The sequence below is a fragment of the Achromobacter sp. genome, assembly GCF_050285585.1.
Classification (GTDB): Bacteria; Pseudomonadota; Gammaproteobacteria; order Burkholderiales; family Burkholderiaceae_B; genus Achromobacter.
Window position 1 is genome coordinate 1 of the sequence record NZ_JBLZXF010000024.1, and the last position, 52,433, is coordinate 52,433.

The 52,433-nt window shown below is 68.5% G+C and carries 58 protein-coding genes and 1 pseudogene (1 of these 59 running past the window's edge); 37 read left to right on the top strand and 22 right to left on the bottom strand.

Translation table 11 applies throughout. The features are described 5' to 3' along the window. Window positions 1-275: pseudogene (locus ACN6PJ_RS23460) on the bottom strand (NADP-dependent malic enzyme); the annotation flags it as partial. A gap of 106 nt (window positions 276-381) precedes the next feature. Between ACN6PJ_RS23460 and ACN6PJ_RS23465 the strand changes: the two are divergent. The 5 genes from ACN6PJ_RS23465 to ACN6PJ_RS23485 all read left to right on the top strand — a co-directional run bounded on the left by ACN6PJ_RS23465 (window position 382) and on the right by ACN6PJ_RS23485 (window position 4,346). Further along, window positions 382-1,350 (top strand): LysR substrate-binding domain-containing protein, encoded by a 969-nt coding sequence (locus ACN6PJ_RS23465; RefSeq protein WP_427998195.1) that lies wholly within the window; start codon window positions 382-384, stop codon window positions 1,348-1,350. A 102-nt stretch (window positions 1,351-1,452) separates the two neighbouring features. Next, window positions 1,453-2,004 (top strand): hypothetical protein, encoded by a 552-nt coding sequence (locus ACN6PJ_RS23470; protein ID WP_427998196.1) that lies wholly within the window; start codon window positions 1,453-1,455, stop codon window positions 2,002-2,004. Continuing rightward, the gene (locus ACN6PJ_RS23475; protein ID WP_427998279.1) at window positions 2,004-2,495 is read left to right on the top strand and encodes a hypothetical protein; all 492 of its coding nucleotides are present in this window, start codon (window positions 2,004-2,006) and stop codon (window positions 2,493-2,495) included. Before ACN6PJ_RS23470 ends, ACN6PJ_RS23475 begins: the two co-directional genes overlap by 1 nt. Window positions 2,496-2,563: 68 nt before the next feature. Further along, window positions 2,564-3,370 (top strand): AraC family ligand binding domain-containing protein, encoded by an 807-nt coding sequence (locus ACN6PJ_RS23480; RefSeq protein WP_427998197.1) that lies wholly within the window; start codon window positions 2,564-2,566, stop codon window positions 3,368-3,370. A gap of 79 nt (window positions 3,371-3,449) precedes the next feature. Continuing rightward, complete coding sequence (locus ACN6PJ_RS23485; protein WP_427998198.1) at window positions 3,450-4,346, top strand: DMT family transporter; 897 nt, start codon at window positions 3,450-3,452, stop codon at window positions 4,344-4,346. Here ACN6PJ_RS23485 and ACN6PJ_RS23490 read toward each other — a convergent pair. Together ACN6PJ_RS23490 and ACN6PJ_RS23495 are read right to left on the bottom strand one after the other, a co-directional pair. Then, a complete protein-coding gene (locus tag ACN6PJ_RS23490; protein ID WP_427998199.1) occupies window positions 4,343-4,825 on the bottom strand; it encodes a MarR family winged helix-turn-helix transcriptional regulator in 483 nt (160 codons plus the stop codon). The two genes, ACN6PJ_RS23485 and ACN6PJ_RS23490, sit on opposite strands and share 4 nt — an antisense overlap. A gap of 89 nt (window positions 4,826-4,914) precedes the next feature. Beyond that, complete coding sequence (locus ACN6PJ_RS23495; protein ID WP_427998200.1) at window positions 4,915-5,826, bottom strand: LysR substrate-binding domain-containing protein; 912 nt, start codon at window positions 5,824-5,826, stop codon at window positions 4,915-4,917. A gap of 204 nt (window positions 5,827-6,030) precedes the next feature. Here ACN6PJ_RS23495 and ACN6PJ_RS23500 point away from each other — a divergent pair, with 204 nt between their 5' ends. Both ACN6PJ_RS23500 and ACN6PJ_RS23505 read left to right on the top strand, forming a co-directional pair. Continuing rightward, window positions 6,031-6,369 (top strand): sel1 repeat family protein, encoded by a 339-nt coding sequence (locus ACN6PJ_RS23500; RefSeq protein WP_427998201.1) that lies wholly within the window; start codon window positions 6,031-6,033, stop codon window positions 6,367-6,369. Beyond that, window positions 6,366-7,136, top strand: coding sequence for a sulfite exporter TauE/SafE family protein (locus tag ACN6PJ_RS23505; RefSeq protein ID WP_427998202.1), 771 nt, complete (start codon window positions 6,366-6,368; stop codon window positions 7,134-7,136). The genes ACN6PJ_RS23500 and ACN6PJ_RS23505 overlap by 4 nt, the downstream gene beginning before the upstream one ends. A 26-nt stretch (window positions 7,137-7,162) precedes the next feature. Here the strand turns inward: ACN6PJ_RS23505 and ACN6PJ_RS23510 are convergent, their stop codons facing one another. The 3 genes from ACN6PJ_RS23510 to ACN6PJ_RS23520 all read right to left on the bottom strand — a co-directional run bounded on the left by ACN6PJ_RS23510 (window position 7,163) and on the right by ACN6PJ_RS23520 (window position 9,322). Next, complete coding sequence (locus ACN6PJ_RS23510) at window positions 7,163-7,948, bottom strand: SDR family NAD(P)-dependent oxidoreductase (protein ID WP_427998203.1); 786 nt, start codon at window positions 7,946-7,948, stop codon at window positions 7,163-7,165. A 183-nt stretch (window positions 7,949-8,131) separates the two neighbouring features. Next, complete coding sequence (locus tag ACN6PJ_RS23515) at window positions 8,132-8,281, bottom strand: hypothetical protein (protein ID WP_427998204.1); 150 nt, start codon at window positions 8,279-8,281, stop codon at window positions 8,132-8,134. A 153-nt stretch (window positions 8,282-8,434) separates the two neighbouring features. Continuing rightward, a complete protein-coding gene (locus ACN6PJ_RS23520; protein WP_427998205.1) occupies window positions 8,435-9,322 on the bottom strand; it encodes a LysR family transcriptional regulator in 888 nt (295 codons plus the stop codon). Window positions 9,323-9,432: 110 nt separating this feature from the next. Here ACN6PJ_RS23520 and ACN6PJ_RS23525 point away from each other — a divergent pair, with 110 nt between their 5' ends. Both ACN6PJ_RS23525 and ACN6PJ_RS23530 read left to right on the top strand, forming a co-directional pair. Next, window positions 9,433-10,335 carry an alpha/beta fold hydrolase gene (locus tag ACN6PJ_RS23525; protein ID WP_427998206.1) on the top strand — a complete coding sequence of 301 codons (903 nt, stop codon included), beginning with the start codon at window positions 9,433-9,435 and terminating at the stop codon, window positions 10,333-10,335. Window positions 10,336-10,452: 117 nt separating this feature from the next. Beyond that, the gene (locus ACN6PJ_RS23530; protein WP_427998207.1) at window positions 10,453-10,785 is read left to right on the top strand and encodes a hypothetical protein; all 333 of its coding nucleotides are present in this window, start codon (window positions 10,453-10,455) and stop codon (window positions 10,783-10,785) included. A gap of 13 nt (window positions 10,786-10,798) precedes the next feature. Here the strand turns inward: ACN6PJ_RS23530 and ACN6PJ_RS23535 are convergent, their stop codons facing one another. Together ACN6PJ_RS23535 and ACN6PJ_RS23540 are read right to left on the bottom strand one after the other, a co-directional pair. Further along, window positions 10,799-11,335, bottom strand: a complete 537-nt coding sequence (locus tag ACN6PJ_RS23535; protein ID WP_427998208.1) for a GNAT family N-acetyltransferase — start codon at window positions 11,333-11,335, stop codon at window positions 10,799-10,801. A gap of 7 nt (window positions 11,336-11,342) precedes the next feature. Then, window positions 11,343-11,915, bottom strand: a complete 573-nt coding sequence (locus ACN6PJ_RS23540) for a helix-turn-helix domain-containing protein (RefSeq protein WP_427998209.1) — start codon at window positions 11,913-11,915, stop codon at window positions 11,343-11,345. Window positions 11,916-11,995: 80 nt separating this feature from the next. Here ACN6PJ_RS23540 and ACN6PJ_RS23545 point away from each other — a divergent pair, with 80 nt between their 5' ends. The 5 genes from ACN6PJ_RS23545 to ACN6PJ_RS23565 all read left to right on the top strand — a co-directional run bounded on the left by ACN6PJ_RS23545 (window position 11,996) and on the right by ACN6PJ_RS23565 (window position 16,542). After that, window positions 11,996-13,540, top strand: coding sequence for a phospholipase D family protein (locus ACN6PJ_RS23545; RefSeq protein ID WP_427998210.1), 1,545 nt, complete (start codon window positions 11,996-11,998; stop codon window positions 13,538-13,540). A gap of 10 nt (window positions 13,541-13,550) precedes the next feature. Then, on the top strand, window positions 13,551-14,210 hold the full coding sequence (gene alkB, locus ACN6PJ_RS23550; protein WP_427998211.1) for a DNA oxidative demethylase AlkB: 660 nt from the start codon (window positions 13,551-13,553) through the stop codon (window positions 14,208-14,210). A gap of 94 nt (window positions 14,211-14,304) precedes the next feature. Beyond that, the gene (locus ACN6PJ_RS23555) at window positions 14,305-15,300 is read left to right on the top strand and encodes a formylglycine-generating enzyme family protein (RefSeq protein ID WP_427998212.1); all 996 of its coding nucleotides are present in this window, start codon (window positions 14,305-14,307) and stop codon (window positions 15,298-15,300) included. A 62-nt stretch (window positions 15,301-15,362) separates the two neighbouring features. Further along, the gene (locus ACN6PJ_RS23560; RefSeq protein ID WP_427998213.1) at window positions 15,363-15,749 is read left to right on the top strand and encodes a VOC family protein; all 387 of its coding nucleotides are present in this window, start codon (window positions 15,363-15,365) and stop codon (window positions 15,747-15,749) included. A gap of 46 nt (window positions 15,750-15,795) precedes the next feature. Continuing rightward, complete coding sequence (locus ACN6PJ_RS23565) at window positions 15,796-16,542, top strand: SDR family oxidoreductase (protein WP_427998214.1); 747 nt, start codon at window positions 15,796-15,798, stop codon at window positions 16,540-16,542. A gap of 12 nt (window positions 16,543-16,554) precedes the next feature. Here ACN6PJ_RS23565 and ACN6PJ_RS23570 read toward each other — a convergent pair whose 3' ends face one another. After that, a complete protein-coding gene (locus tag ACN6PJ_RS23570) occupies window positions 16,555-17,073 on the bottom strand; it encodes an MgtC/SapB family protein (protein WP_427998215.1) in 519 nt (172 codons plus the stop codon). Between the two features lie 150 nt (window positions 17,074-17,223). Between ACN6PJ_RS23570 and ACN6PJ_RS23575 the strand changes: the two genes are divergently transcribed. Then, window positions 17,224-18,006, top strand: coding sequence for an SDR family oxidoreductase (locus tag ACN6PJ_RS23575; RefSeq protein ID WP_427998216.1), 783 nt, complete (start codon window positions 17,224-17,226; stop codon window positions 18,004-18,006). Between the two features lie 66 nt (window positions 18,007-18,072). On the opposite strand, the gene ACN6PJ_RS23580 is transcribed toward ACN6PJ_RS23575, so the two are convergent. Further along, complete coding sequence (locus tag ACN6PJ_RS23580) at window positions 18,073-18,765, bottom strand: HAD family hydrolase (protein ID WP_427998217.1); 693 nt, start codon at window positions 18,763-18,765, stop codon at window positions 18,073-18,075. A gap of 81 nt (window positions 18,766-18,846) precedes the next feature. Then, a complete protein-coding gene (locus ACN6PJ_RS23585; RefSeq protein WP_427998218.1) occupies window positions 18,847-19,830 on the bottom strand; it encodes a Bug family tripartite tricarboxylate transporter substrate binding protein in 984 nt (327 codons plus the stop codon). An 87-nt stretch (window positions 19,831-19,917) separates the two neighbouring features. On the opposite strand from ACN6PJ_RS23585, the gene acnA reads away from it, so the two are divergent. The 3 genes from acnA to ACN6PJ_RS23600 are packed head-to-tail and all read left to right on the top strand — an operon-like array spanning window position 19,918 to window position 24,556. Then, on the top strand, window positions 19,918-22,551 hold the full coding sequence (gene acnA / locus ACN6PJ_RS23590) for an aconitate hydratase AcnA (RefSeq protein ID WP_427998219.1): 2,634 nt from the start codon (window positions 19,918-19,920) through the stop codon (window positions 22,549-22,551). Continuing rightward, window positions 22,548-23,441 (top strand): FCD domain-containing protein, encoded by an 894-nt coding sequence (locus ACN6PJ_RS23595; protein WP_427998220.1) that lies wholly within the window; start codon window positions 22,548-22,550, stop codon window positions 23,439-23,441. The genes acnA and ACN6PJ_RS23595 overlap by 4 nt, the downstream gene beginning before the upstream one ends. A gap of 56 nt (window positions 23,442-23,497) precedes the next feature. Continuing rightward, window positions 23,498-24,556 (top strand): lactonase family protein, encoded by a 1,059-nt coding sequence (locus tag ACN6PJ_RS23600; protein WP_427998221.1) that lies wholly within the window; start codon window positions 23,498-23,500, stop codon window positions 24,554-24,556. Here ACN6PJ_RS23600 and ACN6PJ_RS23605 read toward each other — a convergent pair. Both ACN6PJ_RS23605 and ACN6PJ_RS23610 read right to left on the bottom strand, forming a co-directional pair. Further along, entirely contained in the window at window positions 24,553-24,795 is a 243-nt protein-coding gene (locus ACN6PJ_RS23605) for a hypothetical protein (RefSeq protein WP_427998222.1), read from the bottom strand. The genes ACN6PJ_RS23600 and ACN6PJ_RS23605 overlap by 4 nt on opposite strands. A 271-nt stretch (window positions 24,796-25,066) precedes the next feature. Further along, on the bottom strand, window positions 25,067-25,927 hold the full coding sequence (locus tag ACN6PJ_RS23610) for a prohibitin family protein (protein ID WP_427998280.1): 861 nt from the start codon (window positions 25,925-25,927) through the stop codon (window positions 25,067-25,069). Between the two features lie 396 nt (window positions 25,928-26,323). On the opposite strand from ACN6PJ_RS23610, the gene ACN6PJ_RS23615 reads away from it, so the two are divergent. Further along, a complete protein-coding gene (locus tag ACN6PJ_RS23615; RefSeq protein ID WP_427998223.1) occupies window positions 26,324-27,385 on the top strand; it encodes a M4 family metallopeptidase in 1,062 nt (353 codons plus the stop codon). After that, the gene (locus ACN6PJ_RS23620; RefSeq protein ID WP_427998224.1) at window positions 27,382-27,711 is read left to right on the top strand and encodes a protealysin inhibitor emfourin; all 330 of its coding nucleotides are present in this window, start codon (window positions 27,382-27,384) and stop codon (window positions 27,709-27,711) included. Before ACN6PJ_RS23615 ends, ACN6PJ_RS23620 begins: the two co-directional genes overlap by 4 nt. Before the next feature lie 21 nt (window positions 27,712-27,732). On the opposite strand, the gene ACN6PJ_RS23625 is transcribed toward ACN6PJ_RS23620, so the two are convergent. After that, complete coding sequence (locus ACN6PJ_RS23625; RefSeq protein ID WP_427998225.1) at window positions 27,733-28,971, bottom strand: MFS transporter; 1,239 nt, start codon at window positions 28,969-28,971, stop codon at window positions 27,733-27,735. Window positions 28,972-29,091: 120 nt separating this feature from the next. Between ACN6PJ_RS23625 and ACN6PJ_RS23630 the strand changes: the two genes are divergently transcribed. After that, window positions 29,092-29,946 (top strand): AraC family transcriptional regulator, encoded by an 855-nt coding sequence (locus ACN6PJ_RS23630; RefSeq protein WP_427998226.1) that lies wholly within the window; start codon window positions 29,092-29,094, stop codon window positions 29,944-29,946. Here ACN6PJ_RS23630 and tam read toward each other — a convergent pair. Both tam and ACN6PJ_RS23640 read right to left on the bottom strand, forming a co-directional pair. Then, the gene (tam, locus tag ACN6PJ_RS23635) at window positions 29,856-30,641 is read right to left on the bottom strand and encodes a trans-aconitate 2-methyltransferase (RefSeq protein WP_427998227.1); all 786 of its coding nucleotides are present in this window, start codon (window positions 30,639-30,641) and stop codon (window positions 29,856-29,858) included. The genes ACN6PJ_RS23630 and tam overlap by 91 nt on opposite strands. Window positions 30,642-30,761: 120 nt before the next feature. Further along, a complete protein-coding gene (locus ACN6PJ_RS23640; RefSeq protein WP_427998228.1) occupies window positions 30,762-31,760 on the bottom strand; it encodes a TerC family protein in 999 nt (332 codons plus the stop codon). 106 nt (window positions 31,761-31,866) lie between these two features. Between ACN6PJ_RS23640 and ACN6PJ_RS23645 the strand changes: the two genes are divergently transcribed. From ACN6PJ_RS23645 to ACN6PJ_RS23655, 3 genes are all read left to right on the top strand, one after another. Next, window positions 31,867-32,760, top strand: a complete 894-nt coding sequence (locus ACN6PJ_RS23645; protein WP_427998229.1) for a LysR family transcriptional regulator — start codon at window positions 31,867-31,869, stop codon at window positions 32,758-32,760. Between the two features lie 83 nt (window positions 32,761-32,843). Further along, a complete protein-coding gene (locus tag ACN6PJ_RS23650) occupies window positions 32,844-33,242 on the top strand; it encodes a hypothetical protein (RefSeq protein ID WP_427998230.1) in 399 nt (132 codons plus the stop codon). Between the two features lie 50 nt (window positions 33,243-33,292). After that, window positions 33,293-33,904: a hypothetical protein gene (locus ACN6PJ_RS23655; protein WP_427998231.1), complete on the top strand. Its 612-nt coding sequence runs from the start codon at window positions 33,293-33,295 to the stop codon at window positions 33,902-33,904. A gap of 7 nt (window positions 33,905-33,911) precedes the next feature. On the opposite strand, the gene ACN6PJ_RS23660 is transcribed toward ACN6PJ_RS23655, so the two are convergent. Then, the gene (locus ACN6PJ_RS23660; protein ID WP_427998232.1) at window positions 33,912-34,313 is read right to left on the bottom strand and encodes a hypothetical protein; all 402 of its coding nucleotides are present in this window, start codon (window positions 34,311-34,313) and stop codon (window positions 33,912-33,914) included. Between the two features lie 139 nt (window positions 34,314-34,452). On the opposite strand from ACN6PJ_RS23660, the gene ACN6PJ_RS23665 reads away from it, so the two are divergent. Genes ACN6PJ_RS23665 through ACN6PJ_RS23675 form a run of 3 tightly spaced genes read left to right on the top strand, consistent with a single transcriptional unit; the run spans window position 34,453 to window position 36,721 of the window. Continuing rightward, complete coding sequence (locus ACN6PJ_RS23665; protein WP_427998233.1) at window positions 34,453-35,025, top strand: hypothetical protein; 573 nt, start codon at window positions 34,453-34,455, stop codon at window positions 35,023-35,025. A 27-nt stretch (window positions 35,026-35,052) separates the two neighbouring features. Next, window positions 35,053-35,637 (top strand): YdcF family protein, encoded by a 585-nt coding sequence (locus ACN6PJ_RS23670; RefSeq protein ID WP_427998234.1) that lies wholly within the window; start codon window positions 35,053-35,055, stop codon window positions 35,635-35,637. Window positions 35,638-35,677: 40 nt separating this feature from the next. Beyond that, the gene (locus tag ACN6PJ_RS23675; protein WP_427998235.1) at window positions 35,678-36,721 is read left to right on the top strand and encodes a histone deacetylase family protein; all 1,044 of its coding nucleotides are present in this window, start codon (window positions 35,678-35,680) and stop codon (window positions 36,719-36,721) included. On the opposite strand, the gene ACN6PJ_RS23680 is transcribed toward ACN6PJ_RS23675, so the two are convergent. Next, window positions 36,709-37,608, bottom strand: a complete 900-nt coding sequence (locus ACN6PJ_RS23680; protein WP_427998236.1) for a LysR family transcriptional regulator — start codon at window positions 37,606-37,608, stop codon at window positions 36,709-36,711. The genes ACN6PJ_RS23675 and ACN6PJ_RS23680 overlap by 13 nt on opposite strands. A gap of 149 nt (window positions 37,609-37,757) precedes the next feature. On the opposite strand from ACN6PJ_RS23680, the gene ACN6PJ_RS23685 reads away from it, so the two are divergent. Continuing rightward, window positions 37,758-39,086: an aspartate aminotransferase family protein gene (locus ACN6PJ_RS23685; protein WP_427998237.1), complete on the top strand. Its 1,329-nt coding sequence runs from the start codon at window positions 37,758-37,760 to the stop codon at window positions 39,084-39,086. 52 nt (window positions 39,087-39,138) lie between these two features. After that, window positions 39,139-40,155: an amino acid ABC transporter substrate-binding protein gene (locus tag ACN6PJ_RS23690; RefSeq protein ID WP_427998238.1), complete on the top strand. Its 1,017-nt coding sequence runs from the start codon at window positions 39,139-39,141 to the stop codon at window positions 40,153-40,155. A 50-nt stretch (window positions 40,156-40,205) separates the two neighbouring features. On the opposite strand, the gene ACN6PJ_RS23695 is transcribed toward ACN6PJ_RS23690, so the two are convergent. Further along, the gene (locus ACN6PJ_RS23695) at window positions 40,206-41,540 is read right to left on the bottom strand and encodes an MFS transporter (protein ID WP_427998239.1); all 1,335 of its coding nucleotides are present in this window, start codon (window positions 41,538-41,540) and stop codon (window positions 40,206-40,208) included. 223 nt (window positions 41,541-41,763) lie between these two features. On the opposite strand from ACN6PJ_RS23695, the gene cyoA reads away from it, so the two are divergent. The 6 genes from cyoA (at window position 41,764) to ACN6PJ_RS23725 (ending at window position 47,910) form a co-directional block, all read left to right on the top strand. Continuing rightward, complete coding sequence (cyoA, locus tag ACN6PJ_RS23700; protein ID WP_427998240.1) at window positions 41,764-42,807, top strand: ubiquinol oxidase subunit II; 1,044 nt, start codon at window positions 41,764-41,766, stop codon at window positions 42,805-42,807. Between the two features lie 66 nt (window positions 42,808-42,873). Beyond that, window positions 42,874-44,877, top strand: a complete 2,004-nt coding sequence (gene cyoB, locus ACN6PJ_RS23705) for a cytochrome o ubiquinol oxidase subunit I (protein WP_427998241.1) — start codon at window positions 42,874-42,876, stop codon at window positions 44,875-44,877. Then, a complete protein-coding gene (cyoC, locus tag ACN6PJ_RS23710; RefSeq protein WP_427998242.1) occupies window positions 44,870-45,511 on the top strand; it encodes a cytochrome o ubiquinol oxidase subunit III in 642 nt (213 codons plus the stop codon). Before cyoB ends, cyoC begins: the two co-directional genes overlap by 8 nt. Further along, entirely contained in the window at window positions 45,508-45,909 is a 402-nt protein-coding gene (gene cyoD, locus ACN6PJ_RS23715) for a cytochrome o ubiquinol oxidase subunit IV (RefSeq protein ID WP_427998243.1), read from the top strand. Before cyoC ends, cyoD begins: the two co-directional genes overlap by 4 nt. Then, entirely contained in the window at window positions 45,909-46,691 is a 783-nt protein-coding gene (locus tag ACN6PJ_RS23720) for an SURF1 family protein (RefSeq protein WP_427998244.1), read from the top strand. Before cyoD ends, ACN6PJ_RS23720 begins: the two co-directional genes overlap by 1 nt. Before the next feature lie 112 nt (window positions 46,692-46,803). Beyond that, window positions 46,804-47,910 carry a porin gene (locus tag ACN6PJ_RS23725; protein WP_427998245.1) on the top strand — a complete coding sequence of 369 codons (1,107 nt, stop codon included), beginning with the start codon at window positions 46,804-46,806 and terminating at the stop codon, window positions 47,908-47,910. A gap of 28 nt (window positions 47,911-47,938) precedes the next feature. Here ACN6PJ_RS23725 and ACN6PJ_RS23730 read toward each other — a convergent pair whose 3' ends face one another. After that, window positions 47,939-48,721 (bottom strand): AraC family transcriptional regulator, encoded by a 783-nt coding sequence (locus tag ACN6PJ_RS23730; RefSeq protein WP_427998246.1) that lies wholly within the window; start codon window positions 48,719-48,721, stop codon window positions 47,939-47,941. A gap of 85 nt (window positions 48,722-48,806) precedes the next feature. Between ACN6PJ_RS23730 and ACN6PJ_RS23735 the strand changes: the two genes are divergently transcribed. Then, window positions 48,807-49,985: an MFS transporter gene (locus tag ACN6PJ_RS23735; RefSeq protein ID WP_427998247.1), complete on the top strand. Its 1,179-nt coding sequence runs from the start codon at window positions 48,807-48,809 to the stop codon at window positions 49,983-49,985. 19 nt (window positions 49,986-50,004) lie between these two features. Here ACN6PJ_RS23735 and ACN6PJ_RS23740 read toward each other — a convergent pair whose 3' ends face one another. After that, on the bottom strand, window positions 50,005-50,484 hold the full coding sequence (locus ACN6PJ_RS23740; RefSeq protein WP_427998248.1) for a nucleoside deaminase: 480 nt from the start codon (window positions 50,482-50,484) through the stop codon (window positions 50,005-50,007). A 174-nt stretch (window positions 50,485-50,658) separates the two neighbouring features. On the opposite strand from ACN6PJ_RS23740, the gene ACN6PJ_RS23745 reads away from it, so the two are divergent. Next, entirely contained in the window at window positions 50,659-51,999 is a 1,341-nt protein-coding gene (locus tag ACN6PJ_RS23745; protein ID WP_427998249.1) for a ParB/Srx family N-terminal domain-containing protein, read from the top strand. A 36-nt stretch (window positions 52,000-52,035) separates the two neighbouring features. Here the strand turns inward: ACN6PJ_RS23745 and ACN6PJ_RS23750 are convergent, their stop codons facing one another. Next, window positions 52,036-52,433, bottom strand: the 3' portion of a protein-coding gene (locus ACN6PJ_RS23750; protein WP_427998250.1) for a glutathione S-transferase family protein. It continues 208 nt past the right edge of the window; 398 of the gene's 606 nt are visible here — the last part of the coding sequence; its start codon lies off the right edge, out of view — the gene reads right to left on this strand; its stop codon occupies window positions 52,036-52,038.

Genomic DNA, 52,433 nt, shown 5'->3' on the forward strand with positions numbered 1-52,433 from the left:
ATCACCGGCTTGGAGGCCAGCGCGCCGATGTTGCCCAGCCCCAGCACCGCCGTGCCGTTGGTGATCACCCCCACCAGATTGCCCCGGCCGGTGTAACGGAACACATTGGCCGGGTCGGCCACGATCTCCTCACAGGCCGCCGCCACGCCGGGCGAGTACGCCAGCGCCAGGTCGCGCTGGCTGACCAGCGGCTTGGACGCCATGACGGAGATTTTTCCCGGGGTGGGGAATTCGTGATAGTCCAATGCCGCCTGGCGGTCCGACAGGTTATTCATGGGGCAACGCCTCCTAGTCTCGATGTCCAAAAATTCTAGGCCCCAAGACATAATGAGATCATTCGGATTTAATATTGTTCCATTACCTTTGCCTTATACATTGTCTATGACCGCCTTCGATCCGGACGCCGTCATCCGGAAACTGACATCGCGGCTGAAGATGCGCCACCTGATGCTGCTGCTGCAAATCGAGCATTACGGATCCCTGACCCGGGTGGCCGAGCACATGGCCACCAGCCAGCCCGCCGTCACCAACGCGCTGGCGGAACTGGAAAACATGTTCGACGTGCCCCTCTTCGAGCGTTCGGTAAGAGGCATGACGCCCACCCCGCTGGGCGCCGTGGTGCTGACCCGGGCCCGCGCCCTGGTCCACGACCTGGGCCACCTGGTCCAGGAAATGGAGGCGGTGGCCGCCGGCCACGCCGCCCATCTGCATATCGGCGTCATCCCCTTCGTCTCGGGCCAGATGCTGTCGTCCGCGATCGGCCGCACGCGGCCGGCGGGCCGACAGGTCACCGCCACCATCCACGAAGGCCAGGGCCCCGCCCTGTTGCGCCAGCTGCGCGACCACACCCTGGACATGGTCGTGGGCTGGGCCACGCCTTCCGTGGACATGACGAACATCGCTTTCGAGGTGCTATACCGCCAGCCGCCGCGGCTGATCGCCAGCCGCCGGCTGGCCGCCCGCCTCGGCCGCTCGCGCCTGGAATGGAACCGGCTGGCCGACCTGGACTGGATCCTGGGCACGCCGGGCAGCCCGATCCGCGAGCAGGTGGCCGACATCTTCCTGCGCGCGGGCCTGACGCCCCCGCCGCCCTCGGTGCAAAGCGACTCGTCCAAGCTGATCGGCGAGATGATCGTCGCGAGCGACCGCGCGGTCACCATCCTGCCGGCCGACATCGCCGACGAGCTGGTGCGCATCGCCGGCGCGGCCATCGTGCCGTATTCCTTCGACTGGACCCTGCCGCCGATTTCCCTGTTCACGCGCTCCGATGGGCTGCGCCGCAACGTCGACGCCCAGTTCGCGGCGGCGCTGCGCGAGTCCTACACGAAAGGGGCGCGCCCCCCGGGGTAGGCGCCCGGCGGCAAAATGCCAAGAAATGCAAAAGCGCTACCGGCGCGGCCGCCCGCCCTCCTATACTTGCCGCGCCAAGCATCACGCAGGAGGGCAAGCAGCTTGTCGTTCACATTTCCGCCTATCGCCGCGCGCCGCGGCGCGACAGTCCTTGCCGGCCTGGCCGCGCTGGCGGCGCTGTCCGGTTGCAATTCCATGCTGAGCGAGGGCACGGGCGCGGCGGCCGGCATCGCCGGCACCGCCATCGCCAACCAGGTCACTGACAACGCCACGGTGGCCACCGGCATCGGCCTGGGCGTGCAGGCCGGCGCGAAGGCGGCGCTGGCCTACGCGCAGCGCAAGACCCGCGGCGAGGAACAGGACGCGATCGCCATGGCCGCGGGCCCGCTTGGGGTAGGGAAAGTCGCCAACTGGCAGGTCAAGCATCAGCTGCCCATCGAAAGCGACGCGCAGGGCCAGGTCACTGTCAGCCGGCTGATCGGCGGCGTGGGCCTGGAATGCAAGGAAGTGGTCTTTTCCATCGACACGGCCGCCGACAAGGCCGCAGCCCCGCCCATCCGCGAGTTCTACGTCACCACCGTCTGCCGGGACGGCAGCCAATGGCGCTGGGCCAGCGCGGAACCGGCCACCGCGCGCTGGGGATCCCTGCAGTGATGCGCGCGTCATGCCTGCTGGCGGCGGCCGCCAGCCTGGGACTGGCCGGATGCCAGAGTTCCACCATCGGCGGCGCGACGGGCGCCGTGGTGGGCACCGTCAGCGGCGCCGCCACCGCCAACCCGGTGGCGGGCTACGCGATCGGCGTCACGGTGCAGGCGGCGGTGGACGCCACCGTGAAATACGTGTTGCGCGAATGGAAGAACGACCAGCAGAACGTCATGGCCAACGCGGCCGGCGAATTGCCCATCGGCCAGGTCCGGCAATGGGAGATCCGCCACTCGCTGCCGGTGGGCAACGAGCGCGGCGGCATCCAGGTCGTGCGCGACATCGATACGCCCCTGACCCGATGCCGCGAAGTGCTGTTCACCGTCGAACAGGACGGCGCTCCGGCGCCCGCCTACGCCAGCCTGATCTGCCGGCAGACCGGCGGCCAATGGAAGTGGGCGGCGGCCGAGCCGTCGGTTGCGCGCTGGAACGGGCTGCAATAACTTGATCGCTTGATCGGGGCGGGCGCCGCGGGCGATACTGCCCGCAACCCCATACGCTCCCTTCCCTCATGGATCCAGGCCAGTTCGTCATGCATCGCAGCGCGCTCGCCGGCGTGCAGGCCGTGGCGGCGCGCAGCCGCCTAGCCTTCGCGCGGCACACGCACGAGCAGTTCGGCATCGGCGTCGTGCGCCTGGGCGCCCAGGTGTCCCATAGCGGTCGCGGCCAGGTCGAGGCCGGCCCCGGGCACGTCATTACGGTAAACCCGGGCGAAGTGCACGACGGCGCCCCGATAGGCGATGGCTTGCGCGCCTGGCAGATGCTGTATCTGGATCCGGGCGTGGTCGCGCAGGCTGCCGATGAGCTGCGGGCCGACGGGCACGGCTACGAATTCGAACACCCCGCCCAGGATCGCCCCGCGCTGGCGCGCGACGTGCTGGCGCTTTACGCGCAGGCGACGGCCGGCGCCGCGCCGCTGGCGTGCGACGGCCTGCTGCTGCGCATTCTGGCCCAGGCGGGCCTGCCGTCCGCGCAGGCCCGGGACCGGAAAACGCGCGCGGTCCCCGACGCCATCCGCCATGCCCGCGGCCTGATCGACGACGACCCGGCCGCGGCCTTGTCCCTGGCCGACCTGGCCGCAGCCAGCGGCCTGAGCCGCTACCAGGTGCTGCGGGCGTTCGCGCGCGCCACCGGGCTGACGCCTCACGCCTACCAGATGCAGCGCCGGCTGCTGCTGGCGCGCAGCCTGATCCGCCAGGGAACGCCCCTGGCCGACGCCGCGGCAGCCGGCGGCTTCGCCGACCAAAGCCACATGACGCGGCTCTTCGTGCGCGCCTATGGCGTCTCCCCCGGCCGCTACGCGCTGGCCGCGGGCTGAGCTCGCAATTTCATTCAAGACCTGGCGCGGGCCCGCCGCCTACGCTGCGCTTTTTCGTTGAAAGGGCGTGGACGGAATCATGAACAGCCGGATACAGGGCTATTGCTGCCTGGCAGCCGCCATGCTGCTGGTGGGCAGCACGGTGGTCGCCAGCAAGATCATCGGAACGGGCCTGCCGCCCTTCACCGCCACCGCCCTGCGGTTCGCCGTCGCCTTGCCTTGCTTCGGCTTGCTGATGGCGCTGAGCGGGGCGCGGCTGCCACGGCTGGACGGGCGCGACTGGCTGCTGCTCGCGGCGCAGGCGATCGCCGGAAGCGTGGGCTACACCGCGCTGTTGATCGCCGGGCTGCAGCGCGCATCGGCCGTAGATGGCGGCATCATCCTGGGCACCCTGCCCCTGGTTTCGGCCGGGATCGCCATCCTGCTGCTGGGCGAACGTCCGGGCAAGGCCACGCTGGCCGCCATTGCCGCGGCCGGCTTCGGCGTCTGGCTGATGACGCGCCATGCCGTCGGCGCGGCGGGCGGCTCCTCGCTCGCGGGCAATGCCCTGATCCTGGGCGCGGTGGTCTGCGAAGGCCTGTTCATCCTCCTCAACAAGCGGCTGCGCGTGCCGGTCTCGCCGCTGGCGCTGTCGACTCTCATGGCGGCCTTCGGATTTGCGTGCTCTGCGCTGGCCAGCATCGCGGAAGCGCCGTGGACGCTGTCCCTGTCCGTCCCTGCCCTGGCGGCCACGGTCTACTACGCGCTGGTGCCCACGGTGGGCGGATTCCTGCTCTGGTATGCGGGCTCGGCCCGCGTCAAGGGCGCGGAGGCCGCGCTCTTCACGGCCCTCGCCCCGGTCTCCGCGGTGGCCCTTGCCGCCGGCCTGCTCGGCGAGCCCCTGGCGGCGCCGCAACTGACCGGCATGGCCTGCGTGCTGGCCGCCGTCGCGATCCTGGGATCGGCCCGGACCGGATCCAGGGCCCGTTCACCCTAGCCGCGGCTGAAGGCCAGCGCGAATTCCTCGGAGAAAATCTCGCCCAGCGCGCGCCGCAGCGCGGCCGCCCGCTCGGCGCCATAGGCGGACTCGAAGCGGCGCTGCGCCTCTTTCCAGAGGCGACGGGATTCCGCCAGCTTGGCCCATCCCGTCTCGGTCAGCGCCACGCGGCGGCTGCGGCCGTCCAGCGGATCGCGCGAGGAGCGCACATAGCCATCGCGCTCCAGCGGCTTGAGATTGTGGGCAAGGGCGGAGCGGTCCAGCACCATGGCCCGCGCCAGGTCCGTCATCGAAGGCGAGCCCGCCCGCGCGATATGCATCAGGATCGAATGCTGCGACACCTTCAGGCCGCAGGGCGCCAGCACCGAGTCATACAACTGCGACACCCGCCGGGTCGCCTTGCGCAGCGCCGCGCCGTTGCAGACCAGCGGGTCCGGGACGTTGAACGGGGCGGCGGCGGGGGACGGATCGTCAGGCATGACAGGCGCGGGAAAAGGGAGGGGGACCTGCAAGGGCTTAACGCTACCGCCGCTCGGCGTCCGCGTCTAGGGTGCCCGCGCCCCGCCCCTCAGGAATCGCGCCCTGCCCCCTGGGCGACGGGCGCATCGCGCAGGGCGTACTCCACGAGTTCGGCCGCGTAGGCCGGCAGCGCTTCGCGCACGCACAGCACCAGATCGCGCGACGCCCAGCCGTCGGCCAGCGCAACCCGCCGCACGCCGGCCGCGCGCCCGCAACGCACCGCGGCCACGCGCGGAACGATACCGATGCCCACGCCCTGCCCGACCATCCGGCACACCGCGTCGAAACTGCGCAGCCGCACGCGGTACGACAGCGCCTTGCCACCGCGCCTCGCATGGTGCGCGATGTGTTCCTGCAAGGCGCTGCCCTCCACCAGCCCCACGAACTCCTGGTCCGCCACGTCGGCCAGCGCCACGGCCGGACTCCCGGCCAGCGGATGGCCCGCCGGCACGATGAGCGTCAGAGGATCGTGCCGGAACGTGACCGTGCGCAGGCCGTGCAGATCGGCGGAGTCCGCCAGCACGCCGATATCGCAGGCTCCGGCGCGCAATGCGTCGGCGATCTCGTGGCTCAGCCGTTCTTCGAGATCGACGGATACGCGGGGATGGTCCTTGAGGAACGCGCCCAGGACCGGGGGCAGGTATTCGCTCAGCGCGGCCGTGTTGCACAGCACCCGCACGTGGCCCTTCAGCCCCTGACCGTAGTGGTCCAGCTCGCCCCGCATGCGGTCCATCTGCGCGAGCACCACCCGCGCATGATGCGCGAGCGTGCGGCCCGCGGGCGTGGGTTCGACGCCGCGCGGGCCGCGCAGCAGCAAGGGCACGCCCAGCGTGTCCTCCATGCCGCGGATGCGCTCGCTGGCCGAGGCCAGCGTCATGTGGGAGCGCCGGGCGCCGGCCGTGATGGAGCCCGTTTCCTGCACGTTGAGAAAGAGCCGCAGGTCGGTGAGGTCGAATCGCATGCAAAAAGCGTAGCATGCGAGGCTCAGGCCTTGCCATAGGCTTGCTACGCGAGATCCCGATTCGCAGTCCGGCCCTTCGAGGATGACAATGAAGGCCTGTTCATCCATTGCTCGGGGAAACCTATGAAAACCCGGAAAATTCGGCACTCCTTGGCCCGATGGCCAGGACTCGCCCTGATTGCCCTGGCGCTTCACGCCTCAGGAATGGCCGAAGCCGGAGGCGGCCTGGGCCCTGCGATCACTCCCGCGCAGCAGTATGCGCTGGCGCTGGAGGCACAGACCCTGGGCGACTACGCCGGCATGGCGCAATGGCTGCGCGCGTCCGCCCGCGGCGGGCACGCGCCGGCCCAGCGCATGCTGGGCATGGCGCTGATCGGCGGCCCGGCGCTCTATGGCTCCGCCGTGCCCGCCGATCTGTGCGAAGGGCGCCTATGGCTGCTGCGCGCCGCGCGCCAGCAGGTCGCCGGCGCCGACGACCCGGCCTATGCCCTGTTCGGCCGCCCCCGCGGCGATGCATTGACCTCCCCCTGCGAGACCCCATGAATCCCTTCGATCTGCTGCCCGGCGGCACCCCGGCGCTGCTCGCCGCCACCGCATCCGTGTTCATCCTCGCCGGCGTGGTGAAGGGCGTGGTGGGACTGGGGCTGCCCACCATTTCCATGGCCATGCTGGCGTTGCTGATGGCGCCGGCCCAGGCCGCCGCCCTGCTCATCGTGCCTTCCCTGATCACCAACCTCTGGCAGACACGCCCCTGGCCCGCGCTGCCGGCAGTCCTGCGCCGCATCGCCGGCATGCAGGCGGGAATCTGCGCCGGCACCATCGCCGGGGCGCTGTGGCTGGGCGCGCCTTCCGGCCAATGGGCCGGCGTCTGCCTCGGGATGGCGCTGGTGGCCTACGCCGCCTGGGGCCTGTTCGGATCGCCGCTCAGGGCGCCCGCCCGCCACGAAGGATGGCTGGGCGCCGCGATCGGCGCCGTCACCGGCGTGATCACCGCCGCCACCGGCGTATTCGTGATTCCGGCCGTGCCCTACCTGCAGGCGCTGAACCTGGACAAGGACGACCTGATACAGGCGATGGGGATTTCGTTCACGGTGTCCACGGTGGCGCTGGCCGCGGGGCTTTGGCTCAATGGCGGCTACACGCCCGAGGCAGCGGGAGCTTCCCTCCTGATGCTGCTGCCCGCGCTGGCGGGCATGGCCCTGGGCCAGTGGCTGCGCGCCAGGCTGTCCGCGCGGACCTTCAAGCTGTGCTTCATGATCAGTCTGGCCCTCCTGGGCGCCTACCAGGTCGCGCGCGGCCTCGGCTCATAGCGTTGCGCGGCGCGCGCCGGCCGCCTTCAGGCGGCCAGCCGCCTTTCGTCCGCGAAGCCGATGGACACGGACATCTCCCGCCAGCGCGCCAACTCCTGCTGCACCGACTGAATCTTGGCGCGCGCCTGGTCGAAGGCATCGCGCCCCAGGAACAGGTGCAGGGGCGCATACTGCGCCTGGGCCGAATTGATCAACGCCTGAGCCATTTTGGCGGGGTCCCCGCCCGGCTCATGGCCGCGCGCATCGCGGGCCGCGCGCATACGGCCCGGATACACGAGCGACACGCGGATGCCGTGGGGCGCGGCCTCCGCGGCCAGCGCCTCGGTCAGGCCGCTGACGGCGAATTTCGTGGCGCTATAGGCGCCCCAGCCCTCGCAGCCGCCGTCGAAGCCCAGGATCGACGATACGTTGAACACGTGCCCGCGGCGTTGTTCCCGCATGCGCGGCAGCACGGCGCGGATCACGTTCAGCACGCCGAACACATTGACATCGAAATTGCCGCGCAGGTCGGCGTCCGACAGGCTGTCCAGCGCGCCCTGCAGGCCGTAGCCCGCGTTGTTCACGACCACGTCCAGCCCGCCGAATGCGGCGACGGTGGCGTCCACGGCCCGCTGGACGTTGCGCTCGTCCGCCAAGTCCACCGTCAGCGGCAGGAAACGGCCTTCCAGCTTGGCGCCCACGGCGTCGAGCAGCGCGTCGCCATCGCGGGATGTCGCGGCCACCTTGTGCCCCTGGTCCAGCAGCATCTTCACCAGGATCAGGCCCAGTCCCGCCGACGCGCCCGTCACCAACCAGATTTTCTCGGTATTCATGCGATTCCCTTCCCTTGCTTGCCATGCCGGCCACATGCCCGCATGTCTGGCGGACCGGGGCATCCGGCAAGCGCGCGGAGATCCCCGATTCCGTGTAGGGATGGTAAGAATCGCGAGCCCGGGCGTACAGGCTCGTTCTTGCGTGAAATCTGCCTATTCCTGCGCCGATACGGTCCGGCGCGTTCAGCCCAGCGCGCTGCGGTAGTGCTCGCGATCGAAGCGCGGAGCGGTTCCCGCGCCCGCCGCGGCGGGTTCGGCCGCCGGCTCGGCGGGCGTCGCGACGCCGAAGAGAGAGAGTTCAGCGCTGACCAATGCAAGTATGAAATTCGCCATGACGGCTCCTTGAATATCGCGTCCCGACCGGAGCGGATGCCCCCGGTCTTGTAGAGGACCTAGCCGCCATGGTGCGGGCCATGGCGTGGCGCGTCCATTTGCTTTACTCAATGGCGGCGATTGAGCATATGCAAGCCACGGAGCCCGGCCTCGTCAGCGCGCGAAGCGCCGCCGCTGGCCGGTCTGCCGGACGGCGGCCACCAGCGCCCGCGCCGCGGGTTCGGCGGAACGCGCGTAGGCGTAGAAGCGCGCTGGCGGCAGGCCGGGCATCCCCTCGTCCGCGGACAGGGGCCGCAAGCCCGCGCGCAATTGGCTGCGCGCCACCGGAGCGACGGCAAAGCCCGCCTGCGCGGCCGCCAGGCAGCCCGCCATGCTGGAACTCTCGAACACGGGCCGCCATGCGCGCCCGGCCTGCGCCAGCGCCGCAATCGCCGCCTCGCGGTAGACACAGGGTTCGGGAAAGACCGCCAGCGGCACTTGCGGCCCCTGCCGCCACGGCTTTTCGTCGCTCCAGGCCCAGATCAGTTCCTCTTCCCAGAGCAGTTCGCCGTCGTCCGGCACGCGCGCGCATTGCTTGCCGAACACCACGTCCAGTTTGCCGCGCGCCTGCTGCCGCAGCAGATCCGCGGTCACGCCCACCTTCAATTCGATGGACGCTCCGGGATGCGCCCGGTGGAATGCCTGCAGCACCTCGGCCAGCCAGGCGCCGGCGAAATCCTCCGACGAGCCGACCCGCAGCCGGCCCTTGAGCCGCGCGCCGCGCAGCCGGGCGCGCGCCTCTCTTTCCAGCTCGACGATGTTGCGCGCATAGGTGTAGAGCGTCTCGCCGGCGGGGGTCAGCTCGAAGCTGCGCGTCGTGCGGTCGAGCAGCGTGGCGCCCGCCGCGGACTCCAGCCGCTTGATGTGCCCGCTGACGGCCGAGGGCGTCAAGGCCAGCGCATCCGCGGCCAACGCGAATCCGCCGCAATCGACGACCTCCAGGAAGGTGCGCAGCAGCGTCAGGTCCAGGACGGCGCCCGCGGATTCATACGAAGCATCCATGATGACTGTCGCCCGTTTATTAACGATCTAATGATAATACCTTCAAATTCTTCATGAATCATGATGTGCGGCAAACCTATCCTGGTGTCTTCCCCTCTGAAGGAATCCGCATGACATCGCCCCGCCGCTTTCTCGTCCAGACGCCCGCGCTGGAAATCTCCTGTCTGGAATGGAACCCCGAAGGGCCGCGCACGGCCGTGCTCGCGCATGGCTGGCCCGACAGCCCCGAATCCTGGCGCGCCGTTGCCGAACGCCTGGCCCTGGCCGGCTACCGGGTGCTATGCCCCGCCCTGCGCGGCTTCGGCGCCACGCGCTTTCGCCACGCCCGCGCGCCGCGCAGCGGCGAACTCGCCGCACTGGGGCGGGACCTGCTCGACTTCGTCGCAGCCCTCTCCCTGCGTCGCCCGGTCCTGGCGGGCCACGACTGGGGCGCGCGCGCCGCGGCCAACGCCTGCGGCCTGCAACCCGGCGTGGCGTCGCACCTGGTGCTGCTGTCCGTCGGCTATGGCACCAACGATCCCAGCCAGGCCCTGCCGCTGGCCCAGGCGCGCAATTACTGGTACCACTGGTTCATGGCAACCCCGCGGGGCGCCGATGCGCTGCGGGAAGACCGCCGCGCCTTCGCCCGCTACATGTGGGACACCTGGTCGCCCGCCGGCTGGTACGAGGAAGCGCAATTCGAGGAGGCGGCGCGCGCCTTCGACAATCCCGACTGGACGGAAGTGGTGCTGCACTCCTATCGCCATCGCTGGGGCCTGGCCGACGGCGACCCGGCATACGCCGAGGACGCGGCCCGCCTCGCGCCCGCGCCGGCGCTGGCGGTGCCCACCCTGGTGCTGCATGGCGGCGCAGACGCCTGCAACCAGCCCGCCACGTCGGAAGGCAAGGAAGCCTGGTTCAGCGGCGGCTATGAACGGCGGGTGCTGGACCGCGTAGGCCATTTCCCCCAGCGCGAAGCTCCGCATACCGTGGCCGACGCCATTCTGAAATTCTGCGGGACGGCCAGCGCCTGAACGCCCCGGCCGGGCGGCCGTGGCGGGAATGACGGATAATCCGTCTGTTTCCCGCCGCCGCGTTGGCAGGGGGGTTATCGGCGGGCGCGGCGCGCCCGCCTGCATTCGGAGTCAGCTATGTATCGCGGCATTGAGGCGATCGAACACTTCATGGAATCCATCGGCCTGGTCTGGAGCCCGGGCGCGACCGAACGCGCCGAGCTGAAGGCCAGCTACCGCATCGGCAATACCCGCCCCCTCGGCATCGACCGCACGCTCGTGGAATTCCACTGCGATCCCAAGCGCGCCAAGGTCTGGGTGCCCGAGTTCTCGCGCACCAGTTTCCACCAATGGTTCGAAGTGCCCTACCAGGAATTCGAATTCACCCCCGGCGGCTCGATGCTGAAGATCAAGGCCGCCGCGCGCGGCAACGCTCCGCCCTACAGCGTGGGCATCAAGCCCCTGGCCTGAGCCCCGCCGCCGGTCACAGCGGCTTGTACATGACCGTCGTTCCGTCCAGCTTGCCCGCATCGCGCGGATCGCGGCTGAAGCCCGGGATCACGCCGACGGTCCGGTAGCCCATCGACGCATACAGCGGCTCCGCGCTGTCCCCGGTGCGCGTGTCCAGCGTGATCAGGCTGCGCCCCCGGCGCGCCGCCATGGCCTCGGCCGCCCCGAGCAGGGCGCGAGCGATGCCGCGGCGGCGGAAGTCCGGATGCACCAGCAGCTTGCGCACCTCGGCGCGATGCGGCTGGTTGGGCGGAGTATCGCAATCCAGCTGCACCGCCCCCGCGACCCTCCCATCCTGGCGGACCACCCACAGCATCAGCATGCCGCCTGCGACGGCCGGCAACACCTTGTCGCGCCAGAACATCAGCGCGTCCGAGGGTTCGTACGGCAGGACGAAGCTGACGCTGGCGCCGTCCTGCACGCAGGCGTGCAGCAGGCCGGCCAGCTCCGCCAGCATGGCGGCGGCCTCATCGGCCGACAGGAGGATCGCTTCAAATCTCGGTGGGGACATGGTGGACTCAGACGATGAAAAGCAGGTATCGGGCCCCGCTGTGCGGCGGGGTGGAGAATTCGCTGGCGCCGAACAACTGATAGCGCAGGCAGTCGCCGGGAGCCAGACGGTAGGCCTGGCCGTCGACGGTCATGGCCAGCTCGCCTTCCAGCATCAAGAGATGATGTTCCAGGCCCGGCCGCGGCGAACGTTCATAGGAAATGCGCGCGCTGGCCGCCAGTTCGCAAGCCAGCACCTCGCCCGCCAATTGCCGCGCCGGCGGCGAAACCGAGCGCCGGCGAAAGCCGGCGCTGTCGTCCACCCACACGGCCTGCGCCTGCTGGGGAACCAGCGGCGCGAACTCGTCCTCGACCATGAGCATCAGGCGCGACATGGTCAGGCCGTAGGCAGCGCATAGCTTGCCGAGCGCGCCGGCCGTGGCGCTGACCTCGGCGTTTTCCAGCCGGGACAAAGTGGCGCGGCTGACTCCGGCGCGCCCGGCAAGCTCGTCCAGCGACCAGCCGCGTTCCTGGCGCAGGGCTTTGAGCCTGTCGGCGATGCGCCGGTCCAGGGACGAATCCGAAGAGCGTAAATTTTCCATATAAGAGAATTTCTCTCATATTGGGAAATCCGTCAAGCGCAGGCCGCGGCCCCCGCCGGGATTTCGGCACAATAGGGGCCATGCACTTGGCCACCCCCCTGATCATGACCGTCCTGACTCTGAGTTTCCTTAGCGGCTGCGGCTTGCCCTCGCTGGACAAACGCAGCGAATCCCGTGCCTTGACGCCGGAAGCATCGCAAGAAACCCCGCTGGGCCGGGCGATCGCGCCCATCGCGGCCGCGCATCCGGGGAAGTCCGGCATCCATCCGCTGCCCGACGCGTACGACGCGTTCGCGGCGCGCATGATGCTGGCGCGCGCCGCCGAGCGCAGCCTGGACGTGCAGTACTACATCTGGCACAACGACATGACGGGCACCATGCTGCTGGAAGCCCTGCACGCAGCGGCCGACCGGGGCGTGCGCGTGCGGCTGCTGCTGGACGACAACGGCACTTCCGGGCTGGACGACGAGCTATCCGCGCTGGACGCGCACCCGAACATCGAGGTAAGGCTGTACAACCCCTTCGTGCTGCGCTGGCCCAAGCCGCTGGGTTACGTAACGGACTTCAGCCGCCTGAATCGGCGCATGCACAACAAGTCCTTCACCGCCGACAACCAGGCCACCATCGTCGGCGGCCGCAACGTGGGCGACGAATACTTCGGGGCTGCCAGCGGCGTGCTCTTTACCGACCTGGACGTGTTGGCCATCGGCGCCGCGGTCAATGACGTTTCCGTGGATTTCGACCGGTATTGGGCCAGCGAATCCGCCTACCCCGTCGACCGTCTGCTGAAGAAGCCCGCGCCGGGCAGGCTGGAGCAGCTGGAACAGGCCGCCACGCGCGTCGAGCGCTCGCCGGAAGCCGCCGCCTATGCCGACGCCATGCGCAAGCTGCCCTTCATCAGGCAATTGCTGCAAGGTGAACTGGCGCTGGAATGGGCCGACACCCGCATGGTGAGCGACGATCCGCGCAAGACCCTCGGCACCGCGCCGCCCGAGGCCATGCTGCCCCATCAGCTGCATGAAATCATCGGCGCGCCCACCTCGGACCTGGAACTGGTGTCGCCCTATTTCGTGCCCACGGCGAGCGGCACCCAGGCGTTCGCGCAGATGGCGCAGGGCGGCGTCAAGGTCAAGGTGCTGACCAACGCGCTGGAAGCGACCGACGTGGCGGTGGTGCATTCCGGCTACGCGAAGCGCCGCAAGGACCTCCTGGCCAGCGGCGTGGAGCTGTTCGAGATGAAGCGCATGTCCGCCGGAGTCGAGCGCAACAAGAGCATGGGCCCCTTCGGCAGTTCCGGCTCCAGCCTGCACGCCAAGACCTTCGCCGTCGACGGCCGGCGCATCTTCGTGGGCTCGTTCAACTTCGATCCGCGCTCGGCCAAGCTGAACACCGAACTGGGGTTCGTCATCGACAGCCCCGCGCTGGCCAGCCGCATCGCCGAGTCCTTCGAGCGCGATCTCCCTTCCGCCGCCTACCGCGTCTGCCTTGACGACAAGGGCGGGCTCTACTGGCTGGAGCAGCGCGGCGGCCAGACCGTCCGCCACGACACCGAGCCCGGCACCACGCTGTGGCAGCGTCTGTCGGTGTGGTTCGTGTCGCTGCTGCCGCTGGAGCCGCTGCTGTAGGCGTCCGGACATGGCTTCGAACCTGGATCTTTTCGGCAACGACGCCCCGGAACACAGCGGGCGGGTGGAGCTCGGCCCGCAGTCCGTGGTGCTGCGCGGCTATGCCCTTTCCCGGGTCGATGCGCTGCTGTCCGGCGTCGACGCCGTCACGGCGCAGGCGCCCTTCCGGCACATGGAAACGCCCGGCGGCTACGCCATGTCGGTAGCGCTCACCAACTGCGGCCGCCTGGGCTGGACGAGCGACGCCCGCGGCTACCGCTATACCCGCGAGGATCCCCTGTCGGGGCGGCCCTGGCCCGACATGCCCGCCGCCTTCGTCCAGCTGGCGCAGGCCGCGGCGGCCGAGGCCGGTTTTCCGGATTTCGCGCCGGATGCCTGCCTGGTGAACCGGTACGAGCCGGGATCCCGGCTTTCGCTGCACCAGGACAGGAACGAACGCGACTACGGCGCGCCCATCGTGTCGGTGTCGCTGGGCATGCCGGCGGTGTTCCTCTTCGGCGGCGACGCGCGCGGGGACAAGGCCTCGCGCACGCCGCTGTTCCATGGGGACGTGGTCGTCTGGGGCGGCGTGGACCGGCTGCGCTATCACGGCGTCCTGCCCATGAAGGATCTGCCTCATCCCAGGCTCGGCAGCCTGCGCATCAATTTCACCATCCGCAAGGCGGGCTGAGCCCCGCCGCAGGCATGAGGGTTCTCCGCGTCTGGCCCGCCGGTCCGGGCGGCTCTACGATTGCGCACCTCCCTTTCCCGAGCCCCGGAGCCCCATGCGTACAAGATCCGTCCTGACCTTGCTGTGCACCCTGATCGCGGCGCCCGCCTGGTCCGCCGAGACGCCCGCGCCCCTGATCGAGAACTCGCTGGGCATGGTTTTCCTGCGCATACCCGCCGGCGCCTTCCAGATGGGCAGCGACGAAACGCCCGAGTCGCTGGCGCGCGCCTATCCCCAATATCCCCCGGAACGCTACGCCCAGCTGGCCGACGAGGCGCCCGTCCATACGGTGCGCATCACGCGCCCCTTCTACCTGGCGCGCACGGAAGCCACCGTGGAGCAGTTCCGCCGTTTCATCGAAGCGTCCGGCTACGTTCCCGAATCCGAGGCCGACGGCACGGGAGGCTATGGCTACAACCCGCAATACGATCCCGACAAGTCCGAACGCGGCGACGCCTTCGAGGGACGCGACCGCCGCTATTCCTGGCGCAATCCCGGTTTCGCGCAGGGCGACGATCATCCTGTCGTGAACATCAGCTGGAACGACGCCACGGCGCTGGCCCGCTGGCTGACCTTGCGGGAAGGCAAGGTCTACCGCCTGCCCACCGAGGCCGAATGGGAGTATGCGTGCCGCGCCGGCGCGCGCACCCGCTACCAGAACGGCGACGACCCCGCCGCCATGCCCGACATCGGCAACGGCTTCGATGCGCAGGCCGGGCCGTTCTGGCCCAAATGGGCGGCGTTTGCCTCGCCTCGAAGCGACGGCCATGCCTTCACCGCCCCGGTCGCCAGCTATGCGCCCAACGCCTTCGGCCTGTACGACATGCATGGCAACGCGTGGGAGTGGGTATCGGACTGGTACGGCGAGGACTACTACGCGCACTCGCCCGCGGACGACCCGCAGGGCCCGGCGAACGGCAATGTGCGCGTCCGGCGGGGAGGCTCGTGGCATACCTGGGCGCTCTATACGCGCGCCTCGTTCCGCAACTGGAATACGCAGGAAACCCGCTACCCCCTGGTGGGGCTGCGCCTGCTGCGGGAAGCGGATTGACGGAAAGCGGCCCCGGTACGGGTTAGCATAGCCGCACGCTCAACCTCAAAGAGAATCCTGACATGCATTCGCTGGGCCGTCTCGTCCTGCTCGTGAACGATTACGACACCGCCATCGCCTTCTACCGCGACAAGCTGGAGATGGAGGTCTACGCGGATCTGCCCGTGGGCCAGCAACGCTATGTGCATCTGCGGCTGCCGGAACAGCCTTCGATGGGTGTATGGCTGCTGCAGGCGCTGACCCAGGCCCAGCGCGACCGCGTCGGCGACCAGACCGGCGGCCAGCCGGTGGGCGTGTTCTATACCGACGACGTCGTGCGCGACCATGCCCGCTTCGCCGCGCGGGGCGTGCGCTTTACCAGGGAACCCGTCCACGAGGCCGCCGCCGTCTACGCCCACTTCATCGATCTGTACGGCAACGAATTCATGCTGGTCCAGATGAAGCAGTAGGCCGGAACCGGACGCCGCCCCCCAGGATTACGACCAGGAGAAAACCATGTCCAAAGTCATGCTCGTCACCGGCGGCAGCCGCGGCATCGGGGCCGCCATCGCCAGGCTTGCCGCCCGGCGCGGCTACGCGGTGGGCGTCAACTACCACGCGCGGCCGGATGCGGCCCAGGCGGTCGTGGAAGAGATCCGCAGCAATGGCGGCCGCGCTATCGCCCTGCAGGCCGACATCTCGCAGGAAGCCCAGGTGGTGCGCATGTTCCGCATGCTGGACGAAGAGCTGGGACGCATCGACGCCCTGGTGAACAACGCGGGGATCCTGGAAAGGCAGATGCGCGTGGACAGCATGAGCGCCGAACGCCTGCAACGGATCCTCTCCACCAATGTCGTGGGCGCGTTCCTGTGCGCCCGCGAAGCCGTGCTCCGGATGTCCACCCGCCACGGAGGCCAGGGCGGCGCCATCGTCAACGTGTCCTCGGCCGCCGCCCGCCTCGGCTCGCCCAACGAATACGTGGACTACGCCGCGTCCAAGGGCGCGATGGACACGATGACCGTCGGCCTGTCCAAGGAAGTGGCGCCGGAAGGCATACGCGTCAATGGCGTGCGCCCGGGCACCATCTACACCGACATGCATGCAAGCGGCGGCGAGCCGGGCCGCGTGGACCGTCTGAAAGGCGCGATCCCGCTGCGCCGCGGCGGCACGGTGGAAGAAGTCGCGGGCGCCGTGATGTGGCTGTTCTCCGACGAAGCCGGCTACACCAGCGGCTCCTTCATCGAAGTCTCCGGCGGCAGCTGACCGCCGAGGACGCTACTCGGAACCGGCCGAGATCACCCGGTTCTGCTCTTTGGACGAGATGCGCGCCTCGACGCGCCGCAGCACGGCCAGCACGAACAGGGCCATCAGGGTGCTGACGACGGCGGTCGCTTCACGCCCCATGCCCGCCGCGACGCCGATGGCGGCCGTCATCCAGATGCTGGCCGAGGTCGTCAAGCCATGGATCTCGCGCTCTTCTCCGAGCTTGATGATGGCTCCCGCGCCCAGGAAGCCGATGCCGGCGATCACGCCTTGGAGCACGCGGCTGAGGTCGCCGACCTCCATGCCGCCCTGCAGCGGCACCAGCACGAAAATCGCCGCCCCCAAGGCCACCAGCATGTGGGTGCGCAGGCCCGCCGCCTTGCCGCTGCGCTCGCGCTCGTAGCCGAGCAGGCCGCCCAGCACTACCGCCATGCCCAGCCGCAGCACGATGCGGGTCGCCTCCCCCGCATCGGGGATATCGGCAAATTCGCTCTGCACGGTGGACCAGATTTCCAGCCAGACATCCGACATCGCCGCCTCCCGGGAGGACATGATGGAAGCAGCATAGCAGGGCGCGCGCGATCCGCCATGCCTTGCTTGCGCTGGCCTATCCGGGCGCAACTGGTTTACAACCTTCTAGTATCCCGCGGTGTCGCGGGCCTCAATCGACCGGAGGGTTTCATGGATTTGCAGCTTGGCGGTAAACGCGTGCTCATTACGGGCGCATCCAAGGGCATCGGCCTGGCCTGCGCCGTCGCATTCGCCCGCGAAGGCGCCGAGCCCGTCCTGGTGGCGCGCGACGACGCGGCCCTGCATGCCGCATCTCAGGCCATCAGCTCGCAGACCGGCAGGCAGGCCCGCGTGCACACGCTGGACCTGGCGCAGCCCGGGGCGGCGGAACGCCTGGGCAAGGAAGCGGGCGACATCGACATCCTGGTGAACAACGCCGGCGCGGTGCCGGGCGGCGCGCTGGACCAAGTCCAGGACGAACGCTGGCGCGCCGGCTGGGAACTGAAGGTGCACGGCTACATCGCGCTTGCGCGCCATTACTACCCTCGCATGCGCGAGGCCGGCGCGGGCGTGATCGCCAACATCATCGGCATGGCGGGGTCGGCGCCGCGCGCGGACTACATCTGCGGCGCGGCGGCCAACGCCTCGCTCATTGCCTTTACCCGCGCGCTGGGAGGAGAGGCGCCGCGCCACGGCGTGCGCGTCTTCGGCGTCAACCCCTCGCGCACGCGCACCGACCGCGTGCTGACGCTTGCGCGGCAACGCGCGCAGGCGCGCTGGGGAGATGAAGGCCGCTGGCAGGAAACGCTGTCGGATCTGCCCTTCGGCCGCCTGATGGAACCCGAGGAAGTGGCCGACATGATTGTTTTCGGCGCTTCGCCGCGCGCGGGCTATCTGAGCGGAACGGTGATCGATCTGGACGGCGGCGAGCAGTACGCGAACCACGCTCGCTGACGGGCCGGCGCCGCCCCGCTCTCGCGGCAGCGCGGCTTGCACGCCGCGCGAGCGTCAGCCGGACGCTCAGGCGCCCGCCCCCCGCCAGCCGGCCAATACGGCAGGCAGCTGCCTCATGTCGGTGAACACGTGCGCCACGCCCACGCCGCGCAAGGCTTCGGCGCCGCTGTGTCCATTGGCGTCGGGGCTGTAGCCGAACACCGTGGCGCCCGCGGCCACGCCCGCGGTCGCGCCGGTCACGGTGTCCTCCACGATGGCGCAGCGCCGCGGGTCCACGCCCAGCGCCTCGGCGGCCGCCAGGTATACGTCCGGATAGGGCTTGCTGCGCGGCATTTCGTGGCCGCTGAAGACGCGCCCGTCGAAACACTCGGCGATGCCCACCTTGGCCAGTTGCAGTTCCACCTTGCGGCGGTCGGCGCCCGAGGCCACGGCGATGCGCCCGCCCAGCGCCCCGTGCAAGGCGCGCACCGCGTCCGGCGCGCCGGGGATTTCCAGCAGATCTCGGTCCAGCGCAACGTTGCGACGCTGGCGGAACTGGGCGAACCAATCCTGGCCAAGCGAGGCGCCGGTGCGGGCCTCGATCAGCGGCAATTCATCCTTGACGGCCTTTCCGGTAAAAATGCGCATCGTTTCTTCGTACGCGATGTCCCAGCCCAGCTCATTGAGCATCTGCGTCAGCACGCGGCTGGTGATGGGTTCGGAATCGACCAGGACGCCGTCGCAGTCGAACAGCACGGCGTCAAAGGGAAAATCAGTCATTGCGGCAAGCCAGGGGAAGATCGGTGTAGCGGGTAAGCATACTTCAAGCCTCCCGGAACCCTCCCCCGGCAAGGGCGGCGCTCAGTTTTCCGCCGTGATGCGGCCATCGGCCACGACCTTGGCGAACACCGCGGTCTGCTCCTTGATGAAATCGCGGAACTCCTGCTGGCTCATCGGCTGCACCTCTCCCCCGAGGTCGCGCAGGCTCGCCACCAGTTTTTCATCCTGCAGGGCGCGGCCGATCGCGGCTGCCAGCTTCTGCTGCACGTCCGCCGGCGTGGCCGCGGGGACGAACACGCCGAACCAGTTCTCCAGCGCGTAGTCCTTGAGCGGCGCGTACTCCGCCACGGCGGGGATGTCCGGCGCGAACGAGGCCCGCTTGGCGGACGTGACGGCCAAGGGCTTGACCTTGCCGCTCTTGATGAAAGGCAGGGCGCCAGCCAGGCTGACGAACGTCAGGTCCACGCTGCCGGAGGCCACGTCCACCAGTTGCGCCGAAGCCCCCTTGTACGGCACGTGCACCATCTTGATCCCGGCCAGGGACTGCAGGAGCTCGCCGTTCAGGTGCTGCGGGTTGCCCACGCCGCTGGTCGCGTAGGTCAGGCGGTCGGGATTGGCGCGGCCGTATGCGACCAGCTGTTCCACGCTTGCGACCGGCAGCTTCGGATTGGCGACCAGCACATTGGGCACGCGCGCGATCAGCGCGATCGGAGCGAGGTCCTTGTCCGGCTGGTACTGCATCTTGCTCTTGAAAACCAGCGGATTGATCGCGGTCTCGCCTGCCGATCCCAGCAACAGGGTCGTGCCGTCCGGCGCGGAACGCACCACCGTCTGCGCGCCCAGCATGCCGCTGGCGCCCGGCTTGTTTTCGACCACGATGCCCTGGGGCATTTCGCTGCGCAGCCGCTCGGCCAGCAGCCTGCCCATCCCATCGACCCCGCCGCCGGCGGCAAAGGGCACGATCAGGGTTACGGGCCGGCCTGCTGCCGGTTCGGCCGCGTGCAGCGGGGCAGCCGAGGCGAAAGCCAGGGCCGCCGCGGCGGCCAGGGTACGGATTGCATGCATGGTCTGTCTCCATTGCGGCCGGTTGGAATGTCGGCCGGTTTTTTACTTAATTGCATTTTATAGATTCAATATGCAAAAATGGCAGCTATGGAAAACACCAATGCCGCAGCGCGCCACGCCAGCTTCACGCTGGACGGCACGCGATACTCCTATCTGGATCTGCCCGCCATGTACGGCGAGGCCTATTTCCGCCTGCCGGTCGTGCTGCGGCTGCTGCTGGAGAATGCGCTGCGCAACATGCGGGACGCGGAGCGAGACGCGGCGGTGGCCGCCCTGTTCGGCTGGCTGGAGCACGGCACGAGCGAGGCCGAGATCGCTTTCCAGCCCGGCCGGGTGCTGATGCACGACACCACCAGCACGCCCGCGCTGGTCGACATCGCGGCGATGCGCGACGCCCTGGCCGAGGCCGGCGCCGATCCCGGCGCCCTGAACCCGGTGCTGCCCGTCGACGTGTCGGTCGACCATTCGCTGGCGGTGGAGGCCTATGCGCGGGCGGACGCGGCGGCGCTGAACCTGGACCTGGAACTGCGCCGCAACGCGGAGCGCTACCGATTCCTGCGCTGGGCTTCCAAGGCCCTGTCCAACGTGCGCATCCATCCGCCGGGCACCGGCATCATGCACACCATCAACCTGGAACAGCTGGCCACCGTGGTCTGCCGCAAGAATGGCCCCGACGGCGTCGCGCTGCACCCCGACATGATGATCGGCACGGACAGCCACACCCCCATGGTCAACGGTCTCGGCGTGCTGGGCTGGGGCGTGGGCGGGCTGGAGGCGCAGACGGTCATGTTCGGCATGCCCACCCTGCTGCGCATTCCCGACGTCATCGGCGTGCGCCTGACGGGCGCGCTGGCGGCCGGCGTCACCGCGACCGACCTTGCGCTGACCGTCACCCAACGCCTGCGCGCCATCGGCGTGTCCGGCGAGTTCGTGGAGTTCTTCGGGCCCGGCGTCGGCGCGCTGCCGGCGGGCGCCCGCTGCGTAGTGGCCAATATGGCGCCCGAGTACGGCGCCACGACCGGCTACTTTCCCATCGACGGCGAAACGCGGGCCTACCTGCGCCAGACGGGCAGGCCCGAGTCGCACGCCGCGCTGGTGCAGGCCTACGCGGAGCGTGCCGGCATCGCATACGACCCCAACGCCGAGCCTCGCTACACGCGCGTCATCGACATCGCGCTGGACCGCGTGGGCATGCACGTGGCCGGGCCGAAGCGGCCGCAGGACCTGCATCCCTACACCGGCACGAAGTCCATCCTGCAAGGGCTGGGTTTCACTCCACGGACGGCCGTGGGCGGCCTGCCCCGCCACGCCATCGCCATAGCCGCCATCACCAGTTGCACCAACACCTCGGACCCGCGCCTGCTGACGGCGGCGGGCCTGGTGGCGCGCAGGGCCCGGCTGGCCGGGCTGCGCGTGCCCGCGTGGGTCAAGACCTCGCTCGGCCCGGGCTCTCCCGCCGCCGCGCGGTACCTGAAGCGCGCCGGCCTGCTCGATGACCTGGCCGCCGTGGGCTTCGACATCGTGGGCTACGGATGCACCACCTGCATCGGCAACTCCGGTCCCCTGCCCGCGGCGGTGCGCGAGGCCATGGCCGCCGGGGCGGTCCACCCGGTTGCAGTGCTCTCCGGCAATCGCAATTTCACGGGCCGCATCCACCCCGACCTGGACCTGGGTTTTCTCATGTCGCCGCCGCTGGTCATCGCCTTCGCGCTGGCCGGCGACGCCGAGCGCGATCTCGGGCGGGAGCCCGTCCAGACCGCGCCGGATGGCCGCGCCGTCCATCTGAAGGATCTCTGGCCCGACGAGGCGGAGATCGACGCGGCGCTGGCCGCCGGCCAGGAGCCCGAGGACTACCGCGGCGCCTTCGCGGTCGCCAGCGCCAATCCCGCCTGGCAGGCGCTGCAATCGCCGGACACCGCCCGCTTTCCCTGGGACCCCGCTTCCACCGCGCTGCGGCGCCCGCCCTTCGCCTCGCTTGACGAAGCCGGCCAGCTGGGCCGCTACACGGCCCGCCCACTGCTGGTGCTGGGCGACGACGTGACCACCGACCATCTGTCTCCCGCCAGCGCCATCCCGCCGGACAGCCTGATCGCGGACTTTCTCGTCGAGCGCGGCGACAAGCGCGACGACCTGAACGTCTTCGCGTCGCGCCGCGGCAACTGGCAGGTCATGATGCGGGCGGCGTTCTACAGCAAGAGCCTGGTCAACCTGCTCTGCCCCTCGGCGCCCGTGGGCCATACGCGGCATGCGCCCAGCGGCAGAATAGAACCCATCTGGGAAGCCGCGGCCCGCTATGCGCGGGAAAGACAGGCGGTAGTGCTGGTGGCGGGCGAACGCTTCGGCACCGGCTCCTCGCGCGACTGGGCGGCCAAGGGCCAGCGCCTGCTGGGCATACGCGCGGTGCTGGCGGTCAGCTTCGAACGCATCCATCGCTCCAACCTGATCGGCATGGGCATCCTGCCCCTGCGCCTGCCGCAGGGCGTCACGCCCGCGACCCTGCGGATCGGTCCGGACGACCGGATCGAGATCGACGCCGCGGCCACGGCGATGGCTCCGCGCGCTCCCATATCCGTGCGCATCCTGCGCGCCGGCGGCAAGACGGAAGCGCTGACCGCCGTCGCGGCCGTCGAAACCGGGTTGGAAGTCCGATTGTTGCGGATGGGCGGCGTCATTCCCGCTATTCTTTCGGACACGATCAATCCGGCCCCACCCCATCCATGAGCGCGCAAACCAACACCGTCAACAAGATCCTGGAGCTGATCAAGGAAGAACGCCTGTCCGAGGGCGCGCACCTCACGGCGCAGAAGCTCGCGGACCGGCTGCGGCTGTCGCGCTCTCCGGTCAATGACGCGCTGGGCATCCTCGAACAGCATGGCGTCGTGACCCGCAAGCCCAACCGCGGCTATTTCCTCAGCCAGGATTTCGACGCGCTGGCGCGGGCGCATGCCGGGCTCGCGCCGCCTTCCGTGGACGATATCGTCACGCGCAGCTATTTCAAGCTGGCCGACGACCTGCTGCGCGGCGACCTGCCCATGCAGTGCAGCGAGGCGCAGCTGCGCGCGCGCTACGCGCTGACCAATGCGCAAACGCAGGCCCTGCTGACGCGCATTTCGCAGGAGGGCTGGGCGGATCGCCGGCCCGGCTACGGCTGGGAATTCTCGTCCATGATGACGACCCCGGACAGCCTGCTGCAGTCCTACCGCCTGCGTCTCGCGCTCGAGCCCGCGGCGCTGCTCGAACCCACGTTCCGCATCGACAAGACCGTGCTGGCGCGCTGCCGCGCCGCGGAGAAGCACCTGCTGGACGGCGGCATAGCCACCGACACGGCCGACCAGCTGCACGAGCGCGGCGTGCGCTTCCACGAATCCCTGGTGGAGGCGTCCGGCAATCCCTTCTTCATCGACACGATCAAGCGCGTGAACCGCGTGCGCCGCCTGCTTTCCTACCGCTCCATGCAGGATCGCAGCCGCTACAAGCAGCACTGCGACCAGCACCTGGCCATCCTCGACCTGCTCGAACGCGAACGCAACGAAGAAGCCGCCGCGGCCCTCGCCGGCCACCTGCGCAGCACGCTGGACAACCTGGCCCGCATCCGCGGCATCCTGACCTAGGCCGGGCGCCGCGCGCCGGGCCGATTCCATCCCGATCATCCGGAGAAACTCGCGCCATGCACGTTTACATCGGTTCCCGCACCACGCGCGAACGCAACGCCCGCGGCGACGGCATCAGCGTGTTCGACTACGCGCCCGATACCGGCACGCTTACCCTGACGCAGGTCCTGGGCGGCCTGGTCAATCCGTCCTACCTTTTGCCGCATCCCTCCCTGCCGGTGCTCTACACCGTGCACGGAGACGGCCATGAAGTCAGCGCGCTGCGCCGCGACACCCGCGACGGATCGCTCGCCCCCTGGCACAGGCAGGCCTGCGAGGGGCGCAATCCGGTGCACTTGGCGCTGGCTCCCTCGGGCCGCTGCCTGATCGTATCGAACCACCTGACCGGCGCGCTGGCCGTGCTGCCCGTGGCCGCGGATGGCGCGCTGGGCCCCGTGTCGCAAACGCTGCGGCTGGACGGCGAACCCGGGCCGCACCGCAAGGAGCAGCCTTTCGCCAAGCCGCACTACAACCTGGTCGACCCGTCCGGCCGCTATGTGGTGGTGCCCGACAAGGGACTGGACCGCGTGTTCGTCTTCGCGCTGGACGCGCACGGCATCGGCGCCGCGCCCGTTTGCGCGGCGGCCGCGCGCGAAGGCGCCGGCCCGCGCCACGCCGTCTTCCATCCCGGCGGCCAATGGCTCTATGTCGTCAACGAACTGGACAACACCGTGACCGGCTACGTGCTGGAGGCAGGCGCGCTGCGGCCCTTCCAGGTGCTGCCCACGCTGCCCGATACCTGCACCGGAAACAGCCGGGCGGCCGGCATCATGATGGGCGCGCACGGCCGCTGCCTGTATGCGTCCAACCGGGGCGACGACAGCATCGCCATGTTCGAGGTGGATCCGGACAGCGGCAGGCTGACGCCGCGCCAGCACGCGCCGACCGGCGGCAGGACGCCGCGCTTCTTCAGCCTGTCTCCCGATGGCCGCTTCCTGTTCGCCCTGAACGAAGACAGCGACACGGTCGTGCGCTTCCGAGTCGATCCGCGAAACGGCGAACTGGCCGAGGACGGCTACGTTCTGCGGGTCGGCAGCCCGGTGTGCATGGTTTTCGCGAAAAACGTCCTGACCTAGTAATCCATCGGCACGTGGCACTGAGCGGCCCTGAGTTCTTCCAGATGCCGCTCGGCCTCCTGTCTTTCGGCCGCCGGCGACAAGGCGCGCCAGCTCACCATGTTGCCCGTCGCCTTCAGCGGCATCCAGCCCAGCACGCTGTAGAGCGTGATCGCGGTGCACCCCGTGTCGAACCGCGTTTCGTAATAACCGTGACGGTCCGGCGGGGTATCGCCGGGCGTCCATTCCATTTGAGACATCCAGGTCTCCTTCTTGCTGAAGCTTATGCGCAAGCGCGCGGATCCTTCGGGATCTACCGGCGATCGTATCGTTGGCTGCGCTTGCTTGTGATGCCAAGATGCGCCTGCTTTGCAATTCTTGACAGAGGGATATCCCTTAGGGCCCGTTCACGCTACAGCAAACAGGCCCCGGGACAGGACAGCCACGGGAGAACCCCGTGGCAGGATGTGGCGAAAATCGTACGGAACGGCGAGCGCCGTCCGTGGAAGTCGAGGCGCCGGCGCGCCTGAATTACTTGATGCCGATGAAGGGCAAGGCCGCGCCCGGGACCTGCGTCGCGGGCAGCACGCCGTCCCACTTTTCCACCGCGTTCAGGCTCACCAGGTTGGTGTTGGCGGCCAGGGCCTCCGCCTTGGCGCGGATCGCGGCCGCCTCGGCCTCGCCGCGCATGCGGATGCCATCGGCTTCGGCCGTGAATTGCTGGCGGCGCGCATCGGCTTCCGCCTTGGCCTTGACCACCTGGATCTCGGCGTTGATCGTCGCCGTTTCCTTTTGCTGGCGGGTCGTCTCGATCTGCACCTGGGCCAGCATGCGTTGCTCGATGGAGTGTTCGTAGGCCTGCGAGAAACCCACCTCCTCGATCTGCACGCCCACCACCTGGACGGGCGCGCCCTCCATCGTCTTGCGCACGGATTCGTTCACGTCCAGGCCCAGCTTCTGGCGTTCCTGGATCGCGCGCACCGCGGTGTATTGGCCAAATACATTCTTCACCGAATCGGGCGTCTTGCGCTCCAGCACGCGCATCTGCAGGTTGCTGATGGTGCCGTACTCCGAATACAGCTCGGCCACGTGCTCGGGCGGAACGCGATAGGTCACGGAGACCCGCAGCGAGGCCGGCTGCTGGTCATAGCTGTACGCCTCCAGTTTTTCGAACACGAACGTATGGTCGCGCACGGACACCATCATGACGCTGTCGATGAACGGGGTCTTGAAGTCCAGGCCGGGTTCGGACACGCGCACCAGCTTGCCGTTGCGCAGCACCACGCCGCGCTCGCCCTGGTCCACCTGGAACCACGAGCCGAAGGCCAGGAAGAGGATCAGCACGAACAGTACCGCCGCGATGACCGCGACCTTGATGCTGCGCGGCTTCACCGCGCCTATCGATTTGACCACCTGCATATCTGTCGGCTTCACTTGTAATCCCTTTCTGATTTTGAGCGTTTACGATCCGAGAGCACGGCGGCAATGCCCCGCGCCAGCAAGTAAGCGACCACGGCCGCTCCCACCAAGATCAGGAAATACCTCATCGTGCGTCCCCCCCGGAAAAGAAGCAGGGGATTCTATCGCGAGTCCGCAAGCTTCGAATTGTGACGATTGTTGCGCCGCCAGGGCCGGCCGGCTCCGCCCCGCTGACGGAGCCGGCGAGCCGGCAAAGTTCCTAGCATCAGGCCGCAACCTGTTACGTCCGTCCGGCCGGCCCATCTGCTACCGTGGATATGGCCCCAACGCGCCGCGGCCCAGGCCCGGCGCCCACGACGGAGATCGCGCATGCCACGTCCTTCCGAGTCCGCGCCCCTGATCGGTGTGATCCCTCCCTACATGCTGGACCGCCTGGCGCAGCACGCCGACGCCCGGGTCAGCATGCCGGCGGTAAAAACGCAGATCATCGACCAGCAACAGCGCGGGTTACGCGAAATGGCGGTCCAGCCGCCCCGCGTGAAGCCGGCCCCATCCCGGAACGCGGGGCCCGCCGGCACGCCGCAGCGGGCGGTGCACGATGCCGGCAACACCACCACCCTGCCGGGCAAGCTGGTTCGCGCCGAAGGCCGCCCCGCCAGCGGCGACGCGGCGGTAGACGAAGCCTATGAACACCTGGGCGCGACCTACAAGCTGTTCTGGGACATCTACAAGCGGCATTCCATCGATGGCCAGGGCCTGCCGCTGATCGGCACCGTGCACTATGGCGAAGACTACGACAACGCGTTCTGGAACGGCGCGCAGATGGTGTTCGGCGATGGCGACGGCGAAATATTCAACCGCTTCACCGTGGCGCCCGACGTCATCGGCCACGAACTCACGCATGGCGTCATCGACGCCGAAGCCGCCCTGCTGTACCAGGGGCAGTCGGGCGCGCTGAACGAATCCTTGTGCGATGTCTTCGGCTCCCTGGTCAAGCAATACGCCCTGGGGCAGGATGCCCGGCAGGCCGATTGGCTGATCGGCGTAGGGCTGTTCAGGCCCAAGGTGCAGGCCCGCGCGCTGCGCTCCATGGCGGAACCGGGCAGCGCCTATGACGATCCCGTCCTGGGCAAGGACCCGCAGCCCGCCCACATGGACAACTACGTGGACACGTCCGACGACAACGGCGGCGTGCACATCAATTCCGGCATCCCCAACCGTGCCTTCTACCTGGCCGCCACCGCATTGGAAGGCCCCGCGTGGGCCGTCGCCGGCCGCGTCTGGTACGACGCGCTGTGCGACGAGCGGCTGCGCCACGATGCCGACTTCGCGCAATTCGCGGCGCTGACGCTGGAAGCCGCGCAACACCAGGGCGCCGCCGTGCGCGGCGCCATCGCGAAAGCGTGGCAAACCGTCGGAGTCCGGACATGATCCAACTGCCGCCCCTCGATCTCGCCCTGCTCGTGCGCCTGACCCGCGAAGGCGGCCTGGCCTATCTGCCCGGGCTGTCGCAACCGCGCAGCATAGACCTGGCCACCTGCCCCCCCGACCTGCGCCAGGAGGTCTGCGAGGCGCTGGAGCACGCGGCGCCCGCCGCCGTCGCGCGCAACGCGGCCGCCGGCGGCGACCAGCGCTACTTTCACGTGGAGGTGGTGTACAAGGGCGACGAAATATCCGACATCAGCTTCGACGTGCCGGAAACCGCGGCTCCCGCGAATCTGGTGCGCCTGTGGAAGGATGAGGCGCGGCAGGAATAGGAAAGCGCCGCCGCGCCGCTCTCAGCGCGGCGCCGGCGCCACGGGGGCAGGCGCGCTGCCCCGGTATTGCCCGATCTGGATGGCCCGGCCCGCATACAGGCCGGCCACCGCCATCGCCACGCACAGCGCCGCGCACACGCCCAGCGCCACATCCCATCCGCCCAAGGCATCATGCAGCGCGCCCATCAGCGCCGGCCCGCTGGCGGCGAACAGGTAGCCCACGCATTGCGCCATGCCCGACAGCGCCGCCGCCTGCTGCGCATGGCTGGCGCGCAGCCCCACGAACGCGAGGCCGAGGATGATGCCACCGCCGGTTCCCAGGCCCAGCAGCACGATCCACAAGGTGGCCCAGCCGGGCGCGGCGATCAGGCCCAGCATTGCCACGAACGAGGCCGCGGCCGAGCAGAACGCGGCGGCGCGCTGGTCCTTCATGCGCCTGACCACGGGCGCCAGGAACAGCGCCGGGCCGGCGGACATGAGTTGCAGCAAGCCATGCAGCGTGCCGGCACGCTCGGCGGTATAGCCCGCGCCGCGCAGGATGGCGGGCAGCCAGCTCACTCCCACGTAGAACACGAAGGAATTGATGCCCAGGAACAGGGTCACCTGCCAGGCCAGGGGCGAACGCCACAGGCGGCCGCCATGCGGCGCATGCGCCGTGGAAGCCGCGGGCGCCGTGTGGTTGGCAAGTTGCGGCAGCCACAGCAGGAGGCCGACGACGGGAATCAGCAGCAGGCAGCCCGTCGAGAAGCGCCAGGTCGCGTCGGACAGCCCGGCCAGCGGAATGGCGATGGCCGAAGCCAGGCCCGCCGCCAGGCTCATCGTCAGCACGTAGGCCGAGGTCAGGCCCGCCAGGCGCTGCGGGAAATCGCGCTTCAAGAGACTGGGCAAGAGGACGTTGCCGATCGCGATGCCCGAGCCGATGACCGCCGTGCCCAGGTACAGGCTCCAGGCCGATCCCAGCGTGCGCACCAGGATGCCGCCCGCGATCAGCAACAAGGCCGCGAACAGCGTGCGCTCCAGGCCATGACGACGCGCCAGGCCCGCCGCGAACAGCGACACCACCGCGAAGGCCAGCAGCGGCAGGGTGATCAGCATGCCTGCCGCGGTGGAATTCAAGGCAAGCTGCTCGCGGATCATGCCTATCAGCGGCGGCACGCCCGTGACCGGCGCGCGCAGGGCGGTGGCGATGCAGAGTATGCCCGCGATCAGCAGCAAGGGATTGCCGGCGGGACGTTTGGCGGAAACGGAAAGAGAGGTCATGCGCGTGGAGCCCCTCGGGCCCCGTGTGAGAGTGGACAGGCCCTAGCTTAAGTACAAGCGCCTTTACCGAATTTCGAGACAATGACAGACTATCCCTAAATCCAGCCAATTCGCCGCGTCATGCATGCTCCGGAAGAATCCGCCCCTTTTTTCGATCTGGACGTCGAGTCGCAATGGACCTTCGCGACGCGCGTCCATGCGGCCGAGAACGACCAGGAATCCCCGCGGCACCGCCACCGCATGGGCCAGCTGGTGCTGGCGCTGCACGGCGGCGTGACTTGCTCGGTGCCGCAGGGGCTATGGATGGTTCCGCCCCAATGCGGCGTCTGGATTCCCGGCGGCGTTCCGCACAGCAACCGCGTCACCGCGAACGGCCGCGTGTGCTTCCTGTTCGTGCCGCCCGACGCCCCGGGCCTGCCCGCTCAATGCTGCACGCTGGCCATCACGCCGCTGCTGCGGGAATTGGTCGTGCACCTGGCGGACCTGCCGCCCTCGGAAGCGGCCTCCGCCTCCAACCGGAAACTGGCGGAGGTGCTGATCGACCAGTTGGCGCGCATGCCCACCGAACACCTGCATCTGCCCATGTCGAATCACCCGAGGCTGCGCGAGATCGCCGACGCGCTGCGCGACGACCCCGCCGACCGCAGCACCGTGGCGCAATGGGGCAAGCGCGTGGCGATGAGCGAACGCACGCTGGCGCGGCTGGTGCGCCAGGAACTGGGCATGAGCTTCGGCCGCTGGCGCCAGCAGATGCATCTCATCCAGGCCCTCCAGCGCCTGTCGGCCGGGGTTTCGGTGCAGCGCACGGCCGAAGACCTGGGCTACGAGTCGGTCAGCGCCTTCATCACCATGTTCCGCAAGACGCTGGGCAAGACGCCCGCCCGTTACTTCGCCGACAAAGCCGACGGCGCCCCCGCCACGATGAACAGCCGCGGAAACGGCAGCAGCACCGTGCCGTCGGCAAGCGCCGGATAGGCTTCCTCGATCAAGGATTGGTAGCGGGCCAGGAATCCCTCCTGCCCGGCGGCGTCCAGCCGATCCAGGTACGGCCGCAGCGCCGTGCCCTTGAACCATTCGACCACCGCCGCCGCGCCCGCGAGGGGATGATGATAAGTGGTCCGCCATACGTCCAGCCGGCCGCAATGCGGCTTGAGCAATTCGTAGTACCAGGCCGCGCTGTGGCGCGGCGGATGCTTGAAGCCGCCGATGCTGGCCGCCCACGGGGCCTCGCCGGCGACCTGGCGAGCCAGGCGGTGCGCGGGCTCTTCCAGGTTGTCCGGCGTCTGCACCGCCAGGCTGCCCCCGGGAGCCAGCTTGCCGACCAGGCGGGGATACAGCGTGTCGTGGTCAGGCACCCATTGCAGCGAAGCGTTCGCCAGGATCACGTCGTAGGATTGCGGCGGATCCCAGGCGGCGATGTCGGCAAGCTCGAACCGCAGCCCCGGCAGGCGCTTCGTGGCCGCCTGGATCATGTCCTCGGAATTGTCCATGCCGGCCAGTTCGGCGTCTGGATAACGCGCCGCCAGCACCTCCGTGGAGTTGCCCGGGCCGCAGCCCAGATCCACCGCGCGTCTCACGTCCTGGTTCGGCAATGCTGCGACCAGGTCCCGCACCGGACGGGTGCGTTCGTTCTCGAATGCGGAATACTGTTTGGCGGACCAGCTCGTCATGGCGATTCCTTGCGTATGGGTTCGTCTGCACTCTACGCCTGCGGCACTCATACGACAAATTCGAATTCGAAGCGCCCGCCATATCCAGAAAATATGGCGGGCCCCGGCCTCATTCCCGCGTCACTCGGCCGCCAGTTCCGGCTTGGCGCGCTGCGAGCGCGTTTTCCACAGGGAGAACAGCACGCCGCCGGCAATCAGGCCGAAGGTCACCGAAAGCGACACGGCCGCCGGCACCTTGCCGATGAAGCCCACCAGGAATATCTTGGTCCCGATGAAGACGAGCACGAGGGCCAGCGCATACTTCAGGTAGTGGAAGCGGTGGATCATCGCCGCCAGCGCAAAGTACAGCGCGCGCAGGCCCAGGATGGCGAAAATATTGCTGGTGTAGACGATGAACGGATCGGTCGTGATCGCGAAGATCGCCGGCACGGAATCCACCGCGAACAGCAGGTCCACGAATTCGATCAGCACCAGCGCCAGAAGCAGCGGCGTGGCCCAGCGCACCGTCCTGGATGTCGCGGGGTCTTTCTCGCGCACCCAGAATGCATTGCCCCGCAAACCGTCCGTCACCCGCATGTGGCGCTTCAGGAACCTGAGGATGGGATTGGAGGCAATGTCGGGAGTCTGGTCCGCGATCATCCACATCTTGATGCCAGTGAACACCAGGAAGGCCCCGAAGACATACAGTAGCCAGCCGAAATTGCTGACCAGCGCGGCGCCCAGGCCGATCATGATGGCGCGCAGCACGATCACGCCCAGAATGCCCCAGAACAGCACCCGGTGCTGATACTGGCGCGGAATCGCGAAGAAGCTGAAGATCAGGGCGATGACGAAGACGTTGTCCATCGACAGCGACTTCTCGATCATGAAGCCGGTGTAGTACGCCATGCCGCTGGCCGCGCCCATCTGCCACCACACCCATCCGCCGAAAAGCAGCGCGGCGGTGATATAGCCGGCGGAAAGCAGCAGGCTTTCGCGCACGCCGATCTCGCGGTCATCCTTGTGCAGCACGCCCAGGTCGAAGGCCAGCAACGTCACGACAATCCCCAGGAAGAGCAGCCAGCTCCAGGTGGGGGTGCCGAGGAAATCGGCGGCCATAAAGGTCAGTAAGGTTTCCATAATGTCCCGCTCATGTTCGAAGGGCCTCATGATCCGGATTGGTCGCCGATGTAAAAATCAGCCTGAAATTGAGTTAAGGTTCGAAAAAACCGAAGTGAGCCGCGCCATGCTTAACTACCGACACCTCTATTACTTCTGGATGGTCGCCAAGGAGGGCGGCTTTTCCCGCGCCGCGGAAAGGCTGGACATGGCCATCCAGACGATCAGCGCCCAGGTGCGCGAACTGGAGAAGCATCTTGGCCACCAGTTGCTCAAGCCGGCCGGCCGGGGCGTGGCGCTGACGGACGCGGGAGAAGCCGCCTTCGCCCGCGCCGAAGAGATCTTCCAGATCGGCCACGTGCTGCCCCAGGAGGTCCGCGCGGCCGCCACCAAGCCCGTCATGCGCCTGGCGGTGGGGCTGTCGGACGGCATTTCGAAACTGGCCGCGCATGCCCTGCTCGGCCCTGTGCTGCACACGCCGGACCTGCGCCTGACCTGCCACGAAGGCGAAATCCAGGAACTGCTGGGAGAACTCGCCCAACACCACCTGGACCTCGTGCTGGCGGGCCAGGGCGCGCCCGCCAACCCCAACCTGCGGCTCACCAGCGATCGCCTGGTTTCATCCCCGGTCGACTGGTACGGCCCGGCCAAGTGGGTACGCAAAGCGGACACGCGCGACTTCCCGCGCTGCCTGGCGCGCCTGCCCGTGCTGCTGCCCACCGGACATTCCGTATTGCGCCAGACACTGGACCGCTGGTTCGGCGAGCAGGGCGTCCATCCCAACGTGGTCGGCGAATTCGAAGACAGCGCGCTCATGTCGGTGTTCGCCGCCCGGGGCCTGGGCGTGTTTCCGCTGAGCCGGCTGGGCGGCGGCGACATCGGCCTGCTGGGAGGATTGCGCCCCCTGGCCCGCTGCGACGACGTGCACGAAGAAATACATGCGATCCGCAACCGGCGCGGGCAGCATCATCCGCTGGTCCAGGCCATTCTCACCCACGCAAAAACTTCGGTTTTATCTTAATGTTTGTCACAACCATTCTGGTTTTTCAGAAATAGAATCCGCTTTATCGTGGCCTTCCCTTGAAATATCGGAGTACCACTGCAATGAAAAAAATCATCTGGCTCGCTTTCGCCGTGCTTGCCGCGCTATGGACCGGGCTGGTGGCGCTGACGCTGCAATTGACCGACTGGGTGCTGGCCTCGGTCGCCTCGGCGCAGGTGCCGGGCGCCGCGCTCGACACATCCCAGTGGGTTCCGCCCGACTGGGCCGCGGCCTGGGTCGATCCCGCGTGGCTGCAGGCCCTGCAATCCGGCCTGGTCTGGGCCGCGCAAGGGCTGAACCAAGTGCTGCCGATGGCCGGCAGCCTGGGCACGCTGATCGCGGTGGTGGGCTGGATCTTCTGGGGCTTCATCATCGCCGGCCTGCTCGTGCTGGCGATGATCCTCCACTGGCTGGCCGGCAAGCGCGAGCAGGCCGAGGCGTCCGGCCGCCAAGTGGTGTAATAGGGCTGGCAACGCGGCAGCCCGGCGCGCTGCCCTCAAAGGAGCCCGCTGTGTCCGTTTTCCGTTCCCTGCCCCTCTTCGTCGCGGCCTGGTGCGCCGCCGCTACGGCGAACGCCCAGGCCTCGCCCGCCTATGGCGTCGAAGTCTGCACGGTGACGGGAACGTCCGGCGAATACAGCGTGCGCGTGCGCAATACCGGAACCGGGCCGCTGGCCCGCGCCGATATCGTCGGCGTCCGCCTGGATGCCGGCGGCCAGGCCTCGGCGAATCTCGGTGCCACGCTCACCGAGATTCCCGCGGGCAAGTACAAGACCGCCGTGCTCGGCCGCCACGGGGATTCGGTCTCGCTGGTCAGCATCGCGACCTATGTTTCCATCCAGGGCGTCGAAACCCGGCAGGAAGACCTTTATGCCGGCAAGGTGGCCCATGTCTCGCCGGGCTCCGCCCTGCCCTATACGCTGGCGCCGCTGGCCGTGCGCGGCTGGACGGTGGCCTATGGCTCGAAATCAGGCCCCAAGCTGGAAACCGGCAGCGCGGTGTTGCTGATCTATCCCGCCCGCCCGGGCAAAAAGCCGCATGCGACCCGGCCGGAAGCCGGCCGCGCGCCGGCCGACGTCGTGCCCCTCGCGCCCTGCGCGCCCGCCGGCGGCAAGCGGCCCTGAAACGCCATCAGGTGCCGCGCAGCAGGTCGCGCTCGTTCAGCAGGGCATAGACGATTTCGGGGCGGGTGTCGAAACTGCGGCGGATGGCGGCGGGTATGGCCGCTCGCGTCTTGCGGCACAGCCCCGGCTGGTCGTCGAGCTGGATGGAGATCCCGCGCGACGTGCGCACCTCGTTTTCGCTGGGCGTGATCCTGACAACGATGCCCAGCTGCGCCTGCATGCGCCCCTGCATGGCCCTCAGGTCGTCCAGGCTGGCCAGGTTCTCCAGCCGGGCCACCAGGCGCCTCTCCTCTTCCTTGGTCAGCCGCAGGACGCGGATGTCCGCGACGGGATCGGCCAGCAGGCGTTCGCGGTCGCACACACAGGCGCCCGGCGGGCATTCTTGGCGGATGGGAAACGGAAAGTTCATGGCGCAGGCGCGTTCCGGTCTAGCCTATCCTGGAATTCTACCCAGGATCGATGCGCCGGCTGCCGCCGCGCGCCGCTCGTAAACCCGCAAGCCGCTGCGGCATAATGCCCGGCATGCCTTCCGGCGTAGAGGACACCACGTGAAAGGAATACTGCTTGGCGCCGTGCTGGCCGCGCTCGGCCAGGCCGCTTGCGCGCGCGACTACCCGTATGCCATCGCCCCCGGCCTGCCCGCCATCGTGACCGTGACCGATTTGCCGGATCAGCGACTGCGCGTGCGCGTGGGCGACGGCCCGCAACGGGAAGCCGCGAACCTCGGCGGCGATGAAGCGGCCGACCAGTTCCAGGCCGTGGACGTCGATCGCGACGGCTACCAGGACTTCGTCATCGGCCAGAGCGGCGGCGGCACCCAGCTCATCGCGCGCATTTTCCTGTACCGCCCCCAGGACGGCAGCTTCCACGAACTGGCCCACCCGGGCGGCGCGGCGAGCCCCTGCCGGGGGTTCGTCAACCCGGTGTTCCATGACGCCCGGCCCGACTTCTCGGTCGGCTGCCGCTTCGGCGCGGCCGAATACGGTTTCGAAGACTACACCGTGTGCCCCGACGGCACGGCGCGTGCGACCTCCTGGTCCAGGCGCAGCGGGGACACGGAGACCCGGCTGCCCCTGCCGGCCCAGAAGGCCGGCGGATGCCGGCCCGCGCCGAAGCGATAGGCCCGCCTGCCCCGAACGGACGCTCCCATGATTTTCCCGCAAGGACTCCGCCGCCGCCTGGCGCGATGCGCCGCCGCCCTGGCGGCGCTGGCGCTGCTGGCGGCCGCCACGCTCGCGGCCGCCGGCCTGCTGGCCGACTCGCCCGGCGCCGACGTGGCGGTAGTACTGGGCAATACCGTGCAGGCCGATGGACAGCCTTCGCCCCGGCTCGCGGCGCGGCTGGACCGCGCCCATGCCTGCTACGCCGCGTCCCGGTGCCGCATCCTGTTCGTCAGCGGCGGCGTGGATCCGCAAGGCATGGACGAGGCGGCCGCCATGCGGGACTACTTGCTGGCGCGCGGCGTCCCCGCCGAGCGCATCGTGACCGACAGCGAAGGCGTGGACACCTGGGCCACGGCCCGGCACGCGGTGGCCTATATGCGGGCGCAGGGCTACGCCAGCGCCATGGCCGTCACGCAGTACTTCCACGTGCCGCGCACCATGCTTGCGCTGCGGCGCCATGGCGTGGCTGAGGTCGTCGGGGCCCATCCCCGCTACTTCGAGGGCCGCGACCTGTATTCGCTCTTCCGCGAGCTGCTCGCCATGGCTCTCTACACGCTCCGGCCGCTATAGTGACGCTCCCGCCTCCAACCGCTCCCCAAGGATTTCCGCCGTGCTGATCTTCCACAACCCCGTCCACGAGAAACATGCCGGCCGGCAGGAAATGTTCCGCGGCAAGCTGGTGCCCTGCCACGAAACGCCGGCGCGCCTGGAATACGTGCTGGACGCGCTGCGCCAGCGCGGCATCGGCGAACTGCGCGCGCCGTCGGCGGCGGACCTGGCCCTGATCAAGCGCGTGCACACACCGCGCTATGTGGACTTCCTCGCCGGCGCCTGGCAGGAATGGATCGCGCTGGACCCGGACAACGCCGCGCTGGACGTCCTGCCCTCGATCTGGCCGGTGCGCGGCTTTCGCCACGACGTCGAGCCCACCAATTTCGCGGCCCGCGTCGGGCTGTTCTCGTTCGATAGCGGCTGCCCGCTGACGGCGGGCACCTGGGAGGCCGCGCTCGCCGGCGCCGCCTGCGCCATCGAGGCCGCGCGCGCGGTATCCGCCCCGGGCGGCGCGCGGGCCGCGATGGCGCTGACACGTCCGCCCGGCCACCACGCCGGCCCGGATTTCTTCGGCGGCTATTGCTTCCTGAACAATGCCGCGCTGGCCGCGCAGGCGCTGCGCGAGGCCGGCGCCGCGCGCGTCGCGATCGTGGACATCGACTACCACCACGGCAACGGCACGCAAAGCATCTTCTACGAACGCGGCGACGTGCTGACCGTTTCGGTGCATGGCGACCCCACCACGGAATATCCCTTTTACCTGGGCTATCCCGACGAGCGCGGCCAGGGCGGCGGAGCGGACTGCAACCTGAACCTGCCGCTGCCCGCCGGCACCGGCTTCGCCGACTGGACGCGCGCCCTGGAGCGAGGCCTGTCGGCCGTCCGCGAATTCAAGGCGGATGCGGTCGTGGTGGCGCTGGGCGTGGACACCTATGAGGGCGATCCCATCTCCAAGTTCAAGCTCAACAGCGCCGACTACCTGCAGGTTGGCCGCCTGCTGGCCGGCCTGGGCCTGCCTGCCGTGTTCACCATGGAAGGCGGCTACGCCGTGGCCGACGTGGGCATCAATGTGGCGAACGTGCTGGAAGGCTACGCGGGCTGAGCGGTCGCCCGCATCCGCTCCCACAACGCCTCCACCGATGCGCGCGAGTCGGTCCGGTCCTTGAACGCCAGGATCGACACGTCGATGTCCCACTCGCGGTTGGCCAGGGGCGCCAGGTCCGCCGCCGCCAGGCGCTGCAGCGCGCTGTCCGCCAGCCATGCGACTCCCAGCCCCTGCGCGGCCATGTCCCCCAGCACGTCCGACATTTCGGCCTCGAACACCCGCACGCCGTGCAGCGGTTCCGCCGCCGCCTCTATGGCGGCGTCGATCAGGCGAGCGAAGTACACATTGGCCGAATACATCAACAGGGGCACCGGGCTGGCCGCCGTGCCCGGCAAATCCAGCCCGGCGCGCTCGATCAGCGTCCGCGCGGCATATGGCCGTATCAGCTCCGTGCCCAGCGTCAGGCTGTCGTAGCGGGAGGGGTCGAGCGGCAGCGGCTGGGCCAGCTGGTGAAAACAAATCAGGAAATCCGCCGCGCCCGAGGTAAATGCCGATACGGTGTCGTGCACGTTCCCCGTCTGCAGGCTGCAGCTCAGCACCCTGCCCTCGCTCCAGGCACGCCACCATTTCGGCAGGTGCGTGGTCGCCAGCGCGTAGGACGTCGCCAGCCGCAGTTGGTTACGGGCGGGCACCCCCGCGATGCCGGCGCGCGCCTCGGCGAGCTGGTTGACCAGTTCTATCGCCGCGTCGCGGAAACGCTCGCCCGCCTCGGTCAACTGCGTCGGGAACGCGGAACGGTCGATCAGCCGCGCGCCCACCCAATTTTCCAGGCTCTGGATGCGGCGGCTGAACGCCGCCTGGGACAGATTGCGCGCCTCCGCCGCGCGCGTGAAGTTGCGCACTTCCGAAAGCGTGATGAAGTCCTGCAGCCATCGGGTATCCATGGGCCTCCCTGCCTGTTGCGTATTGCGCATCGGCGATGCGCGCCGCGCATCGCCGCGCATGCTTACTTCGCATTGGACGGCCTGCGCGCCCTGCCGGACACTGCCTGCGTCGGTTCCGCATTGGAGCCCACACGCCACGGAGTGTAAACATGGAAAAAACCCTGCGCGACGCCGCCCGCGAGTATCTCGTCCGGTACGGCGGCGATACCTTCCCCAACCTGTTCACTTCCGCCAAGGGCGCGGTGGTGCGCGACGATACGGGGCGGGAGATCCTGGACTTCACCTCGGGCCAGATGTGCGCGACCATCGGCCACAACCACCCAGCCATCGTCGCCGCCGTCCACCGCGCGGGCGAGACCGCCTTCCATTTCTTCAGCGGCATGATTCCGGAAGCCGTGGCCCAGCTGGCCGCCACCGTCGCCCGCGACTGGATGCCCGCCGGATTGACGAAGTCCATCTTCGTCAACACCGGATCGGAAAGCAATGAAATCGCCCTGCGCATGGCCAAAATGCACAAGAACGGCTTCGAAATCCTGGCGATCGGCGGCTCCTGGCACGGGGTCACCAGCGGCGCCGGCTCGGTCTCCTACGCCAGCGACCGCAAGGGCTATGGCGTTCCTCCCGCCGGCGTATTCGTCATGCCGGAGCCCAACGCCTACCGCCCCTACATCGCGGGCATGGACGCCGAACAATCCGCGCTGGCCTGCCTGGAGATCGGCCTGAAGATGTTCGACATGGCCTCGGCCGGCAGACCCGCGGCCATCATCGTCGAGCCGGTCATCAGCGCGGGCGGCGTGCTCGTCCCTCCGAAGTCCTACATGCAGGCGCTGAGACAGGCCGCCGACGCTCGGGGCATGCTGCTGATCTTCGACGAAGCGCAAACCGCGTTCGGCCGCATCGGCTACCGCAGCGGGGCCGAGTACTTCGGCGTCACGCCCGACATCATGAGTGTGTCCAAGACGCTGGGCGGCGGCCTGCCGCTGGCGGCGGCGATCACCACGCCGGCCATCGAGCAGGACGTCCACGAGAAAGGCTTCACCTTCTACACCAGCCACGTATCGGATCCGCTGCCGGCCACGGTGGGCCTGGCGGTGCTCGAAACCATCCAGCGCGAGCGCCTGATCGAACGGGCCCGCGCGCAGGGAGACTACCTGCGCCGCGGCCTGCTCGAATTGCAGCAGCGCCACGAAGCCATCGGCGACGTGCGCGGCCTGGGCCTGTTGCTGGGCGTGGAACTGGTGCAGGACCGCGACACGCGCCAGCCCTTCCATGAACTGGGCGCCCTGACCACGCAACGCTGTTTCGAGCTGGGCCTTTCCATGAACATCCGTCGCCGTCCGGAACGCGGCTCCGTCTGGCGGATCGCGCCCCCGCTGACGGTCAGCAACGAAGAGATCGACCGCGCCATCTCGATCCTGGACCAGGCGCTGACCGAAAGCCTGAAGAAGGTGTCGAAGCCGGCGGCCCGCGCCGCCTGAAGGGCTTCCGCCCGTCCACCCGGCGCCGGGCTTGCCCCGGCAGGAGAACGACATGCCTTACCGCAAACTAGCCATCTGCGCCCTGGCGCTGGCCGCCGTATCCAGCCAGGCCATCGCCGGCCCCACCCTCGACGCCGTCAAGAAACGGGGATACCTGCAGTGCGGCGTATCGACCGGCATACAGGGTTTTTCCGCGCCCGACGGCAAGGGCGTCTGGCACGGGCTGGACGTCGACATGTGCCGCGCGATCGCGGCCGCCGTGTTCAACGACGCGACGAAGTTCCGCCTGACGCCGCTCACCACGCAGGCGCGCTTCACCGCGCTGCAATCCGGCGAGGTGGACGTGCTGACGCGCAACGTCACCCCCACGATGGCGCGCGACACCACGCTGGGCCTGCTGAGCGTGGCGGTCAATTTCTACGACAGCCAGGGCGTGATGGTTTCGCGCAAGCTGGGCATCAAGGCGCTGAAGGAACTGGACGGCGCCACGATCTGCGTGCAGCCGGGCACCGTGACCGAGCTCGACCTGGCCGATTGGTTCCGTTCCCGTTCGCTGCGTTTCAAACCCGTCGTCATCGAGAAGTACGATGAAATCGTGCGGGCGTTTTCGGCGGGGCGCTGCGACGCCTTCACGTCCGATAAGTCGCAACTGGCCGCGACCCGCATGACGCTGGAGAATCCCGACAGCTACGAGATCCTGGAGGAAAACATCTCCAAGAGCCCGCTCGGCCCCATGGTGCGCCAGGGCGACGACAACTGGATCAACGTCGTGAGATGGTCGTTCTACGCGATGCTGGAGGCCGAGGAATTCGGCATTTCATCCTCGAACGTGGACGCGCAGCTGAAAGCCAACAATCCCAACGTGCAACGCATCCTGGGCGTCACCCCCGGCATGGGGCGCAACATGGGCGTGGACGACCGGTGGGCCTACAACATCATCAAGCAGGTAGGCAACTATGGCGAGAGCTATGAACGCAACCTGGGCATGAGCAGCCCGATGAAACTGCCGCGCGCGCTGAACGCGCAATGGCGCGATGGCGGCCTGATGTACGGCTGGCCGGTACGCTAGCCCGGCGCGGGCGCCTCGGCACAGAACGGGCCAAGCGGCCCGTTCTTGTTTCAGTCCCGCGTTTCCAGGACCTTGTTGATGCGCAAAGCGATCAGCGTGCAGGCCGCGCCGGACAGCAGGTAGACGCTGACCGCCACCAGGCCGAAGCGCGCGGACAGGCCTAGCGCCACCAACGGCGCGAACGCCGCGCCGATCAGCCATGCCATGTCGGAGGTCAGCGCCGCGCCGGTGTAGCGGAAGCGCCGGGTGAAATTGGCGGTGACCGTGCCCGAGGCCTGGCCATAGGAAAGGCCCAGCAGCACGAAGCCCACCAGGATGAACGCGTCCTGCGCCTTCGGCCCTCCGCCCAGCAGCCACGGCGTGAACAGCGCGAACACGCCGATCAGCACCGCGAGCAGGCCCAGCGTGGTGCGCCGCCCGATGCGGTCGGCCAGCCATCCCGAAGCGATGGTGCCCAGAATGCCCAACGCCGCGCCGACGATCTGCACGACCAGCACGTCGGGAATCATCTGCGTGGCGCTGACCGCGATCCACGATAGCGGGAATACCGTGACCAGGTGGAACAAGGCGTAGCTGGCCAGCGCCGCGAACGCGCCGATGAACAGGTTATAGCCTTGTTCGCGCACCATCTGCGTCGTGCTGATGGGCTCGAGCTCGCCCTCTTCCAGCAGTTGCGTGTATTCCTCGGTGACAACCAGGCGCAGCCGCGCGAACAGCGCCACCACGTTGATGGCGAAAGCCACGAAGAAAGGATAGCGCCAGCCCCATTCGAGGAAGTCGGCCTGCGTGAGCGTGACGTGCAGGAACAGGAACAGCGCGCTGGCCACCATGAATCCCACGGGCGCGCCCAGCTGACCCAGCATCGCGTACCAGCCGCGGCGATGGGGCGGCGCGTTCAGCGCGAGCAGCGAAGGCAGGCCGTCCCAGGATCCGCCCAGCGCCAGCCCCTGCAGGCAGCGGAACACCGCCAGCAGGACGATGGCATGCGCGCCGATGGCGTTGTAGCCGGGCAGGAACGCCATGCCCACCGTGGCCGTGCCCAGCAGGAACAAGGCGATGGTCAGTTTCGTTGCGCGCCCCCAACGCCGTTGCGCGGCCATCGACAGCGCGGTGCCGATGGGCCGCATGATGAAGGCGAACGAGAAGATGACGAAGGACCAGAGCGTGCCTTCGAGCGGCGCTTCGAAAGGAAAGAAGACCTGGGGAAACACCAGCACGCAGGCGATGCCGAAGACGAAGAAATCGAAGTATTCGGAGGCCCTGCCCACCACCACGCCCACCGCGATTTCTCCCGGAGCCACCTTGGCGTGGCTGCCTCCGCCGCTCGTCGCGGGGGGGTGCGGAAATGAAGGCGCGTGGCCCGGATATTGCGTGGTGGTCGCCATGTGATTGCTCGCTGAAGGAGGTTCGAAATACGCCTTGTCTACGATCCTGCAACACACCTGCACGCGGGAGCCTCCATCTTGCGCGAAGCCGCCCCATTCCTGGGATGCAGCCCCGGCCCGCATGCCTTGCCCCGCATACTTTTGTTCTTTTTACCCTAGATTTTTCGCGGCTTCCAGCGTAGTGTTGCGTTTACTTCCCACGGTTACGTTTCGGGGTGTGGTCATGCCGTCCTTCCCAAGGCTCCGCGGATTGATCCTGCTTACCGCCCTGCCATTGCTCGCTGGATGCAATGCGGTGCTGCTCTCGCCCTCGGGCGACGTGGCCGTGCAGCAGCGGAACCTGATCCTCATCTCGACCGGCTTGATGCTGCTCATCATCGTCCCGGTCATCATCCTCACCCTGCTGTTCGCCTGGCGCTACCGGGCCAGCAACAAGACCGCCCGCTACGATCCGGAATGGAACCACTCCACGATGCTGGAGCTCCTCATCTGGGCCGCGCCGCTGCTCATCATCATCGCGCTGGGCGCCCTGACCTGGGTCAGCACGCACCAGCTCGATCCCTACCGTCCGCTGGCGCGCCTGTCCGAAGGCCGCGAAGTGCCGCCCGACACCAAGCCCCTGGTGGTCGAAGTCGTGGCGCTGGACTGGAAATGGCTCTTCGTCTATCCCGAACAGGGCATCGCGACGGTGAATGAAATGGCCGCCCCCGTCGACCGTCCGATCCAGTTCAAGATCACATCGTCGACCGTCATGAATTCCTTCTTCGTCCCCGCGCTGGCGGGGCAGATCTACGCGATGCCCGGCATGCAGACGACGCTGCATGCCGTCATCAACCATCCCGGCGAATACGAAGGCCTGTCCGCCAACTACAGCGGCTCCGGCTTCTCCGGCATGCGCTTCAAATTCCATGGCGTGGATCAGCAGGGCTTCGAAAAGTGGGTGGCCGACGCGCGCGCCGCCGGCGGCTCGCTCAGCCGCGAAACCTACCTGCAACTGGAGCAGCCCAGCGAACGCAACCCCGTCCAGCGCTACGCCTCCGTCGCGCCCGGCCTGTTCGAGGCGATCGTGAACCGCTGCGTGGAGCCCAACCGCATGTGCATGCGCGATGCGATGGCCATCGACGCGCAGGGAGGCATGGGCATCCCGGGCGCGCTCAACGTCACGACGCTGGACCCCGAAACCCGGCAGCGCCTGGGGCTGGACGGCACGCCGCCCCGCAAGTACGTGGGCGCGATGTGCACGGCCACGCAGGGGCTGGTGCTGTAGCGGACGCGCGGCGGCCCGCGTGCGGCGCGGACTTCATGAAATCCTGGTCTTTATGGTGGACTCGAGATGCCTGATCAACCAGACCTCACCAAGCTGATCTTCGGTCGATTGACCTGGGACGCGATTCCGTTCCACGAACCGATCCTGCTCGTCACCTTCGTCGTGGTGGCGGTCGTCGGCATCGCGGTGCTGGGCGCGATCACGTACTACCGCAAGTGGGGCTATCTGTGGCACGAATGGTTCACCAGCATCGACCACAAGAAGATCGGCATCATGTACGTCATCCTGGGCATCGTGATGCTGCTGCGCGGCTTCGCCGACGCCATCATGATGCGCGCGCAGCAGGCGGTGGCGTTCGGCGACTCGGCGGGCTACCTGCCGCCCCACCATTATGACCAGATCTTCACCGCGCACGGCGTGATCATGATCTTCTTCGTGGCCATGCCGCTGGTCACGGGCCTCATGAACTACATCGTGCCCTTGCAGATCGGCGCCCGCGACGTGGCCTTCCCCTTCCTGAACAATTTCAGCTTCTGGATGACCACGGGCGGCGTGATCCTGGTCATGATGTCGCTCTTCGTGGGCGAGTTCGCGCGCACGGGCTGGCTGGCCTACCCGCCCTTGTCGGGCATCGCGCAAAGCCCGGACGTGGGGGTGGACTACTACATATGGGCGTTGCAGATAGCGGGGGTGGGAACGCTGCTGTCCGGCGTCAACCTGCTCGTCACCATCGTCAAGATGCGCGCCCCCGGCATGAGCATGATGCGCATGCCCATCTTCACCTGGACGGCGCTGTGCACCAACGTGCTGATCGTGGCGGCCTTCCCCGTCCTGACGGCGGTGCTGGCGCTGCTGTCCATGGACCGCTACGTGGGCACCAACTTCTTCACCGCGGACTTCGGCGGCAACGCCATGATGTACGTGAACCTGATCTGGATCTGGGGCCACCCCGAGGTCTACATCCTGATCCTTCCCGCCTTCGGCATCTTCTCGGAGGTGGTCTCCACCTTCTGCCGCAAGCGCCTGTTCGGCTATGCCTCCATGGTGTATGCCACGGTCGTGATCACGGTGCTGTCGTACCTGGTGTGGCTGCACCACTTCTTCACCATGGGCTCCGGGGCCAGCGTGAACTCCTTCTTCGGGATCACCACCATGATCATCTCGATCCCGACGGGCGCCAAGATCTTCAACTGGCTGTTCACGATGTACCGGGGCCGCATACGCTTCGAAGTCCCCATGCTGTGGACCATAGGCTTCATGGTGACCTTCGTGATCGGCGGCATGACGGGCGTGCTGCTGGCGGTGCCGCCCGCGGACTTCGCCCTGCACAACAGCCTGTTCCTGATCGCGCACTTCCACAACGTGATCATCGGCGGCGTGCTGTTCGGCCTGATGGCCGGCATTACGTACTGGTTCCCCAAGGCCTTCGGCTACAAGCTCGATCCCTTCTGGGGCAAATGTTCGTTCTGGTTCTGGCTGGTGGGCTTCTACGTGGCCTTCATGCCGCTGTACGTGCTGGGGCTGATGGGCGTCACCCGCCGCGTCAACCACTTCGAGGACATGTCCCTGCAGATCTGGTTCCAGGTGGCCGCCTTCGGCGCGCTGCTCATCGCCTGCGGCATCGCCTGCTTCCTGATCCAGCTGGTGGTGAGCTACCGCCGCCGCGAAACGCTGCGCGACGACACCGGGGACCCATGGGATGGCCGCACGCTGGAATGGTCCACGTCCTCGCCGCCGCCCAACTACAACTTCGCCTTCACGCCGCGCGTGCACGACCTGGACGCCTGGTGGCAGATGAAGCAGCACGGCTACCAGCGGCCGCAGCAGGGCTTCATCCCCATCCATATGCCCAAGAATACCTGGGCGGGCATCGTGCTGGCCGGCATCAGCGTGGTGATGGGCTTTGCGCTGATCTGGCACATGTGGCCGCTGGTCGTGCTGTCGTTCGCGGCGCTGATCCTGGTATCCATCGTTCATACCTTCAACTACAAGCGCGACTACTACGTGCCGGCCGACGAGGTCGTGCGCACGGAAGACGCCCGTACCCGGTTGCTAGCGAAAAATGTCTGATACCCTCGCCCCCACCCTGCCCGGCGGCGCCGCGCCGCCTTCGGAGCCCGTGTTCCACGTCCCGGGCGAACATCACCCCAAGAACGGCACCCTGCTGGGCTTCTGGGTCTACCTGATGAGCGATTGCCTCATCTTCGCCTGCCTGTTCGCCACCTACGGCGTGCTGGGCCGCAATTACGCGGCGGGCCCTTCCGGCGCCGACCTGTTCGACCTGCCGCTGGTGGCGGTGAACACCGCGCTGCTGTTGCTGTCGTCGATCACCTATGGCTTCGCCATGCTGGAGATGCGGCGCAACCGCGTCGGCGGCACGCAGCTCTGGCTGGCCGTGACCGGGCTTTTCGGCCTGGGCTTCCTGTCGCTGGAACTCTATGAATTCGCGCACCTGATCCACCAGGGAGCGGGCCCCCAGCGCAGCGCCTTCCTGTCCTCCTTCTTCACGCTGGTGGGCACGCACGGGCTGCACGTCACCTTCGGCATCGTCTGGCTGGTGACGATGATGATCCAGGTGCAGATGCACGGCCTGATCCCCGAAAACCGCCGCCGCCTGATGTGCCTGTCCATGTTCTGGCACTTCCTGGACCTGATCTGGGTGGGCGTGTTCACTTTTGTCTATCTCATGGGAGTCCTGCCATGACCGCGCATACGGATCACCTGGCCCATCCGGGCGGCCACGATGGGCATCATGACGACGACGACGGCGCCGCCCACGGCACCTTCAAGAGCTACGTGACCGGCTTCGTGCTGGCGGCCATCCTGACCGCCATCCCGTTCTGGCTGGTCATGGACCGGGTCTTCGAGGATTCGCGCACGACCGCGCTGGTGATCCTGGCGTTCGCCGTCGTGCAGATCATTGTCCATATCGTCTACTTCCTGCACATGGACACCAAGTCCGAGAGCGGGTGGAACATGTTGGCGTTAATATTCACGCTGGTGCTGGTCGTCATCACGCTCAGCGGATCCATCTGGATCATGTATCACTTGAACTCCAATATGATGCCCATGTCGACCCACGACATGCGCAAAATGCCCTGATGCCCGCAGTAAAAGAATCTTCTTCCGGCGACACCCCCCGTAATCCCCGCAGCGCAACCACCCTGGTCATCCTGGGGGTGGTTGCCGCGGCCATTTTCGCGGGCCTGTGCGCGCTGGGCACCTGGCAGGTGCACCGCCTGGCCTGGAAACGCGCGCTGATCGCCCAGGTCGAACAACGCGCCCACGCGCCCGCCACGCCTGCCCCCGGCCGCGCCGAATGGGCCGGCCTTACGTCCGGCAACGCCGAGTACCGCCGCGTCTCGGCCGCAGGAGTCTTCCAGTACGACCGCCAGACGCTGGTGCAGGCGGCGACCGAACTCGGCAGCGGCTATTGGGTCATGACCCCTCTGCAGCTCGCCGAGGGCGGCACCGTGCTGGTCAATCGGGGTTTCGTGCTGCCGGAATGGCGCAAGGGCCAGGGCCAGGCGGAGGGATCGCGGCCGCCCGCGCAGGCCAGCGTCACGGGCCTGCTGCGCATGGGCGAGCCGGGCAGCGGCTTCCTGCGCAACAATGATCCCGCGGCCAACCTCTGGTACTCGCGCGACCTGCCCGCGATCGCCGCCGCGCGCGGCCTGTCGGACGTGGCGCCCTACTTCATCGACGCGGACGCCGTCGGCGGAGGGAACGATCCGCGCACAGCCCCCGTCGGCGGCCTGACGGTGCTGGCCTTCCCCAACAATCACCTTGTGTACGCCATCACCTGGTATGCGCTGGCGGCCATGGTGCTGGCCGGCGCAGCCATCTTCGCCCGCGAGGAAAAGCGCTCGCGCCGCAAGGGCTGAATCGGCCGGCCGGGGCCGGTGTCCTACAATGTGGGCCGGGAACACCATAAGGCGCTATGCGCTGCGTGGTGTTCCCTTTGTTTTTTCAACCCTCAAACAGGAGTCCCCCCGGATGAAAAAGACGCTGCTCGCAGCCGCAATGTTCACCACTTTTGCAGGCGCCGCTCAGGCAGAATCGTCGGTAACTCTCTATGGTGTCATCGACACCGGCATTGGCTACAACAAGATCAAGGGCGATGGATACGACGGCAGCAAAATCGGCATGATCAACGGCATCCAGGCCGGCTCCCGCTGGGGCCTGCGCGGATCCGAAGACCTGGGCGATGGCCTGCGCGCCGTGTTCAAACTGGAAAGCGGCTTCGATTCCGGCAACGGCCAGCGCGGGCAGTCCGGCCGCCTGTTCGGACGCCAGGCCACCATCGGGCTGGCCAACGACGCGTGGGGCTCGCTCGAGTTCGGGCGGCAGGCCACCGTCGGCTCGAACTACCTCGCCGACATCGATCCCTTCTACACCAGCTACACGCAATCCAACATGGGCCTGGGCTTCAGCGCCGCAAACACCATGCGCTGGGACAACATGGTGATGTACCGCACGCCCTCGGTGAACGGCTTCGAGCTGGGCGTGGGCTACGCTTTCAACGCGGACGACACCACCGCGGACCAGACCGGCTTCCGCACCGCCGACAACACGCGCGGCATCACGGCCGGCCTGCGCTACGTGCAGGGCCCGCTGAACATCGCGCTGACGTACGACCAGCTCAACGGCTCGAACCGCGGCGCCATCGACCACGACGCCACGCCGCGCCAATACGCGCTGGGCGTGTCGTACGACCTGGAAGTCGTCAAGCTCGCGGCCGCCTACGGCCGCACCACCGACGGCTGGTTCGTCGGCCAGGACCTTCCGGCCGGCACGCCGTTCAGCGATGAATTCGGCACCAACCGCTTCGTGGACGGCTTCAAGGCCAACTCCTACATGCTGGGCGCCACGCTGCCCATCGGCGGCGCGGGCAGCCTGTTCACGTCGTGGCAGCACGTCTCGCCGAACAACGACAAGCTCACCGGCGGCGACGCCAACATGAACGTCTGGAGCGTGGGCTACACCTACGACATCTCCAAGCGCACCAACCTGTACGCCTATGGTTCGTACGGCAAGGACTACGCCTTTATCGACGGCCTGAAGAGCACGGCCGCCGGCGTCGGCGTGCGCCACACGTTCTAAGCATCCGCCGCGGCACCGGGCGCCGGCATCAGGATCGTGCCGGCGCTTTTTTTCGCCCCGGCGATTCGCCGTAGGTGCGTCGGTACATCGCGATGAAGGCGCTGTCGCTGGCGTACCCCATCGCATGCGCCACGGCCGTGACGGACGCGCCTTCGGCAAGCCGGGCGCGCGCGGCCAGCAGACGGCATTGGGCGCGCCAGCGCCCGAACGGCAGGCCGGTCTCGGCGAGGAACAGCCGAGCCAGCGTGCGGGCGCTGGCGCCCACGCGGCCCGCCCAGTCCTCGATGGACAGCGGGCACGCCGGGTTGTCCAGCAACTCGCGCGCGATGGGCGCCAGCCGCCGGTCGCGCGGCATCGGCAGGTGCAGCGGCGCCGCCGGCGCGGCGGCCAGTTCGTCGAGCAGCGTGGCCACGATGCGCGCCTGGCCCGGCTCCAGCGCCGCATCCGCCGGCCATTCGGTTACGCGCAGGACAAGCTCCCGGAACAGGGGATTCACGTCCAGGATCACCGGCTCGGCAGGCAACCCCGGATAGGCCTCTACGTCGAAGTAGAGGCTGCGGTAGGAGAAGCTGCCGTGCATGGCGGTGCGGTGGATGCAGCCTGCGGGCAGCCACGCGGCTTGCAGCGGCGCCAGCTGGCCGACCCGGTCGGGCAGGTAGAGCGTGACGCCGCCTTCCGCCTGGTAGAGCAACTGCGCCCGCCTGTGCGAATGCCAGTCGGAGGCGTGCGCCCGGGTGTCGATGGCCAGCCCCACCACGGGGCAGGCCGCCGTATCCGGATCGGCGACGGCGTCAGGCGAATAATGCGGCATGTCAGGTATGCGATGTTTTATGGCTCAATATCGCGATTCTGCTGCTTCCGGCCTGGATACGCTAGTGCCCTTTTGCTCCAGGTCCATGATGTCTCCCGCTCTCCACGCGCGCGGCGGCCTGCCGCCGCGCGGCCTGATCATCGCGCTGCTGGCGCTGCCCCAGATCGCCGAAACCATACTTGCCCCCGCCCTGCCGGACCTCGCCCGCCACTGGCGGCTGGATGTGGGCGCCGCCCAATCGGTCATGGGCATCTTCTTCCTGGGCTTCGCGGCGGGCGTGCTGCTGTGGGGCCACCTGGCGGACGCCTGGGGCCGCCGGCCCGCGCTGCTGGGCGGGCTTGCGCTCGGCCTGGCCGGCACGCTTTGCGCGCTGTTCGCGCCCCGGTTCGAGGCGCTGCTGCTGGGCCGGTTCCTGCAGGCGCTGGGGCTGGCCACGTGCTCGGTCACCACGCAGACGCTGCTGCGCGACCGCCTGCACGGCGAGCGGCTGACGCGCTACTTCGTGACGCTGGGCGCAGTGCTGGCCTGGTCGCCCGCGGTCGGGCCGCTGGCCGGACAACTGGTCTCGGACCTGGAAGGCTACCGGGGCGTGCTGGCGGCGATCGCGATTGCCATCGGGCTGGCGCTGCTGGCCGGCGCCGCGTGGCTGCGGGAGACCCGCGGCGAATCCGCCGGCAGCGTCGCGCTGCCCGCCCTGGCCCGGCAGATGCTGGGCGACCGAACGCTGCGTTGCGCGGCCGTCCAGGTCGCCGGCCTGAACCTGCTGGTGTTCTCGTTCTATTCGGCCGGCCCCTTCCTGACGGGGCCGCTGCCCGGCCTGGGCTTCGGCTGGATCGGGCTGGCGGTTGCCCTGGCGGGCAGCCTGGGCGCCCTGTTCAATGCGCGCCTGCCCGCCGGCGCAGGGCCGGCGCGGCGCGTGGCGTACGGGCTGCGCTGCGTCCTGCTGGGCGTCGCGGCCCAGGCCACCGTCATCCTGCTGGACCCCACGCCGGGCCCGCTGTGGGCCTTGGCCGCGCTGCCCCTCTTCGCGGGATACGGGCTTGCCATCCCCAACCTGCTGGGGCCCGCGCTGAAGCATTATGGCCACTGCCTGGGACGCGCCGGCGCCCTGTTCGGCGTGGCCTACTACAGCCTGCTGGGCCTGGGACTCGCCGCCACGTCCTGGCTGCCCTTCCGCTCGCCGCTGCCGCTGTCGCTGGCATGGCTGGCGGTCACCGCCATCCTGCTGACCGCGCACCGCGCCCAGCGCGGCGGGCTGGGCTGAGCGGCGCCCGCCGGCCCGGTCATGGCCGGGCCGCGGCTTTCCATTCGGCGTACAAGCCTTCTTCCCCTTCCGGCCGCAGCGCGCGCAGCGGCAGGGACTGCCCTTCCGGCGGCAAGGCCATTTGCGCATAGACGGCGGCCGTCGACAGGCCATAGGGTTCCCCGTCCTCGTTGGAATAAGCGTAGAAGGCGCGAGAGATTCCGCACATGTGCATGGCCGCCATGCACATCGGACAGGGGTGCCCGCTGGCATACACCACGCAGCCGTCCAGGCGCGGACGCCCCAACGCGCGGCTGGCATGCCGGATGGCCTGGATCTCCGCGTGGGCGGTGGGATCGTGCGAAGCCAGGATCTCGTTCACGCCGCGCGCCACCACTCGTCCCTCGAACGCAAGCACCGCGCCGAACGGGCGGCCGCCATCACGCATGTTGTTCCGCGCCAGGGCCACGGCCTCGCGCATCAGGGCGTCATCGGTCAAGCGGGAATCGTCGGCTGGCATGGCGGGTCTCCAAGCGTTCCTGGGATAAGCGCCATCCGCAATGCGGGAATGGCGGACTTCCCGGCATTCTTGCACGTTACGGCCTTGCGCCGGAATCCGGGCCTGTGCAATCTGCGGGAAACACATATGGGCCATCATCGGCTACCTTTTGAAACATCGATCCGGAAACGGCCCATGCCCCCTGCCCCTTTGCTTTCGCGACGTCCCCTCTCCGGCTCCCGTCCCCACGGCTTCCTGCGCGTGCTGGCCGCGGCCATTCTGCCCCTGGCCCTGGCGGCCTGCAACGGCGGCGGAGACGGCGATGACGACCAGACCGACGCGCCGCCCGCGGCGGTCGCGCCGCCCCCGGCCACGGAAACGCCCCCCGCCGCCGAAACGCCGCCGCGCAACACCGCCTACCTGGAAGCCAAGCCCGGCGACGTCATCCGCGTCCGCATCGAAGAGCTGCGCCCCACCCAGGCCGCCATCGGCTATGACCAGATCTACTACAAGCTGGGCCGTTGGCAAGGCGATTTCGAACGCCCCACCTGGGCCGCCGATCCGGTGTTGCAACTGGACTACCTGAACCGCACCGTCGGCAAGAAGTTCGACGATTACTGCGAAGACATGGGCGGAACCGAACGCGCCCAGGCGTTCCAGAGCATCGCCCAGGCGCGCGCCGCGCGCCTGGACCAGCCCGATTCCTTCACCTGCAAGGACGCGCCCGGCACGCATGCCGCCAACCTCAAGACCGTGGTAGTGGGATGGGACGGCAATCTCTACCTGACCGACGGCCACCACACGTTCTCATCGCTGCGCGAGATCTTCGATGGCGGGCCCAAGCTTCCGGTCTGGGTCAAGGTGGACGCCAACTACAGCAGCCTGGCGAGCGCGGCCGAGTTCTGGCAGCGCATGGTCGACGAACGGCGCACCTGGCTGCGCGACGGCCAGAACCAGCCCATCACCGTGGACCAGTTGCCCGCCCGCCTCGGACTGGCCAGCGCCGAAGAGCCCGGCGGCATGCAGGAAGACCGTTACCGCTCGCTGGTGTACTTCACCCGCGACATCGCCTACAGCAACGGCGACCTGCCGGAATTCGCCGAATTCCTGTGGGGCGACTGGCTCCGCCGGCAGGCCGCGGCCGGCCGATTGCCCCGCCTGGACGAATACCTGACGGCCGCGCCCGCCGCCACCGCGCAGATCCTCGCCCCAAGCACGCTGGGCAAAGACCTGCTGCCCGCCGGCGCGAACGACAGCTATGCCGCGGCGGTGCGCGACGCTGCGTTGAAAATGGGCGCGCTGGCCGATGGCGACATCGTCTACGGCGACCGCGACGCGGCAGGCCTGGGCCGCATCGCGCTCGAACCCAACGCCGCCAGCGGCTCGCCCACCAAGAAGGCCCGCGACACGCTGGAGGAATTGCCGCGCCACGACGTCAAGGCCGACGGCAGCCCGCGCGGCGCGGGGAAACTGTGGTTCGCCGTGAACTACCGCAGTTGCGGCAAGCCGGCGGCGGGCGCCTGCTGGGGCTGGTGAGCGGCGGGCGTCCTGTCCGCAAGGCAAGACAGCGCGCTAGGCGTCGATCTGCATGGCGGGCCGGGCCTGGACCCGGTCCAGCCAGGCCCGCACATGCGGATGCGACGCCACCCGCGCGCCCAGGTGAACGCTGTAGCCGATCACCGCCCCCACCACCAGGTCGGCCAGCGAATAGGCCGCGCCCAGCATCCACGGCCGCCGCGCCAGGTGGCCGTCCAGTACCGCCAGCAGCGCATCCGCCTGGCCCAGCACGTTTTCCACCCCGGCGCTGTCAGGCGCGTCCGCAGGGTGCGTGGCGAGATGCAGGCGCGATACCACTGCCCCGTAGCTCACGTAGGACCAGGCGCACCACGACATCGCCAGCAGGCGTTCGGGCGTATCGGCGGCGGGCCACAGGCCGCGCTCCACGCCATAGCGTTCACCCAGCCACAGCT

Excerpts from the sequence above, each read along its gene's own strand:
- ACN6PJ_RS23465 (WP_427998195.1), top strand. The coding sequence starts at position 382 with ATGACCGCCTTCGATCCGGACGCCGTCATCCGGAAACTGACATCGCGG.
- ACN6PJ_RS23475 (WP_427998279.1), top strand. The coding sequence starts at position 2,004 with ATGCGCGCGTCATGCCTGCTGGCGGCGGCCGCCAGCCTGGGACTGGCC.
- ACN6PJ_RS23480 (WP_427998197.1), top strand. The coding sequence starts at position 2,564 with ATGGATCCAGGCCAGTTCGTCATGCATCGCAGCGCGCTCGCCGGCGTG.
- ACN6PJ_RS23485 (WP_427998198.1), top strand. The coding sequence starts at position 3,450 with ATGAACAGCCGGATACAGGGCTATTGCTGCCTGGCAGCCGCCATGCTG.
- ACN6PJ_RS23490 (WP_427998199.1), bottom strand. The coding sequence starts at position 4,825 with ATGCCTGACGATCCGTCCCCCGCCGCCGCCCCGTTCAACGTCCCGGAC.
- ACN6PJ_RS23495 (WP_427998200.1), bottom strand. The coding sequence starts at position 5,826 with ATGCGATTCGACCTCACCGACCTGCGGCTCTTTCTCAACGTGCAGGAA.
- ACN6PJ_RS23500 (WP_427998201.1), top strand. The coding sequence starts at position 6,031 with ATGGCCGAAGCCGGAGGCGGCCTGGGCCCTGCGATCACTCCCGCGCAG.
- ACN6PJ_RS23505 (WP_427998202.1), top strand. The coding sequence starts at position 6,366 with ATGAATCCCTTCGATCTGCTGCCCGGCGGCACCCCGGCGCTGCTCGCC.
- ACN6PJ_RS23510 (WP_427998203.1), bottom strand. The coding sequence starts at position 7,948 with ATGAATACCGAGAAAATCTGGTTGGTGACGGGCGCGTCGGCGGGACTG.
- ACN6PJ_RS23515 (WP_427998204.1), bottom strand. The coding sequence starts at position 8,281 with ATGGCGAATTTCATACTTGCATTGGTCAGCGCTGAACTCTCTCTCTTC.
- ACN6PJ_RS23520 (WP_427998205.1), bottom strand. The coding sequence starts at position 9,322 with ATGGATGCTTCGTATGAATCCGCGGGCGCCGTCCTGGACCTGACGCTG.
- ACN6PJ_RS23525 (WP_427998206.1), top strand. The coding sequence starts at position 9,433 with ATGACATCGCCCCGCCGCTTTCTCGTCCAGACGCCCGCGCTGGAAATC.
- ACN6PJ_RS23530 (WP_427998207.1), top strand. The coding sequence starts at position 10,453 with ATGTATCGCGGCATTGAGGCGATCGAACACTTCATGGAATCCATCGGC.
- ACN6PJ_RS23535 (WP_427998208.1), bottom strand. The coding sequence starts at position 11,335 with ATGTCCCCACCGAGATTTGAAGCGATCCTCCTGTCGGCCGATGAGGCC.
- ACN6PJ_RS23540 (WP_427998209.1), bottom strand. The coding sequence starts at position 11,915 with ATGGAAAATTTACGCTCTTCGGATTCGTCCCTGGACCGGCGCATCGCC.
- ACN6PJ_RS23545 (WP_427998210.1), top strand. The coding sequence starts at position 11,996 with ATGCACTTGGCCACCCCCCTGATCATGACCGTCCTGACTCTGAGTTTC.
- alkB (WP_427998211.1), top strand. The coding sequence starts at position 13,551 with ATGGCTTCGAACCTGGATCTTTTCGGCAACGACGCCCCGGAACACAGC.
- ACN6PJ_RS23555 (WP_427998212.1), top strand. The coding sequence starts at position 14,305 with ATGCGTACAAGATCCGTCCTGACCTTGCTGTGCACCCTGATCGCGGCG.
- ACN6PJ_RS23560 (WP_427998213.1), top strand. The coding sequence starts at position 15,363 with ATGCATTCGCTGGGCCGTCTCGTCCTGCTCGTGAACGATTACGACACC.
- ACN6PJ_RS23565 (WP_427998214.1), top strand. The coding sequence starts at position 15,796 with ATGTCCAAAGTCATGCTCGTCACCGGCGGCAGCCGCGGCATCGGGGCC.
- ACN6PJ_RS23570 (WP_427998215.1), bottom strand. The coding sequence starts at position 17,073 with ATGTCGGATGTCTGGCTGGAAATCTGGTCCACCGTGCAGAGCGAATTT.
- ACN6PJ_RS23575 (WP_427998216.1), top strand. The coding sequence starts at position 17,224 with ATGGATTTGCAGCTTGGCGGTAAACGCGTGCTCATTACGGGCGCATCC.
- ACN6PJ_RS23580 (WP_427998217.1), bottom strand. The coding sequence starts at position 18,765 with ATGACTGATTTTCCCTTTGACGCCGTGCTGTTCGACTGCGACGGCGTC.
- ACN6PJ_RS23585 (WP_427998218.1), bottom strand. The coding sequence starts at position 19,830 with ATGCATGCAATCCGTACCCTGGCCGCCGCGGCGGCCCTGGCTTTCGCC.
- acnA (WP_427998219.1), top strand. The coding sequence starts at position 19,918 with ATGGAAAACACCAATGCCGCAGCGCGCCACGCCAGCTTCACGCTGGAC.
- ACN6PJ_RS23595 (WP_427998220.1), top strand. The coding sequence starts at position 22,548 with ATGAGCGCGCAAACCAACACCGTCAACAAGATCCTGGAGCTGATCAAG.
- ACN6PJ_RS23600 (WP_427998221.1), top strand. The coding sequence starts at position 23,498 with ATGCACGTTTACATCGGTTCCCGCACCACGCGCGAACGCAACGCCCGC.
- ACN6PJ_RS23605 (WP_427998222.1), bottom strand. The coding sequence starts at position 24,795 with ATGTCTCAAATGGAATGGACGCCCGGCGATACCCCGCCGGACCGTCAC.
- ACN6PJ_RS23615 (WP_427998223.1), top strand. The coding sequence starts at position 26,324 with ATGCCACGTCCTTCCGAGTCCGCGCCCCTGATCGGTGTGATCCCTCCC.
- ACN6PJ_RS23620 (WP_427998224.1), top strand. The coding sequence starts at position 27,382 with ATGATCCAACTGCCGCCCCTCGATCTCGCCCTGCTCGTGCGCCTGACC.
- ACN6PJ_RS23625 (WP_427998225.1), bottom strand. The coding sequence starts at position 28,971 with ATGACCTCTCTTTCCGTTTCCGCCAAACGTCCCGCCGGCAATCCCTTG.
- ACN6PJ_RS23630 (WP_427998226.1), top strand. The coding sequence starts at position 29,092 with ATGCATGCTCCGGAAGAATCCGCCCCTTTTTTCGATCTGGACGTCGAG.
- tam (WP_427998227.1), bottom strand. The coding sequence starts at position 30,641 with ATGACGAGCTGGTCCGCCAAACAGTATTCCGCATTCGAGAACGAACGC.
- ACN6PJ_RS23640 (WP_427998228.1), bottom strand. The coding sequence starts at position 31,760 with ATGGAAACCTTACTGACCTTTATGGCCGCCGATTTCCTCGGCACCCCC.
- ACN6PJ_RS23645 (WP_427998229.1), top strand. The coding sequence starts at position 31,867 with ATGCTTAACTACCGACACCTCTATTACTTCTGGATGGTCGCCAAGGAG.
- ACN6PJ_RS23650 (WP_427998230.1), top strand. The coding sequence starts at position 32,844 with ATGAAAAAAATCATCTGGCTCGCTTTCGCCGTGCTTGCCGCGCTATGG.
- ACN6PJ_RS23660 (WP_427998232.1), bottom strand. The coding sequence starts at position 34,313 with ATGAACTTTCCGTTTCCCATCCGCCAAGAATGCCCGCCGGGCGCCTGT.
- ACN6PJ_RS23670 (WP_427998234.1), top strand. The coding sequence starts at position 35,053 with ATGATTTTCCCGCAAGGACTCCGCCGCCGCCTGGCGCGATGCGCCGCC.
- ACN6PJ_RS23680 (WP_427998236.1), bottom strand. The coding sequence starts at position 37,608 with ATGGATACCCGATGGCTGCAGGACTTCATCACGCTTTCGGAAGTGCGC.
- ACN6PJ_RS23685 (WP_427998237.1), top strand. The coding sequence starts at position 37,758 with ATGGAAAAAACCCTGCGCGACGCCGCCCGCGAGTATCTCGTCCGGTAC.
- ACN6PJ_RS23690 (WP_427998238.1), top strand. The coding sequence starts at position 39,139 with ATGCCTTACCGCAAACTAGCCATCTGCGCCCTGGCGCTGGCCGCCGTA.
- ACN6PJ_RS23695 (WP_427998239.1), bottom strand. The coding sequence starts at position 41,540 with ATGGCGACCACCACGCAATATCCGGGCCACGCGCCTTCATTTCCGCAC.
- cyoA (WP_427998240.1), top strand. The coding sequence starts at position 41,764 with ATGCCGTCCTTCCCAAGGCTCCGCGGATTGATCCTGCTTACCGCCCTG.
- cyoB (WP_427998241.1), top strand. The coding sequence starts at position 42,874 with ATGCCTGATCAACCAGACCTCACCAAGCTGATCTTCGGTCGATTGACC.
- cyoC (WP_427998242.1), top strand. The coding sequence starts at position 44,870 with ATGTCTGATACCCTCGCCCCCACCCTGCCCGGCGGCGCCGCGCCGCCT.
- cyoD (WP_427998243.1), top strand. The coding sequence starts at position 45,508 with ATGACCGCGCATACGGATCACCTGGCCCATCCGGGCGGCCACGATGGG.
- ACN6PJ_RS23720 (WP_427998244.1), top strand. The coding sequence starts at position 45,909 with ATGCCCGCAGTAAAAGAATCTTCTTCCGGCGACACCCCCCGTAATCCC.
- ACN6PJ_RS23725 (WP_427998245.1), top strand. The coding sequence starts at position 46,804 with ATGAAAAAGACGCTGCTCGCAGCCGCAATGTTCACCACTTTTGCAGGC.
- ACN6PJ_RS23730 (WP_427998246.1), bottom strand. The coding sequence starts at position 48,721 with ATGCCGCATTATTCGCCTGACGCCGTCGCCGATCCGGATACGGCGGCC.
- ACN6PJ_RS23735 (WP_427998247.1), top strand. The coding sequence starts at position 48,807 with ATGATGTCTCCCGCTCTCCACGCGCGCGGCGGCCTGCCGCCGCGCGGC.
- ACN6PJ_RS23740 (WP_427998248.1), bottom strand. The coding sequence starts at position 50,484 with ATGCCAGCCGACGATTCCCGCTTGACCGATGACGCCCTGATGCGCGAG.
- ACN6PJ_RS23745 (WP_427998249.1), top strand. The coding sequence starts at position 50,659 with ATGCCCCCTGCCCCTTTGCTTTCGCGACGTCCCCTCTCCGGCTCCCGT.